The sequence below is a fragment of the Pseudomonas sp. 1D4 genome (assembly GCF_001728925.1).
Taxonomy (GTDB): Bacteria; Pseudomonadota; Gammaproteobacteria; order Pseudomonadales; family Pseudomonadaceae; genus Metapseudomonas; species Metapseudomonas otitidis.
The window spans coordinates 57,303-102,278 of the sequence record NZ_LXJQ01000013.1 but is presented as its reverse complement, the minus strand read 5'-3'; the positions used below and the strand labels follow the sequence as shown (position 1 = coordinate 102,278).

The following is a 44,976-nucleotide window of genomic DNA, read 5'->3' as shown; positions in this document are numbered from 1 at the left end:
GGGGCTCCGTCCTTTGGAACTGGGAGGACGGAGACTGACTGTTTGTATTAGGGGGATTCCATCAGGCGCTTCCGGTAGTGATGTCGGTCTGTTCCGCGTTTCACGAGCCGCCTTGCCGCTGCATGTTGGCGGCGATGCGGCGGGTGGTGTCCACTAGCATGTCGGTCACCGTTTCCTGGCGCAGCAGCTTGAAGTCGTGGGTGGGGCTGACCACGGAGAGGCTGCCGAGGATGCTCTTGTCATCGAGGCTGAGGATGGGCGCGGCGATGCCGGTGAGGTCGATGTCCAGCTCGTCGCGGGTCAGGCAGCAGCCCGGGGGAGGGCGATGCGCCGTTGCCGAATGCCTGTTGGGCCTTGCGCCGCCTGCTGGCCGACGGCGTCTTGTTGCAGAGAGGAGAGACCCGGATGTTGGCTGAAGTGCGTTCCTTCGATGATTCCCAGCAACACGCCGGCTCGATCCTGGGTTGGAACCAGGTCTACGACCAGATGGGGCGGGGCAGCCTGTCCAGCGAGCTGCAGCAGGTGGCCGCCGAGCGCTTCCAGATCTTCCAGGAGACCCTGGACAAGCGGGTGGTGCAGCACGGCTGCGCGCCCCGTGGGCGGCTGTGCATCGCCATGTCGCTGGGGGCGGGGCGCTTCCCGGTGGTGCAGGGCTACGAGGCCGGCCCGCAGAGCGTGCCCTTGCTGCGCGATGGCGAGGAGTTCCTGATGCACGCGCCGGAGGGCATGAGCTTTTTCGCCATCAACATCGACGCCGAGCGTTTCGCCCGCCTGGCGGAGGTCGAGCTGTCCCGCGAGCAGCTCGGTGCCCTGCGCACGCAACCGCAGATGGCCGTCTCCCGCGCGGTGCTGGAGCGGGTACGGAGCCGGGTCCAGCCGCTGTTCAGCGCGCTGGTCAAGGGTGACATCGCCTTGGACAGGGCGTGCGAGGCGCATCTGGAGGAGCAGTTGCTGGAGACCTTCCTCGATCTGTTCATCCATGCGCGGGACACCCCCCGGGAGCGCCGTGGCAATGTCGCCGTGTCGGCCTACCTGGTGCGCAAGTGCCAGGAAATCGCCCTGGCCAACACCGACGAGTTGCCGAGCATCCTCGCGCTCTGCGAGCAACTGCGGGTCAGCCGTCGCACCCTGCAGAGCAGCTTCCAACTGGTGGCGGGCATGCGCCCGGTGGAATACCTGCGCACCCTGCGCCTGAATGCGGTGCGTCGCCGCCTGACCAGCACGCCCGCGAGCGTGCTGAACGTCGGCGAGGCGGCGGCGGAGCAGGGCTTCTATCACCTCAGCCATTTCTCGGCGCGCTACCGCGAGCTGTTTGGCGAGTGCCCCTCGGAAACGCGGCGGCCGCCGTGCTGAGCTGGGATGCCGGCATGTGCCGTCCTCCAGGGAGGTCAACAGCCCGGTGGGTATGGCCTCAACCTGTCTTTCCGTGTCGCTTGTTCGCCTGGCGGAAGGCGTTGGGTGACTGCCCGCTCAGGCGGCGGAAGAAGCGCGAGAAGTAGGTGGGATCGCTGAAGCCCAGGCTGTCGGAGACCTGGGCAATGGTCATGTGGGTGTAGATGAGGCTGCGCCGGGCCTCCAGCAACAGGCGCTGGTGGATGATCTGCAGCGCACTCTGGCCCGCCAGCCGGCGGCACAGGGTGTTGAGGTGGACGCTGGAGAGGTCCAGCCGGTGGGCGAAGGTTTCCACCGTGAGGTGTTCGCGGTAGTGCTGCTCCACCAGCTTGATGTAGCGGCCCAGCAACTGCCGGTTGCGCTCGTCGCGGCCGCTGGGCGGGGTGTTCTGCTGGCGCTGGCGGGTGATCCACACCACCAGCACGTTGACCAGGGACGCCAGCACCAGGTCGCGGGAGGCGGCGCTGCCTTCGTACTCCTTCAGCAGGGCAGCGAACAGCGTGCTGATGTAGCGGCGGTCGCGGCCCACCGGGTAGCAGCCCGAGGAGGCCAGCACCGCCAGTGGTGCGCCCAACTGCTGTTCCAGGCGTTCCACCAGCGGTGCGCCGAGGCTGAGCACGTAGCCTTCGATGTTCTCGGAGAACTGGAAACCGTGGACGCACAGCGGCGGCGTCACCTGGATGGAGGGTTCGTCGACGGGGCTGCGCCGGCCTTCCACCTCCACCACCGCCTGGCCGCGCTGCACGTAGAGCAGTTGGAACAGGTCGGCATGGCGGTGCGGCTTGATCTCCCAGTGGTGCAGGCTGCTGCGCTTGGGAATGGACTCGCAATGCAGCAGGTCGGGGGTCGGCCAGGCCTGGTTCTCGCCGTAGAGCTTGAACACGGGCACGCCGGGGATGCGGTCGGTCATGGAGTGTCTGGCACGGATCAGCGGTGGATGGCTGCCCGATAATCGGACGCTGTTTTCAAAAGTGCAATTCCTGGTACGGAAAACACCCTTCTTTTCCCATTCTTGTCAGCAAAAATGCAGGGGCATCCAAGCCACTCGTTTGCGGTCGCTGCCAGCCATCGGGCCGCAACGCCTCACTGAGAGACAAGAACAATGAAAACCCAGGTTGCCATCATCGGTGCCGGCCCCTCGGGGCTGCTGCTCGGCCAGTTGCTGTACAAGGCCGGTATCGACACCCTCATCATCGAGCGCCAGACCCCCGACTACGTTCTCGGCCGCATCCGTGCCGGCGTGCTGGAACAGGGCACGGTGGACATGCTCCGCGAGGCCGGCGTGAGTGCCCGGATGGACGCCGAGGGGCTGGTGCACGAGGGCGTCGAGCTGGTGGTCGACGGCAAGCGGGTGCCGATCCACCTGAGCGAACTCACCGGCGGCAAGAGCGTGATGGTCTATGGCCAGACCGAGGTCACCCGTGACCTGATGGAGGCCCGCGCCGCCAGCGGTGCGCCGACCGTCTACGGTGCCCGCAACGTGGCGCTGCACGAGCTGAAGGGCGAGCGCCCCTGTGTCACCTTCGAGCACGCCGGCGAGCAGGTCCGGGTCAACTGCGACTACATCGCCGGCTGCGACGGCTTCCACGGTGTGTCGCGCCAGAGCATTCCGGCCGGGGTGCTCACCGAGTACGAGCGCGTGTACCCCTTCGGCTGGCTGGGCCTGCTGTCCGACACCCCGCCGGTTCACCAGGAACTCATCTACGCCCAGCACCCGCGCGGCTTTTCCCTGTGCAGCCAGCGTTCCCTGACCCGCAGCCGCTACTACCTGCAGGTGCCGCTGACGGACACGGTGGAGGACTGGTCCGACGAGCGCTTCTGGACCGAGCTGAAGGCGCGCCTGCCGGAGGAGGTGGCCGAGCGCCTGGTGACCGGCCCGTCCCTGGAGAAGAGCATCGCCCCGCTGCGCAGTTTCGTGGTGGAGCCCATGCAGTACGGCCACCTGTTCCTGGTGGGGGATGCCGCCCACATCGTCCCGCCCACCGGCGCCAAGGGCCTGAACCTGGCGGCGTCCGACGTCTGCTACCTCTACCGCATCCTGGTCAAGGTCTACCGCGAGGGGCGCACCGACCTGCTGGAGAAGTACTCCGAACTGGCCCTGCGCCGGGTCTGGAAGGGCGAGCGCTTCAGTTGGTTCATGACCAACCTGCTGCACGACTTCAACGGCCATCAGGACGCCTGGGACCAGAAGATGCAGCAGGCCGACCGCGAGTACTTCCTCAGCTCCCGGGCGGGGCTGGTGAGCATCGCCGAGAACTATGTGGGCCTGCCTTACGAGCGGGTGGAGTGAGGCCTGCCCGGAAGCTGTGAAAGGCTCCCGGTGGCTCAGGTTGCCGGGGGCTCTTTTATGAGTCGAGTGCCGTTGCGGCGGCGCTCGCCCGCCTAACGCGGCAGCTCGATCCGCTCCTGTTCCCCCGGCACCACCGGCCAGTCGGCCGCTGCCCAGCGCTGGCGGGCCGCGTCGATCAGGGCCGGGTCGCTGGCGACGAAGTTCCAGTTCATCCGCCTCGGGCCGTCCAGGGGGGCGCCGCCGATCATCACCAGGTGCGCTTCGCTGCAGGCGCTGAGGCTGAAGGTTTCGCCCTCGGGGAGCACGGTGAGGCTGTGGCGTTCCAGCGGCTGGTCGTCGAGCAGGGCTTCGCCGTCCAGCAGGTAGAGGGCGCGCTGCGGGTGTTCGTCGGGCAGCAGCAGGGTGGCGCCGGTCTGCAGGCGCAGCTCGGCGTAGAGGGTGGGGCTGGTGACCGGTACGGGGGATTCCAGGCAGAAGCCGTGGCCGGCGATGAGGCGGATGCTCACCCCCAGGCTGTCCTGCTGCGGCAGGCTGGCGGCGGGGTGGTGGCTGTAGCGGGGGGCTCCTTGCTCCTGCTCGCGGGGCAGGGCGAGCCACACCTGCAGGCCGTGCAGGCGCGAGCCGTTGGCGAGCAGCTCGGCCGGGGTGCGCTCGACATGGGCGACGCCGGCGCCGGCGGTCATCCAACTGACGTCACCGGGGCCCACGCGCTGGTCGGAGCCGAGGCTGTCCTTGTGCTGCAGCGTGCCCTCGAACAGGTAGGTGAGGGTGGAGAGGCCGATGTGCGGGTGCTGGCGCACGTTCATGCCCTGCCCAGGGGCGAAGGCGGTGGCGAGCATGTGGTCGAAGAACACGAAGGGGCCGACGCTGCGGCACTGAGCCGAGGGGATCGGCCGGAGGATGGGCAGCCCCGCCACGTCTTCGGGGCGGGGGCGGATCACGAGGGGGCTGGTCATGGGCGGCTCCGGCGGGCTGAGCGGCAAGCATAGCGCCGCGCCGGAGCCGGTGGCGTCACTGGCTGAAGTTGCCTTCGGCCAGGCGCGTTTCGATCTTCACCTCGGCGGTGGTCATCAGCTTGTGGATCGGGCACTTGTCGGCGATGCGCAGCAGGGTGGCGCGCTGCTCGTCGGTGAGGGCGCCGCGCAGGGTCAGCTTCACGCTCACGCCGTAGTGGCCATCCTTCTCGCGGCTGCTGTCGTGGACCACTTCTACGCCCACGCCGGTCAGCGGGATGTCGTGCTGGCGCGCGTAGTAGGTGACGGTCAGCGCCTTGCAGGCGCCGAGGGCGGTGTCGAAGTAGTCATGGGGTTCGGGCGCGCTGCCGTCGCCGCCCAGGGCCCTGGGCATGTCGGTGAACAGCGCGTGGGTCTCGTCGACGCGGATGGCGTGGCGGTAGCCGTCGGCGGATTCGGTGGTGACGGTGATGGTCATCGGCAGTCCTCGGGTGGTGGGCTCATGGAGCACCCGGCGTGCGCACGGGGGCCGTGGTGTTTGGAGCCTGCAAGCGGGCCGGGTGTTCCCGGGATTTTTCATCCGCCCTGGCGCTGTGGGTGCGTGCCGGGTCTGTCGGCGGGTGGTACCAGAGCTCGGCGCGGCCCAGGGGCACCGTGTCGGGCAGGTCGGGGTTCTGCAGTTCGATCACCCGGCGCTGGTCCAGGCGGGCGCGGCGGATGCTGTCGCCGTGGCGGCGTTGGAACAGCCTCTCGAAGCTGCCATCGGCAATGGTCCGCTCCAGCCCGCGCTCGAGGGCGGCCGTGAGGTCGGGGCGCGACTTGGAGGTGAAGAAATAGAGGGCAGTGGGGTAGTGCAGCACCAGGTGCTCGTCGACGGTGAGGTCGAGGCCTTGCTCGCGCGCGCGCCGGGCCTCGACCCAGGCCACAACCACCTCGCGTGGGAAGAGTTCGAAACGTTTGGCCTGGAGCATGCGAAACAGGCCTTCATAGCTCGGCGAGGTGAGTACGGTCAGGCCGTTGGCGCGCAGGATGGCGGTGTCGGGCCAGTCATGGCGCTGGCCGATGCGCAGCGTCTTGAGGTCGTCCAGGCTGGCGATGCTGGCCAGGCTCTGGGCCCGGTCTGCCCGTACCAACGGGACGCGCCAGCCGATCAGGCCTTTGTAGATGGGGATGCGGATGGGGGCGAGCTCCGCCTCGCGCTCGCGGGTGGTCATGGCCCACATCACCTGTAAGGTGCCGTCGTTCTGCTCCAGCGAGTACTGAGCGCGCGACTGCGGCACCGGTTCGAGGCTGCGCTCCAGGCGGTAGTCGACGCCGCTGCGGTCCAGGGCCAGTTGCAGCAGCTCGACCACATACGCCTCCGGGTCGGCGCCATGGGAGTGCTTCGGGTAGACCAGGCGCTCGGCAGCGCCGACGGTGCAGGCAACACAGGCGAGAAGCAGCGGAAGGCAGCGTTTCATGGCGAAAGCTCTCGTGGCAGCTGGGCAAGCATAATCCGTAAATCCGGGCGGATCATTCTCTGAACCCCGCAGGCGAAGCGCGGGTCTACCTTGGCAAGCCCCCTGGAGGACCTGGCCTTGCCCCTGATCCGAACCTGCACGGCCACGCTGCTGGCATGCTGCGCGCTGGTGGCGCAGGCGCGTGACTACCACTACAGCGACGCGCACCTGCACTACGTGGACTTCTTCCAGGAGAGCGACGGCATGCGCCCGCTGCTTGAGGCCATGGACAAGGGCGCCATCGACCACGTGATGATTGCCGGCGTGCCGGTGGCCAAGAAGTGGCACGAGGACGAGCCCAAGCGCCCGCGCTACTACGCCGGTGACGATGCCGGCGCCTACTGGTACAGCGCCACCGACGTGCTGGTGGCCGATGCGGTGAAGCGTCTGCCGGAGCACCAGCGCGGGCGCTTCCACCCCTTTCTCAGCGGCTTCAACCCCAACGACAAGAACGCCGATGCCCACATCCGCCGGATGCTGGAGCTGGACCCGGGGCTGTGGCAGGGCATCGGCGAGGTGTTCACCCGCCACGACGACCTCACCGCCCTGATCGACGGCGACACGCCTCGGGCCAACAACGAGGCCATGGCCCGCGTCTACCACCTGGCCGCCGAATACGACCTGCCGGTGATGTTGCACTCCAACATCACCTCCAAGCGCGAGCGCAACCCGCTGTACCTGGCGGAGCTGGAGGAGCCGCTGCGCAACCACCCCCACGTGCGCTTCATCTGGGCCCACGCCGGCACCAGCAAGGAGATCCACCGCCACCAGACGAAGCTGGACTTCCTCCTGCCGACCCTGGAGCGCCTGCTGGAGAGCTACCCGAACCTCTATGTCGACCTGTCCTGGACGGTGCTGCAGCCCTATCTGCTGAACCGGGACGGCCGCGCCGACCCGCAGTGGGTGGCGCTGGTGAAGCGCTACCCCGAGCGCTTCATGCTCGGCTCCGACGTGGTCGGCCGCTTCGACGGCCTGGGCGAGTACCTGAGCGCCTACGATCCCTTCCTCGACGCACTGCCCGAGGCGGTGGCGCGCCAGGTGGCGCGGGACAACTTCCTCGCCGTGCTGCCACGCTACGTGCGCCCGGCCCGGGGCACGGCCGAATGAGCCGGCCCGGCCCAGGGCGCCTGGGCCGGGCGGGGGGCTCACAGGGTGAGCTGCAGGCGTTTGACCAGGGCGCCGGGGAGCAGCGAAGAGAGGGTCTGGCGTTCGCCGTAGGTGCTGGCGGAGAGGCGCAGTTGGCGTTCGACGGTGAGGGCTTCGAGCTGGTCGCCGAGCAGGTCGAAGAGGCTGTCGTCGAAGCGCATGGTGCTGACCGGTGCCTGGATGCGGCCGTCCTCCACCCAGAAGGTGGCGAAGCGGGTCATGCCGGTGATGCGGGCGGCGGGCAGGTCGGACCAGTTCAGGTACCAGAGGTTGCCGATGTAGAGCCCGGTGCCGAGGGCGGCGAGGGCGTCGGCCTCGGGCAGGGTGCCAGCGTCCATCACCAGGGCCTGGGGACTCTCGTCACCGCTGGCGCCGTTGCCGGGCAGGCCGTATTCACGGGCGCTGCGCGAGCCCACCAGGCGACCGGTGAGGCGGCCCTGCTGGATGAGGGCGACGTCGCTGCGCGGCGAGCCTTCGGCGGTGAAGGCCGGGGACAGGGCGCCGACCACCTGTTCGTGCAGGCCCAGCAGCGGGCTGAAGCGGGCGCCGTCGCCGTCCAGGCGTTGCAGCGGGCTTTCCTTGGTCGCCAGGGCACGGGCGGAGAAGCCGCCCCAGCAGAGCATGCCGGTGATTTCCTCCAGCGCAGCCGGGGCGATGTAGGCGCGGTAGGCACCCGGCGCCAGCACGCGCAGCGGCTTGCCCAGGTGCTCCAGTTGGGCGCGGGCAGCGGCGAAGCGGCGATGGAATTCCTCGTCGTTCCAGCCCTGGCCGGCGTAGTCGGCCTTCACCGCCTGGCCGTTGGCGTGGAACAGGCTGAAGTCGAAGTTGAAGCAGTGGGCGCTGTGCCAGCCGAAGGCGCCCCAGCTGTTGGCGAAGCCCCGATAGAGCGGGCCGGCGGCATAGATGCCGACCAGGTCCAGCCCTTCGGCGGCGGCGCTGATGCAGGGCAGCACGGCGGCCGGGTCGGGCAGCGGCTGGGTGTCGACGTGGCGCCGCTGCCAGGGCGTGCGGTCGGGCATCAGGTAAGGGTCGGGCGGCAACTGGCCGATCACCGCGCGCAGGCGGTCGAGGCCGTCCGCCAGGCGCTGGCGGTCTTCGTCCGGCTGGCCGGAGAGGGTGACGGCCATCTGCGCCTGGCGCTCGGCGGCGATCAGTTGCAGGGTGGCGCCGGCCTGGGACACGTGGCCGGCCTGGCGCACGCGGGCGTGGTTGAAGCGGATGAAGTCGGAGGCCTCGGCGCTGTACCACAGGGTGAAGTCCTCGCCGGGGCGCATGGCCTGGCGCAGGGCGTCGGCGAGGGCGGCGAAGCCGGCTTCGCGGGCGTCGATCTGCACGTTCATCAGGCGGCACCTCCGAATACGTCGACCTGGCTGAACACGCAGGCGGGGGAGGCATGGCCCACCCGCACCACCTGGTTGGGCTCGCCCTTGCCGCAGAAGGGCGTGCCGAGCACTTCGAAGGTGCTGGCATCGCCCACCGCCGCGAGGCTGCGCCAGAAACTGGCGGAGATGCCCCGGTAGTTGGGGTTCTTCACCACGCCCTTGAGCTCGCCGTTCTCGATGAGCTGGCCCCATTCGCAGCCGAACTGGAACTTGTTGCGCGCATCGTCGATGGACCAGGAGCGGTTGGTGGTCATCAGGATGCCGCGCTCGATACCGCCGATCAGTTGATCCAGGCGCTGGTCGCCGGGCTCGATGTTGAGGTTGGCCATGCGGTCGATGGGCGCGCGGTTCCAACTGCAGGCGCGGCTGTTGGCCACGCCCGGCAGGCCGCTGCGTTGCTGCGAGAGGGCGCCGCCGAGGGGCCGCAGGAGCAGGCCCTTGTCGATCAGCAGGGTCTTTTGCGCGGGGCTGCCATCGTCGTCGTGGCCGTAGCTGGCCAGCTCCTCGGGGATGCCCGGGTCGAAGCTGACGTTGAGCAGCGCCGAGCCGTACTGGTAATGACCGAAGTCTTCCTGGCGGATGAAGCTGGTGCCGGCGTAGTTGCGTTCGTCGCCGAGGATACGGTCCAGCTCCAGCGGGTGGCCGATGGATTCGTGGATCTGCAGCATCATCTGCTCGGGCATCAGCAGCAGGTCGCGCGCACCTTCCGGGGTGTTGGGCGCCAGCAGCAACTGCAGCGCCTCGTCGGCCACGCGGGGCGCCGAGCCGCGCAGCCCCAGGCGCTGGATGACCTCGGCGCCGCCCTGTTGGCCGCCGCTGTAGCCGCCGAAGCTGCGGGTCTGGCTGTCGTGGCCGTCGAAGGCGGTGACGCTGGCGCCGGGGTAGACGAATTGCAGCTCCTGCCAGTGCTCGGCGCCGACGCTGTTGAGGTAGAGCTGCTCGTGGCGGTCGACGCTGAGCAGCAGGGTCCAGTTGACCAGGCGCGGGTCGGCGGGCACCGCGGCAGATTCCTCGCGCAGCAGCTCGATGCGCTCGGCGATGCCGGGCAACGGGGTGTCGAGGCCCGGGGAGCGGTACTCGGCGCGGCCCTGGGGCGGTGCGACGCGGGCGTCCACCAGGTTGTACGGGGCGATCAGCCGGGCGCGCGCTTCGGCCAGGTCGAGGGCGCGCTGCAGGCCGGCGGCGCTGAGGTCGCTGGTGGCGGCATAGGCTTCGACGCCGCCGATGCGCACGCTGAGCATGGCGCCCAGGTCGCTGGAGAAGAACGGCGGCTCGGCGACGTTGCGCCTTACCTCGCAGTGCTCGCCGCTCTGGCGGACGATGCGCAGGGCGTGGAAGTCGGCGCGGCTGCGCAGGGTGGAGAACTGCTGCTTGAGTCGTTCGAACACGGGGCACTCTCAGGATGCGGAAAGGCGAGCGCGCATGGTCGCGCGCCGCGCGTGGATGGACAAGAACGGGTACGGAAAGGAGATGTGACATTTGCGCAGCAGGTCGCCAAGGGCCGTCACCGCTCAAGGGCGCGACCTCGCTGGGGTCAGGAATGGGTAAATAGGCGGTAAAGAGGCTTTGCCTGGCCTCGCCGAGTGCTTATCGTGCTCGCTCTCGCACGAACCGACCGCAGAATCATGCCCTCGATCCAAGACCCGCACGCTCGTCCCGCCCGGCGCTGGCCGCTCATCCTCGTCTGTCTGTTCGCCCTGGTGGCGCTGATCTGGTGGCTGTGGCCCGCCGCCTCCGGCCACAAGGCCGAGGAGCCCCGCACCCGTCCGGGAGCGGCCGGAGCGGCCCGCCCGGGCTTCGGCCCGTTCAGCGGCCCGGTGCCGGTGCGCGTGGCCGCCGCCACCCAGGGTGACTTCCCCGTCTACTACAAGGCCCTTGGCACGGTCACCGCGCTGAACACGGTGAACGTCAAGGCCCGCGTCAGCGGCGAGGTGGTCAAACTGGCCTTCGAGGAGGGCCAGCAGGTCAAGGCCGGCGATCTGCTGGCGGTGATCGACCCGCGCCCCTACCAGGTCGCCCTGCAGCAGGCCGAAGGCACGCTGTTGCAGAGCCAGGCCCAGTTGAAGAACGCCGAGATCGACCTGGCCCGCTACCGCGGCCTGTATGCCGAGGACAGCATCGCCAAGCAGACCCTGGACACCCAGGAAGCGCTGGTGGGCCAGTACAAGGGCACGGTCAAGGCCAATCAGGCCGCCGTCGCCGAGGCCAAGCTGAACCTCAGCTTCACCCAGGTGCGCGCGCCGGTGGCCGGCCGCGTCGGCCTGCGCCAGGTGGACCTGGGCAACCAGGTCGGCACCGGCGACACCACGCCGCTGGTGGTGATCACCCAGAACCGCCCCATCAGCGTCACCTTCACCCTGCCGGAGAACCAGTTGCCCGGCGTGGTCAGCCGCTTCCGCAGCGGCCAGGCGATGCCGGTGGAGGCCTGGGACCGGGGCGACACCCTGAAGCAGGCCGAGGGCGTGCTGCAGAGCCTGGACAACCAGATCGACACCACCACCGGTACGCTGAAGTTCAAGGCGCGCTTCGCCAACGACAGCGAGACCCTGTTCCCCAACCAGTTCGTCAACGTGCGCCTGCTGGCCGACACCCTGGCCGAGGCCGTGCTGGTGCCCTCGGCTGCGGTGCAGTTCGGCAGCCAGGGCACCTTCGCCTACGTGCTGGACGGCGAGAAGAAGGTGCGCGTGCAGAAACTCGAGACCGGCCCCAGCGACGGCGAGCTCACGGTGATCCGCAGCGGCCTCAAGGCCGGCGAGCGGGTGGTGCTGGAAGGCACCGACCGCCTGCGCGATGGCAGCGACGTGGAAGTGGTGCACGACAGCGATGCCGTGCCGACCGCGCCGAGCGAGCAACTGCAAGGCGCCGACAAGGGCGAGCAGGGCGGCAAGGCTGAAAAAGGCGTATGAACATCTCCCGCCTGTTCATCCTGCGGCCGGTCGCCACCACGCTGAGCATGCTGGCGATCCTGCTGGCCGGCCTGATCGCCTACCGCCTGCTGCCGGTGTCGGCGCTGCCGGAGGTGGACTACCCGACCATCCGCGTGATGACGCTCTACCCGGGGGCCAGCCCGGACGTGATGACCAGCGCCGTGACCGCGCCGCTGGAGCGCCAGTTCGGGCAGATGCCGGGGCTGGACCAGATGTCCTCCACCAGTTCCGGCGGCGCTTCGGTGATCACCCTGCGCTTCAACCTGGACGTGCAGTTGGACGTGGCCGAGCAGGAAGTGCAGGCGGCCATCAACGCCGCCACCAACCTGTTGCCCAATGACCTGCCGGCACCGCCGGTCTACAACAAGGTCAACCCCGCCGATACCCCGGTGCTGACCGTGGCGGTGATGTCGCGCACCTTGCCGCTGCCGCAGTTGCACACCCTGGTGGATACGCGCATGGCGCAGAAGCTGTCGCAGATCAGCGGCGTCGGCATGGTCAGCATCGCCGGCGGCCAGCGCCAGGCGGTGCGCATCAAGGTCAACCCGGAGGCCCTCGCGGCCAACGGCCTGAACCTCTCCAGCGTGCGTTCGCTGATCACCGCGTCCAACGTCAACCAGCCCAAGGGCAACTTCGACGGCCCGACGCGCACTTCGATGCTGGATGCCAACGACCAACTGAAGTCGGCGGACGAGTACGCCAACCTGATCCTCGCCTACAAGAACGGTGCGGCGCTGCGCCTGAAGGACGTGGCCACCATCGTCGAAGGCGCGGAGAACGAGCGCCTGGCTGCCTGGGCCAACCAGAACCAGGCGGTGCTGCTGAACATCCAGCGCCAGCCCGGCGCCAACGTCATCGAGGTGGTGGACCGCATCCAGGAGCTGCTGCCGAAGATGACCGCCAACCTGCCGGCGGGCCTGGACGTGATGGTGCTGACCGACCGTACCCAGACCATCCGCGCCTCGGTACGCGACGTGCAGCACGAGCTGATGCTGGCCATCGCCCTGGTGGTGATGGTGACCTTCCTGTTCCTGCGCCGGGTCAGCGCGACGCTGATCCCCTCCATCGCCGTGCCGCTGTCCCTGGTGGGCACCTTCGGGGTGATGTACCTGGCCGGCTTCTCGGTGAACAACCTGACGCTGATGGCCCTGACCATCGCCACCGGCTTCGTGGTGGACGACGCCATCGTCATGCTGGAGAACATCGCCCGCCATCTGGAGGAGGGCGCTACGCCGCTGGAGGCCGCGCTCAAGGGCGCCCGGCAGATCGGCTTCACGCTGATCTCCCTGACCTTCTCGCTGATCGCCGTGCTGATCCCGCTGCTGTTCATGGCCGATGTGGTGGGGCGGCTGTTCCGCGAGTTCGCCATCACCCTGGCGGTGGCCATCCTGATCTCCCTGGTGGTGTCACTGACCCTGACGCCGATGATGTGCGCGCGGCTGCTCAAGCCCGAGCCGGAGCCCAAGGACCAGGGCCGTTTCTACCGCGCCAGCGGCGCTTTCATCGACGGCATGATCGAGCGCTATTCCCATGGCCTGCGCTGGGTGTTGCGCCACCAGATGCTGACCCTGCTGGTGGCCCTCGGCACCCTGGCGCTGACCGTGGTGCTTTACCTGGCGGTGCCCAAGGGCTTCTTCCCGGTGCAGGACACCGGCGTCATCCAGGGCATCACCGAGGCGCCGCAGTCGGTGTCGTTCCGCGCCATGGGCGAGCGCCAGCAGCAGGCGGCCGAGGTGATCCTCAAGGACCCGGCGGTGGCCAGCCTGACCTCCTACATCGGCGTCGACGGCGACAACGTCACCCTCAACAGCGGGCGCATGCTGATCAACCTCAAGCCCCACGGTGAGCGCGACGTCACTGCCAGCGAAGTGATCCAGCGCTTGCAGCCGCAACTGGAGCGCCTGGTGGGCATCCGCCTGTACCTGCAGCCGGTGCAGGACCTGACCATCGAGGACCGGGTCAGCCGCACGCAGTTCCAGTTCAGCATGGAGTCCCCGGACGCCGACCTGCTGCGCGAGTGGACCGGCAAGCTGGTGGATGCCTTGCGCCAACAGCCGGAGCTGTCCGACGTGGCCAGCGACCTGCAGGACAAGGGCCTGCAGGTGTATCTGGACATCGACCGCGATATGGCCGGGCGCCTGGGGGTGGAGGTCTCGTCCATCACCGATGCGCTCTACGACGCCTTCGGCCAGCGGCAGATCTCCACCATCTTCACCCAGGCCAGCCAGTACCGCGTGGTGCTGGAGTCCGCCACGGGCGATCGCGTCGGGCCCAAGGCGCTGGAGCAGTTGCGGGTGGCCGGCACCGATGGCGTGCAGGTGCCGCTCGCGGCCCTGGCGCGCATCCAGGAGCGCCAGTCGGCCCTGGTGGTGAACCACATCAGCCAGTTCCCGGCGGTGAACCTCTCCTTCAACCTGGCGCCTGGCGTGGCCCTGGGCGAGGCGGTGCAGGTGATCGAGCGGGTGCAGCAGGAGATCGGCCTGCCGGAAGGCGTCCAGACCCGCTTCCAGGGCGCGGCGGCGGCCTTCGAGGCGTCGCTGTCGAGCACGCTGCTGCTGATCCTGGCGGCGGTGGTGACCATGTACATCGTCCTCGGCGTGCTCTACGAGAGCTACATCCACCCGATCACCATCCTTTCCACGCTGCCCTCGGCGGGTGTTGGCGCCTTGCTGGCGTTGCTGCTGTCGGGCAACGACCTGGGCCTGATCGCCATCATCGGCATCATCCTGCTGATCGGCATCGTCAAGAAGAACGCGATCATGATGATCGACTTCGCCCTGGAGGCCGAGCGCCAGCAGGGCATGGCGCCGGAGGAGGCCATCTACCAGGCGGCGCTGCTGCGCTTCCGGCCGATCCTGATGACCACCCTGGCCGCGCTGTTCGGTGCCGTGCCGCTGATGCTCGCCAGCGGTTCCGGCGCGGAGCTGCGCCAGCCCCTGGGCCTGGTGATGGTGGGCGGCCTGCTGGTGAGCCAGGTGCTGACGCTGTTCACCACGCCGGTCATCTACCTGTTCTTCGATCGCCTCTCGCGGCGCTTCACCGGCCGCAGCGCGGCAGGGGTGGCGGCATGATGCGCCTCTTGCCGGCTGCCCCGGTCGGAGCGACGCCGTGAACCTGTCCGCTCCCTTCATCCGCCGGCCGGTGGCGACCCTGCTGCTGAGCCTGGCGATCATGCTGCTGGGCGGGGTGAGCTTCGGCCTGTTGCCGGTCTCGCCGCTGCCGCAGATGGACTTTCCGGTGATCACCGTGCAGGCCAGCCTGCCCGGTGCCAGCCCGGAGATCATGGCCTCCAGCGTCACCACGCCGCTGGAACGCTCCCTGGGCACGCTCTCGGGCATTACCCAGATGACCAGCCGCACCAGCCAGGGCTCGACGCGGATCGTCATCCAATTCGACCTGGATCGCGACATCAACGGGGCTGCCCGCGAGGTGCAGGCGGCCATCAACGCCTCGCGCAACCTGCTGCCCAGCGGCATGCGCAGCATGCCCACCTACAAGAAGGTCAACCCGTCCCAGGCGCCGATCATGGTGCTGTCACTGACCTCCGACGTGCTGGAGAAGGGTCAGCTTTACGACCTGGCCTCGACCATCCTGGCCCAGAGCCTGGCCCAGGTTCAGGGCGTGGGTGAGGTGCAGATCGGCGGCAGTTCGCTGCCGGCTGTGCGGGTGGAGCTGGAGCCGCAGTTGCTCAACCAGTACGGCATCGCCCTGGACGACGTGCGCAGGACCATCGCCGCTGCCAACCAGCGCCGCCCCAAGGGCGCGGTGGAAGACGCCGAGCGCCACTGGCAGGTGGGCGCCAGCGACCAGTTGGAGAAGGCCGCCGACTATGCGCCGCTGATCCTCCGCTACCAGGATGGCGCGGCCTTGCGTCTGGGCGATGTGGCCAAGGTGCGCGATGCCGTGGAGGACCGCTACAACAGCGGCTTCTTCAATGACCAGGACGCGGTGCTGCTGGTGATCAACCGTCAGGCCGGCGCCAACATCATCGAGACCATCGAGCGCATCAAGACGCAGTTGCCGAGCCTGCAGGCGGTGCTGCCGGCCAGCGTCAAGCTGAACCTGGCCATGGACCGCTCGCCGGTGATCCGGGCGACCCTGCACGAGGCCGAGCGCACCCTGCTGATCGCCGTGGTGCTGGTGATCCTGGTGGTCTACCTGTTCCTCGGCAGCCTGCGCGCGTCGCTGATCCCGGCGCTGGCAGTGCCGGTGTCGCTGGTGGGCACCTTCGCGGTGATGTACCTGTGCGGCTTCTCCCTCAACGTGCTGTCGCTGATGGCGCTGATCCTCGCCGCCGGCCTGGTGGTGGACGACGCCATCGTGGTGCTGGAGAACATCGCCCGGCACATCAATGAGGGCATGCCGCCGTTCAAGGCGGCGCTGCAGGGCACCCGCGAGGTGGGCTTCACCCTGCTGTCGATGAACCTGTCGCTGGTGGTGGTGTTCGTCTCCATCCTGTTCATCGGCGGCATCATCGACCGCATGTTCCGCGAGTTCTCCCTGACCCTGACGGCGGCCATCCTGGTGTCGCTGCTGGTGTCGCTGACGCTGACGCCGATGCTCTGCGCACGCTGGCTCAAGCCCCACGTGCCGGACAAAGACAGCCGCATGCAGCGTTGGAGCGAGGCGATCCACCAGCGCATGACCCGGCTCTACGACGTCAGCCTCGGCTGGGCCCTGCGCCACCCACGCCTGACCCTGGCCAGCCTGCTGGTGACCATCGGCCTCAACGTCGCGCTTTACGTGATCGTGCCCAAGACCTTCATGCCGCAGCAGGACACCGGCCAGTTGATCGGCTTCATCCGCGGTGACGATGGCCTGTCATTCAGCGTGATGCAGCCGAAGATGGAAATCTTCCGCCGCGCGGTGCTCAAGGACCCGGCAGTGGAAAGTGTGGCCGGCTTCATCGGCGGCAGCGGCGGCATCAACAACGCCTTCATGATCGTGCGGCTGAAGCCGATCAAGGAGCGCCAGCTTTCCGCCCAGAAGGTGATCGAGCGCCTGCGCAAGGACATGCCCCGGGTGCCCGGCGGCCGGCTGATGCTGATGGCCGACCAGGACATCATGACCGGCGGCTCCCGCGAGCAGCGCAGCTCCCAGTACGAGTACGTGCTGCAGGCCGGCGAGCTGGCCGACCTGCGCACCTGGCTGCCCAAGGTGACCGACGCGCTGAAGGCGCTGCCGGAGCTGACCGCCATCGACGCGCGGGAAGGCGAGGGCGCCCAGCAGGTGACCCTGAAGGTGGACCGGGACGCAGCCAAGCGCCTGGGCATCGACATGGCGATGGTCACCACGGTGCTCAACAACGCTTACAGCCAGCGGCAGATCTCCACCATCTACGACAGCCTCAACCAATACCGCGTGGTGATGGAGGTGAACCCGAAGTACGCCCAGGACCCATCGACCCTGGAGCAGGTGCAGGTGATCACCACCGACGGCCAGCGCGTGCCGCTCTCGGCCATCGCCCGCTACGAGCGCAGCCTGGAGAACGACCGGGTCAACCACGAGGGCCAGTTCGCCTCGGAGAGCATCTCCTTCGACCTGGCGCCGGGGGTGAGCCTGGACCAGGCCACGGTGGCCATCGAACGGGCCGTGGCGGCCATCGGTATGCCCAGTAGCGTGATCGCGCGCCTGGGCGGCACCGCCGACGCTTTCGCCAGTGCCCAGCAGAACCAGCCGTGGATGATCCTCGCCGCGCTGCTGCTGGTCTACCTGGTGCTGGGCATTCTCTACGAGAGCTACATCCATCCGCTGACCATCCTCTCGACGCTGCCGTCGGCAGGGGTCGGTGCGCTGCTGACCATCCAGTTGCTGGGCGGCGAGTTCAGCCTGATCTCGCTGCTGGGGCTGTTCCTGCTCATCGGCATCGTCAAGAAGAACGCCATCCTGATGATCGACCTGGCGCTGCAACTGGAGCGCGGTGAGGGGCTGGCTCCGGCAGAGTCCATCCACCGCGCCTGCCTGCTGCGCCTGCGGCCGATCCTGATGACCACCCTGGCGGCCATCCTCGGTGCCGTGCCGTTGCTGATCGGCGGGGCGGAGGGCGCGGAGATGCGCCAGCCGCTGGGCGTGACCATCATCGGCGGCCTGGTGTTGAGCCAGGTCCTCACCCTCTACACCACCCCTGTGGTCTACCTGTACCTCGACCGCCTGCGCCATCGCTTCAACCGCTGGCGCGGCGTGCGCACCGACGCTTCGCTGGAGACACCGCTATGAACCCCCATGCCCGCCCTCTGTTCCCGGCCCTGGCCCTGGCGGTCGCCCTGGCCGGTTGCGCCGTGGGCCCCGACTACCAGCGCCCGGATGTGGCTCGCGCCGCCCAGTTCAAGCACGTGGAGGGCTGGAAGGCCGCCGCGCCGGCCGACACCCTGGCCCGTGGCGCCTGGTGGGAGCTGTACAACGACCCGGTGCTGAACGACCTGCAGCAGCGTCTGGAGCGCTCCAACCAGACCCTCGCGCAGTCCGTCGCTCAGTACCGCCAGGCGCAGGCGCTGGCCCGTGGTGCGAGTGCCTCGTTCTTCCCCTCGGTGAACGCCAACGCCAGCAAGACCCGCTCCGGCCAGGGCGGCGGCAGCAGCACCGTTCGGTTGTCCGACGGCTCCACCGTGAGCAGCGGCGGGGGCAGCGGCGCCATCTCCAACAGCTACAGCGCCACCCTGGGGGTGAGCTGGGAGCTGGACCTGTGGGGCAAGCTGCGCCGCCAACTGGAGGCGGACGACGCCAGCCTTCAGGCCAGTGCTGCTGATCTTGCTGCCGTGCGCCTCAGCCAGCAGTCGCAGTTGGCGCAGAGCTACCTGCAGTTGCGGGTGCTCGATGCCCAGAAACGCCTGCTGGACGCCACCGTCGAGGCCTACAAGCGTGCGCTGACGCTCACCGAGAACCAGTTCCGCGCCGGCATCGTCACCCGCGCCGACGTGGCCCAGGCCACCACCCAACTGAGGAGCACCGAGGCCCAGGCCATCGACCTGAAGTACCAGCGCGCGCAACTGGAGAACGCCATCGCGGTGCTGATCGGCGAGCCGCCTTCTGCCTTCAGCCTGGCGGAGGTGGAGGGCATCCCCAACCTGCCGGCGGTCCCGGCCCTGGTGCCGAGCCAGTTGCTGGAGCGCCGTCCCGACGTCGCCTCGGCCGAACGCAAGGTCATGGCCGCCAACGCCCAGATCGGCGTGGCCAAGGCCGCGTACTACCCGAGCCTCAACCTCACCGCCAGTGGCGGCTACCGCACCAGCAGCCTGCACGACTGGATCACCACGCCGAACCGCTTCTGGTCCATCGGCCCCGAGTTCGCCCTCAACCTGTTCGACGGTGGCCGCATTCGCTCCCAGGTGGAACAGGCCGAGGCCGGCTACGACCAGACCGTGGCCAACTACCGGCAGACCGTGCTCACCAGCTTCCGCGAGGTGGAGGACTACCTGGTGCAACTGGCCGTGCTGGAAGAGGAAAGCGGGGTGCAACAGCAGGCGCTGGACGCTGCCCGCGAGGCCCTGCGCCTGGTCAGCAACCAGTACAAGGCCGGTATGCAGGACTACAGCAGCGTGGTCAGCAGCCAGGCCACGGCGCTGTCCAACGAGCGCAGCGTGCTCACCCTCACCGGCAGTCGCCTCACCGCCAGCGTGCAGCTCATCGCGGCCATGGGCGGCGGCTGGGATCGGGCCGGGCTGGAGCAGGTGCAGGCGGACGACGAGAGCCTGCCGACCCGCTAGGGCCTGCGTGCTGTCGGGTGAGCTGGGGCAATCGAGGGCTGCCGGGGGATGGGCAGCGAGGGAAGCCCGGCGCGGCGAGCGCCGGCCGGGCGGGGGATCAGCGGGACTTGCGGTTGACCACCTGGGCGGCCTTGACGATGTCTTCGCCGATGTCGGGGGTGTACTGGTCCCAGACCGGCTTCATGGCGGCACGCCAGGCCGCGCGTTCCTCGGGGGTGAGGGTGATGATCTGGGCCTTGCCGGCTGCCTGGATGCGCTGGCGGTCTGCCTGGTTCTGCTGGGCGGCGGCGTTGTTCACGGCGAAGGTGACCTCGTCGATGATGGCTTCCAGCTCGGTGCGGGTCTGGTGCGGGATGGCGAACCAGAAGCGCGAGTTGCTCACCAGCATGTAGTCCAGGGCGCCGTGGTTGGTCTCGATGATGTAGTGCTGCACGGTGTCGAGGTTCTGGCTGGCGAAGTTCGACCAGGTGTTCTCGGTGCCCTGTACCTGGCCACCCTTGAGCGCATCGAAGGTTTCGGCGAAAGGCATGGGCACGGCCTTGGCGCCGATCTGGGCGAACTGCGACTCCAGCACGTTGGACGCCTGGATGCGGAAGGCCAGGCCCTTGGCATCCGCCGGGGTGTGCAGCGGGCGACTGGCGGAAAGCTGCTTCATGCCGTTGTGCCAGAAGGCCAGGCCGATGATGTTCTTGTCCTCCATGGCGCGCAGCAGTTGGCGGCCCTTGGCGCGCTTCTGGAAGCGGCTGACCGCGTCCTGGTCATCGAACAGGAAGGGCAGGTCGAACAGTTGCAGTTGCTTGGTGTACTGGTCGAACTTGGCCAGGGAGGGGGCGAGCATGTCCACCTTGCCGTCCTGCAGGGCCTGCAGCTCGTCGGCGTCGCCGAACAGCGTGGAGTTGGGGTAGACCTCGACCTTCACCAGGCCGGGCAGGCGTTTTTCCGCCAGTTCCTTGAACAGCAAGGCGCCCTGGCCCTTCGGCGTGTCGTCGGCGACGACATGGGAGAAACGGATGGTGATGGGGCCGGTTTCCGCCGCCAGGGTGTGGCCGCTGGCGAGGGTAAGCGCGCAGGTCAGGGCAGCGATGTACTTCTTGATCATGGTGTGTGCCTTTTTGTTCTGGGCAGACAGTAGGTGGCCGCGACATGCGGACAGTGCCGGCTGGACGGTGCCGTTCGTGGCAGCACCGACAGGCGCGGTTCTCATGGTATCGCCCCGTCCGGTACATGGCCGGGAGGTGACGGTTCGGCAGGGTGTGGCTGGGCCAGGCAGTCCTTCGCCGACCGGCGATTATCCCAGAGTAGACGCTGCTGCGAGGGGTAGCACTGCTCAGTTCTGCGATGCGGTCGTGGTTGTGAGGGGGAAGTCCATCTGCAGGCGCGTCCAGCCGTCTGCGCTCACGCAGCGGACCTCGCCACCGTGGGCGCGGACGATGGAGCGGGTGATGGCCAGGCCGAGTCCGGCATGCTCGGCCTGGCCTTCGCGGCGGGCCGGGTCGGCGCGGAAGAAGCGGTCGAACAGGCGCGGTTGCAGTTCGGCGGGGATGGCCGGGCCCTGGTTGGCCACCTCCAGGCGCAGCGAGGGGCCGGCGGGTTGGGCGCTGAGCGCGATGGCGCCGCCGGCCGGGGTGAAACGCAGGGCGTTGTCCAGCAGGTTGGAGAGGGCGCGGCGCAGCATGGCGCGGTCGCCCTCCAGGTGGCCGCTGCCGGTGCAGGTGAGGCGGATGCCGCTCTCCTCGGCCAGGGGGGCGAAGAACTCGGCCAGTGCCTCCAGCTCGTCGGCCAGCACCAGGGGCTCACGGCGGGTGGTGAGCAGCCCGTGCTCGGCCTTGGCCAGGAACAGCATGTCGTTGACCATCTGCGCCAGGTGCTGCAGTTCCTCCAGGTTGGAATGCAGGGCCTCGCGGTAGGTGGCCAGGTCGCGGGGCTGGGCGAGGGTGACCTGGGTCTGGGTCAGCAGGTTGGACAGCGGGGTGCGCAGCTCGTGGGCGATGTCGCCGGAGAAGGCGGAGAGCCGCTGGAAGGCGTCTTCCAGGCGCGCCAGCATGGCGTTGAAGGCGCCCACCAGGTCGCTCAGCTCGGCCGGCACGCTGGTCGGGTCGAGGCGGGTGGTGAGGGAATGGGCGGAGATGCCGGCGGCCACCTCGGCCATCTGCCGCAGGGGTCGCAGGCCGCTGCGCACGGCCCAGGCGCCGAGCAGTGCAGTGGCCAGGGCGCTGAGGCCGACGGTGAGCCAGATCAGCCGCTGCATGCGTTCGAGGAAGTGCTGGTGGTGGGTGATGTCCAGCCGCAGGTCCAGGCGCGGGCTGTCGGCCTGGCCGGGGAGCAGCTCGGTGCCGTAGGCGCGCCAGGCGGTTTCGCCATGCTGGGCGTGGGCGGCGACGGCCTGGCTGTCGAACCACAGCTCGCCCCGGGGGCCGAGGATGCGCAGGGCGAGGTCGGGCTGGCGTTGCAGCTCGGCGTGCAGGTCGTCTTCCCGCGTGGCTAACGCTTCGGCGCTGCCCACCGGGCCGAGCAGGCTGCGCAGGGCTTCGGCACGGCTGGCCAGCAATTGGTTGTCCAGTTCGAGGAAGTGCGCCTCGCTGGCCCGGTCGAACAGGGCGCCGGCGATGAGCGAGACGCTGGCGGTGGCTGCGGCGAACAGCAGGCTGAGGCGGGCGCCGAGGGACTGGCGCATCAGGCGTCCCGCGCCTCGAGCACGTAGCCCATGCCGCGCACGGTGTGGATCAGACGGGTGGGCCAGGCGTCGTCCACCTTGGCCCGCAGGCGGCGGATGGCGACTTCGATGACGTTGGTGTCGCTGTCGAAGTTCATGTCCCAGACCTGGGAGGCGATCAGTGACTTGGGCAGCACTTCGCCCTGGCGCCGCAGCAGCAGCTCCAGCAGGGCGAACTCCTTGGCGGTGAGGTCGATGCGCTGGCCGCCGCGCTCCACCCGGCGCCGCAGCAGGTCGAGGCGCAGGTCCGCCAGTTGCAGGCTGGTTTCCTGCTGGCCAATGGTGCCCCGGCGCAACAGGGTGCGCACCCGCGCCAGCAGTTCGGCGAAGGCGAAGGGCTTGACCAGGTAGTCGTCGGCGCCCAGCTCCAGGCCGCGCACGCGGTCCTCGACGGCATCGCGGGCGGTGAGGAACAGCACGGGCGTCTCCAGGCCGGCTTCGCGCAGGGTGCGTAGCACCTGCCAGCCGTCGCGGCCGGGGAGCATCACGTCGAGGATGATCAGGTCGTGGTCGCCGGTCAGCGCCAGGTGCTGGCCGGCGATGCCGTCGCTGGCCAGGTCGACCAGGAAGCCGGCTTCGCCCAGTCCCTGGCGCAGGTACTGACCGGTCTTGGGTTCGTCTTCGACGATGAGCAGTTTCATGGCGGGCCTGTGTCGTGGGGTGTCCTTTATACCGTGCCGGGCGGGCGCGTTGGGCCTGGCTGACAAAGTTGTAATGTGCCGGTAAGCCAGGCGCCAGTGGCAGGGCGGCAGGATGGGGGCCTGTCCATCAGGAGACCCTGTCATGAAACGATCCGCCCTTGTTCTCGCCTGCGGCCTGTTCCTCAGCCTGCCTGTGCTGGCCGATGGTGCCGCTACCTTCGCGTTCGGTCACCCGGCCAAGGCGGCCGAAGCCGGCCGTACCGTGGCGATCACCCTGGGTGATATGTACTACGAGCCCGCCAGCCTGCAGGTGAAGGCCGGCGAGACGGTGCGCTTCGTGCTGAAGAACACCGGCAGCCTGTTTCATGAGTTCAACCTTGGCGATGCGGCCATGCATGCCCGCCACCAGCAGGAAATGCTGAAGATGCAGCAGATGGGGATGCTCACCCCTACCGGCATGAACATGAAGCACGACATGGCCGGCATGGGCATGGTGGGCATGGACCATGGCGCGATGATGAAGCATGACGACCCCAACAGCGTGCTGGTGGAGCCGGGCAAGACGGCCGAGCTGACCTGGACCTTCACCCAGGCCACCGGGCTGGAGTTCGCCTGCAACATCCCTGGTCACTACCAGGCCGGCATGGTCGGCAAGGTCGAGGTCAAGCCCTGATGCGTGCGCTGATGGGGGCCGGATTGCTGGCCCTGGCGGCCGACGCCGGGGCCGGGGCCGGCACCTATGAGCTGGTGATCGATGAGGGGCGCGTGGCCTTGAGCGATGGCAGCCGGCCGGCGTTGACCATCAACGGGCAGTCACCCGCGCCGGAGCTGCGTTTCAAGGAGGGCGAGGAGGTGCAGATCCGCGTGACCAACCGCCTGGATCGTGACACCTCGCTGCACTGGCACGGGCTGATCGTGCCCTACGACCAGGACGGCGTGCCGGGCATCAGCTTCCCGGGCATCAAGCCTGGGCAGACCTTCACCTACCGTTTCCGCGTGCAGCAGTCGGGCACCTACTGGTACCACGCCCACAGTGACTTCCAGGAGCAGGAGGGGCTGTACGGGCCGCTGGTGATCGAGCCGAGCGGGCGCGAGCCGTACCGCTACGACCGCGAGTACACGGTGATGTTGTTCGACTGGCAGGACGAAAAGCCCGAGCGCACCCTCGCCAACCTGAAGAAGGACGCCGAGTACTACAACGACCATAAGCGCACCCTGGGGGATTTCTTCACCGATGCCGCCCGTGATGGCGTCTGGACGACGCTCAAGGACCGCTGGGGTTGGGGCGACATGCGCATGTCGCCGACGGACATCGCCGATGTCAGCGGGTTTCGCTTCCTGGTCAACGGCCGCGACGCGGAGCAGAACTGGACGGCGCTGTTCAAGCCGGGCGAGCGGGTGCGCCTGCGCCTGATCAACGCTTCGGGCATGAGCTACTACGACCTGCGCATCCCCGGCCTGCCGATGACGGTGGTGCAGGCGGATGGCAACGACGTGCTGCCGGTGACGGTGGATCAGGTACGACTGGCGGTGGCCGATGCCTATGACGTGATCGTGCAGCCCCGGGAGGATCGGGCCTATACGCTGTTCGCCGCCTCCATGGACCGCCGTGGTTACGCCCGCGCCACCCTGGCGCCCAGGCCGGGCATGGTGGCCGAGGTGCCGACCCTGGGGCCGCCGCGCCTGCTGAGCATGGCCGACATGGGCATGGATCACGCCATGCCGGGGATGGGCCACGGTGCGATGGCGGGCATGGGCGATGCAGAAATGGCCGGAATGGACCATGCCGCGATGGGCCACGGAATGCCGGCCGCCGGTGGCAACCCGGACTATGCGCCGGGCAGCGGCATCGCCCCGGAGCCGGTGGAGGGCGGGCGGGTGCTGGTCTACGGCGATCTCAAGGCAATGCGCCCGGATGCCCGTTACCGCACGCCGGACCGCACCATCGAGCTGAAGCTCACCGGCAACATGGAGCGCTACTTCTGGTCTTTCGACGGGGTGAAGTACTCCGAGGCCGAGCCCATCCGCCTGCGCTACGGGGAGCGGGTGCGCTTCCGTTTCGTCAACCAGACGATGATGAACCACCCGATGCACCTGCACGGCATGTGGATGCAACTGGACAAGGGCAACGGCCGGCTCAACCCGCTCAAGCACGTGGTCAACGTGGCGCCCGGCAGCACGCTGGAAGTGGACGTGCCGGCCGATGCCATCGGCCAGTGGGCGTTTCATTGCCACCTGATCTACCACATGGCCAGCGGCATGTTCCGCAAGGTGATCGTCGAGGCGCCCGACGGCAGCAGCCACTCCCTGGGCGAGGCCATGCAACCGATGGAGGAGGCTGCTCATGCGGGTCATTGAATGGGGGGTACTGGCGGCATTGGCCAGCCCGATGTCCTGGGCGATGGAGATGGACGCCATGCCGGTCGGCTACCTGGGGTTCGATCGCCTGGAGCAGCGCTTCCACGGCAACGACGCCCAGCTGGCCTGGGAGCTGGAGGGCTGGTACGGCACCGACACCCACAAGCTGGTGTTGAAGAACGAAGGCGCCCGGGATACCGGTGGGCCGACCACGTCGAGCCACACCGAACTGCTGTACCGGCGGATGTTCAGCGACTTCTTCGACTGGCAGGCGGGCGTCGCCCATGACGACCAGCCGGGGCCGGCGCGCAGCCATGCGCTGGTGGGGGTCAAGGGGCTGGCACCGCAGTGGTTCGAGGTGGAGGGCAACCTGCTGGTGAGCGAGCGGGGTGATCCCTCGCTGCGCCTGGAGGCGGAATACCAGGTGCTGCTGACCCAGCGGCTGGTGCTGGAGCCCCGGCTGGAATACGACCTGGCCCTGGCGGACGACCGCGACCTGGATCGCGGCGCCGGCAGCGGCACGCTGGAGGCGGGGTTGCGCCTGCACTGGCGGGTGACGCCGGCGTTCTCGCCTTACCTGGGCTATGAGTGGGAGCGTACCCACGGCCGCAGCGGGGACTGGCTGCGTGCAGCCGGCGAGCCTGACGAGGAGGGGGCCTGGGTGGTGGGGCTGCGCTTCTGGCTGTGATGGTCCGGGTGTGTCGCCGAGGTTTTGCGGCAGGCCCGGGCTGTATACAATTGCGCGGTTTTTTCTCCCGCCAGGTCGCCTCTCATGCAGCATCCCGCCGAACACTCGCCGCTGGGCAAGTCCAGTGAGTACATCAGCACCTACAGCCCGCAGCTGCTGTTCCCCATTTCCCGCGTGGCGAAGTGGAACGAGCTGGGGCTGACGGCGGAGACTCTTCCTTATAAGGGCGTGGATTTCTGGAACTGCTATGAGCTGTCGTGGCTGACCCCGTCGGGCAAGCCGGTGGTGGCCATCGGCGAGTTCGCCATTCCGGCCGATTCGCCGAACATCATCGAGTCGAAGTCCTTCAAGCTGTACCTCAACTCCCTCAACCAGAGCGCCTTCGCCTCGGCGGCGGAATTGGTGGCGGTGCTGGAGAAGGACCTGTCGGCTGCTGCAGGGGCCGAGGTGAAGGTGCGCGTGCGCAGCCTGGCGGAGGTGGAAGCCGAGGGTGTGGCCCGCGCCGCCGGGACCTGCATCGATGACCTGGATGTGAGCATCGACCATTACGACCATCCGCAGCCGGAGCTGCTGCGCGCCAACGCCGCCGAGGTGGTGGAGGAGGCGCTGCACAGCCACCTGCTGAAATCCAACTGCCCGGTTACCGGCCAGCCGGACTGGGGCACGCTGGTGGTGCAGTACAAGGGGGCTCGCCTGGAGCACGCCAGCTTCCTGGCCTACCTGGTGAGCTTCCGCCAGCATTGCGACTTCCACGAGCAGTGCGTCGAGCGGGTCTTCCTCGATCTGCTGCGCCTGCTCGAGCCCGAGCACCTGACGGTGCAGGCACGTTATGTGCGCCGTGGCGGGCTGGACATCAACCCCTACCGCAGCACGCACCCCATCAGCCCGGACAACGGCCGGTTGGTGCGGCAGTAACTGATTCCGGGCTGCGCCCGGCCGCTCGCTGAAACGAAAGAACCCCGGCACCTGGCCGGGGTTCTTGCATTCGGGGTTGGGGGTCAGATGCCCATGCTGACCAGGCTCTGCATGATGTTACGCAGCGTGCCGGCCAGTGTCGGGTGGCTCAGTTCGAAACGCTCGACGGCGAGGTTGACGCCGTCTACCAGGCTGTCTTCCGAGGTATGGGCCTCGTTCGCCAGCTTAAATTCGATGTCGCGGATCAGGTCGTTGAGGTCGGCGCGCTCTTGTGCATCCATCGGGGTGTCTTGGGCCAGTTGGTCGCGCAGTTCGTTGAGTTGCTGCTGCAGGCGTTCGGACATGGTGTTCTCCCTTTTGACAAGACTCAGGAGTGGACCGCCGTCTGACGGCAAAAGGTCCCGGTGCCAGTGAGATTAATCCAGGCGGGGCGGCGCTGCCTGATCACGATCAATGCCGTTACAAAAGCGCGGCGGTCGGGATCAGGGCTTCTCGCCCTTGTGGCGGCGGTTCGCCAGGTCGTCGAGGCAGTCGGGCAGCTCGCCGAGGTGGTCGATCACCGAGTGGGCGCCCAGGTGGTACAGCTCCAGGGTGGCGCGGGCGCGCCGGGCGTCGCGTTCGCTGGCCGGCAATGCCTGCCAGTCACCCAGGGCGTGGCCGCAGAGTCGGCCGCTGGCGGCGAGGCCGACGGTCCAGAGCCCGGCGTTGAGGCCGGCCTGGAGCAGGCGGGGTTCGCCGCTGACCAGCACGCAGCCTTCCAGGCGTTCGACGCCGAGGCCGGCGAGGGCGTTCCAGCAGTTGTCCGGGGCTGGCCAGGGGCGCCCGGTACCGGTCTGGGCCGGTGGGAGCGAGTCTGGCAGCGACTGGGCGAGCACCGTGGTGACGTGTTCGGGCAGCTCTTCCAGCCAGGCTGCGGGGATGTCCTGGCTGGCCAGCCGGTCGAGGAGGGCGTCCAGGCCCGGTGCCGGCTCGGCACGCTCGTGGGCGGCTTCGACCAGGGCATCCTGCAGGCGGGCACGCTCGGCTGGGCGGGGGCGACGCTTCAGCAGCGCTTCCAGTTGGTCGGACGGGGAGAGGGCGGCGACTTCATCCGGCTGTCCGTCGTCAAGGCGAACTACGGTGCGCTGCAGGGCCAGGGGCAGGGTCCGGGCGCCGAAGTCCACCAGGCAGCCGGTCAGGCCAAGGAGCAGGGCGGTGAAGGGAGGCGGCGGGGTGCTGGGCATGGGCGGGTCATCCTGACGTGAGCGCATCCAGCCTAGCTGCCCGGTATGACGTGCAGGTTACGGTTCGGTGATGGCTGGCAAGCCCCGGAAGATGCGCCGCAGGGATTCCGGCACAGGGACCGGGCGGTTGCTGGCGTGGCAGGCAACGCGGGCTTCTACCAGGTACTGGATATAGAGGGTGTTGTTGACGTGGCCGTAGCTGTCCATATCGCCCCAGCGCACGGGGATATGGGCAACATGGAGTAAATTCTTTTCCGCCATTGGTCGCGTTACCTATGCTGCCTGTTGACCATCCAATGGCCGTATAATGCGCGCCCTGTCGGGCGGCCCGCTGGGGGCGCCACACTACTTTTCCCTAGGAGAGACTGCAATGCGAATGATCGGTGCGGGTTGGCTCGATCGAATGGGCCGTCTGCTGGCGGTCGCTGGCCTGGTGGCGCTGCCTCTGGTGGCCCAGGCTGCGGATGAGGACCCGTGGGAGGGCGTCAACCGCGCGGTGTTCAGTTTCAACGACACGGTCGACACCTACGCCCTGAAGCCGATCGCTCAGGGCTACCAGTACGTGACGCCGCAGTTCGTCGAAGATGGCGTACACAATGTCTTCCGCAACGTCGGCGACGTCGGCAACCTGGCCAACGACCTGCTGCAGGGCAAGCTGCACGCGGCAGGCGTGGACACCAGCCGGCTGATCTTCAACACCACCTTCGGCCTGCTCGGCGTGTTCGACGTGGCGACCCGCATGGGCCTGCAGCGCAGCGACGAGGACTTCGGCCAGACTCTGGGCGCCTGGGGCGTGGGCAGCGGCCCCTACGTGGTGTTGCCGTTGCTGGGCCCGAGCACCCTGTGCGACGCGCCGGCACGCTTCGTGGACAGCTACACCACGCCCTATCCCTACATCGACCATGTGCCAACCCGTAACGTGACCCTTGGGGTGAACACCGTGGACACCCGTGCCAGCCTGCTGTCGGCCGAGAAGCTGATCACCGGCGACAAGTACGTGTTCATCCGCAACGCCTACCTGCAGAACCGCGAATTCAAGGTGCGCGACGGCGAGGTCGAGGACGACTTCTGATCGTTCACGCCGTATCGCAGGTATGAAAAAGGCGGCCCAGGGGCCGCCTTCTTTCTGTGTGCGCCGGTCAGCTCATCGAGGTGATCGCGAGGCCGATGGACATGCGCCCATCATCGCCGGCCGATATGCGGACCACCTCGGCTTCGGCATCCAGGCCCTTGAGCTCGGCGTGGTCGGACGGAATGTGGACGCGCACCTTGTCCCCTATCGACAGGTGGGCATCGGCTTCCAGTTGCATGCCGGTGCTCGACAGGTCGCGGCACAGGGCCGGGTACTCGCGGCCTCCATGATGCAGAACGACCTGCGCCTCGACCTGCATGCGGATGAAGTCGCGCTTCTCGCTGTAAGAACGATGATCGTTCTGACTCATTATCTGCTGTCCTCTGGTATTGGATGGACTGACCCCGGCCTCTTATAACTCCCGCTCTTTTCATGTGTAAAGGCAGGTTTCGACAATCGGCACACGCTTGAATCGCCCTGCGGATGGGAGTACCGTCTGCGCCTTGAAGCGAACCCCTTACCCGCATCCGGCCTAGGTCGGTGCCTCAACCAGCCCACCCCCGGCGCCGTTTGCCTGGATACTCCATGCACAAAACCAGTGCCAAGCTGCTGATCATCGACGACGACGAGGTTGTCCGCACCAGCCTCGCAGCCTATCTGGAAGACAGTGGTTTCAACGTCCTGCAGGCAGGTAACGGGCTGCAGGGGTTGCAGGTCTTCGAGCAGGAACATCCCGATCTGATCATCTGCGACCTGCGCATGCCCCAGGTCGACGGGCTGGAACTCATCCGCCGTATCAACCAGTTGGAAACCGACACGCCGGTGATCGTCGTGTCCGGTGCCGGCGTGATGAGCGACGCTGTCGAAGCCCTGCGCCTCGGGGCGGCGGACTACCTGATCAAACCCCTGGAAGACCTGGCGGTGCTGGAGCATTCCGTGCGCCGCGCACTGGATCGCCATGCCCTGCGGCAGGAGAACCAGCGCTACCGCGAAGAGCTGGAAGCGGCCAACCGCGAACTCCAGGCCAGCCTGCACTTGCTGCAGGAAGACCAGAACGCCGGGCGTCAGGTGCAGATGAACATGCTGCCGGTCACGCCCTGGATGGCGGATGGGCTGCACTTCGCCCACCAGATCATTCCGTCCCTCTACCTGTCGGGGGACTTCGTCGACTACTTCCGGGTCGACGAGCGGCGCATCGCCTTCTACCTGGCGGACGTCTCCGGCCATGGTGCCTCGTCCGCTTTCGTCACCGTCCTGCTCAAGTTCATGACCACCCGGCTGCTCTACGAGTCGCGCCGCAGCGGAACCTTGCCGGAATTCAAGCCCTCCGAGGTGCTCGACCACATCAACCGTGGGCTGATCAACTGCAAGCTGGGCAAGCACGTGACCATGCTGGGCGGCGTGATCGACGAGGAGAGTGGGAAGCTGACCTACAGCATCGGCGGGCACCTGCCCCTGCCTGTGCTCTACAGCGAAGGCCAGGCCCATTACCTCACCGGGCGCGGCCTGCCTGTCGGCCTGTTCGAGGAAGCGAGCTACGAGGATCAGGTCATGGACCTGCCGGCCTCGTTCAGCCTGACGCTGATGTCCGACGGCATCCTGGACCTTTTGCCGGGCGACACGCTCAAAGAGAAAGAAGCTGCACTGCCGGAAATCGTGCAGTCAGCCGGAGGAACCCTGGATGGCCTCAGGAATGCCTTTGGCCTGGCCAACCTGGGGGATATGCCAGATGATATCGCCTTGCTGGTGTTGAGCAGGAACCTTGCATGAGTACCGGTAAAATCCAGTTTGCCGAGCAGGATGGCACCTTTGTCCTGAAGTTCGTCGGTGAAATCCGCCTGACCCTGTGTTCGGCCCTGGACACCACTATCGAGAAGATCTTCTCCGCGCTTAATTTTTCGGCGATCGTCATCGACCTGACCGAAACGCGCAGCATCGACAGCACCACCCTTGGCCTGCTGGCCAAGTTGTCGATCCTCTCCCGGCAGAAAGTCGGGCTCTTGCCCACGGTCGTCACCACCCACCCGGACATCACCCGGCTACTGCAGTCGATGGGCTTCGACCAGGTGTTCAACATCGTCGACAAGCCGCTGCCGTGCCCTGAATGCCTGGAGGACCTGCCGCCCCAGGACCAGACCGAAGACGTGGTGCGCACCAAGGTGCTCGAAGCACACCGCATCCTGATGGGGTTGAACGACTCCAACCGCGAAGCCTTCCATGACCTGGTCAGCGCGCTCGAGCGTAGCTGACCTTTCGACTTTCCCCCGCTTGAACCTGGTGCGCCTGGCCGTTGCAGCCAGGCGCTTTGGTTTCAGGCGCGTGCCTTGAGCAGGGCTTCGAGCTTTTCCTGATCGCGGGCGAACAGGCGAATGCCCTCTGCCAGCTTCTCGGTGGCCATCGCGTCTTCGTTGAACTGCCAGCGGAAGGTTGGCTGATCCAGCGTCTGGCGCGGTTCTGCCGTGCCCTCAGCGCGCAGTTGGCGGGCCAGCTCGCCGTCATCCTCGGCCAGCTTCTGCAGCAGGTCCGGGCTGATGGTCAGGCGGTCGCAGCCCGCCAGGGCTTCGATCTGCCCCAGGTTGCGGAAGCTGGCACCCATCACCACCGTCTCGTAGCCGTGGGCCTTGTAGTAGCGGTAGATGCGCGAGACCGACTGTACGCCCGGGTCCTCGGCGCCCACGTAGTCGCGGCCTTCGGTCTTTTTGTACCAGTCGTAGATGCGACCGACGAAGGGGGAGATCAGGAACACCCCGGCCTCGGCGCAGGCGACCGCCTGGGCAAAATTGAACAGCAGGGTCAAGTTGGTCTGGATGCCGCTGCGCTCCAGGCGCTCGGCGGCGCGGATGCCTTCCCAGGTGGAGGCGATCTTGATCAGCACGCGCTCGCGGCCGATACCAGCCTTGTCATACAGCTCCACCAGGCGCTCGGCGCGGCGCAGGGTCGCCTCGGTATCGAAGGACAGGCGCGCGTCCACCTCGGTGGAGATGCGCCCCGGAATCACCTTGAGGATCTCCTGGCCCACGGCCACCCCGAAACGGTCGCACGCCAGCCCCAGGTCGCCGGCGCTGCCCGCCACGGCCTGGTCCAGCAGATCGGCGTAGCGGGGCAGGGCTGCCGCCTTGAGCAGCAGCGAGGGGTTGGTGGTGGCATCCACCGGCTTGAGACGGGCGATGGCATCCAGGTCGCCAGTGTCGGCCACCACGGTGGTGAACTGCTTCAGTTGGTCCAGCTTGGAAGTCATGACGAGGCCTTGTCGTTGCAGGTTGCGTGACCTTACCCGAGCAGCCAGGGCAGGCTCAACGGGCGGCCAGGGGAATTTCATGGCGGTACTGCTGCCACGTTCGTCAGACCATGGCCGCGAAAAAAATTCCGTATTTACTTGCGGGTTTTCCGTGCTGGTTCGTCTTTATTGATGAGGACCCGCTGAGCGGGTGGGGTGGCGCAGGAAGGCCGCCTCTGTGCCGACACGCCACAGGCAACAGACCAGAAGGAGCTTCGCCATGCCCCACAGCGACCATTCCCGATTGCGCCAGATGCTGCAGGACGCCGGCCTGAAGGCCAGCCTGCCGCGCCTGAAGGTGCTGGAGATACTCTGCGACGCGCAGAACGAGGACGGCGGCATTTCCACCCGCCTGCTGCACCAGCGGCTGAACGCCGCCGGCGAGCCGCTCTCCCTGGTCAGCGTGCGCCAGGTACTGGGACGGATGCTGGAAAGCGGCCTGGTGGTGCCGGAAGGGCACAAGGGCTATGCCCTGGCCCCGCAGAACGCGGCTCAGTGGCCGCGCAGCAGGTCGATGGCCTGATCGAGCAGTTCCAGTGGTGCCTGGGTCTTGTGCACGTCCACCGAGAGCAACTGGCGGAAGCGTCTTGCCCCCGGGAATCCCTGGGCCAGGCCCAGCACGTGGCGGGTGATGTGATGCATCTGCCCACCCTCGGCGATGTGCCGTTCGATGTAGGGGCGCATGGCCTCCAGCGCGGCGGCGCGGGTGATCGGCTGGGCCTCCGAGCCGAACAGGCGCCCGTCCACCGCCGCCAGCAGGTAGGGGTTGTGGTAAGCCTCGCGTCCCAGCATCACGCCATCGAAAGTGGCCAGGTGCGCCTCGCACTCATCGAGGGTCTTGATACCGCCGTTGAGGATGATCTCCAGGTCCGGGAAATCCCGCTTCAGCTGGGCGGCCACGTCGTAGCGCAGCGGCGGGATCTCACGGTTTTCCTTTGGTGAAAGGCCTTCGAGGATGGCGATGCGTGCATGCACGGTGAAGCTCCGGCAGCCGGCCTCCCGCACCTGCCCGACGAAATCGCAGAGCGCCTCGTAGCTGTCGCGGCCATTGATGCCGATGCGGTGCTTGACCGTCACCGGAATCTCCACCACATCGCGCATGGCCTTCACGCAGTCGGCCACCAGCGCCGGGTGTCCCATCAGGCATGCGCCGATCATGTTGTTCTGCACCCGGTCGCTGGGGCAGCCGACGTTGAGGTTCACCTCGTCGTAACCCGCTTCCTGCGCCAGCCGCGCGCAGGCTGCCAGGTCGGCCGGCACGCTGCCGCCCAGTTGCAGGGCCAGTGGATGTTCCTGCTCGTCATGACGGAGGAAGCGAGCGCGATCCCCATGCAGGATCGCGCCGGTGGTCACCATCTCCGTGTACAGCAACGCGTGCTGGGACAGTTGGCGAAGGAAGAAACGGCAATGCCGGTCAGTCCAGTCCATCATCGGTGCCACGGAGAAGCGGCGAGACAGCGAAGGGCGCGGGGTTGCTGGCGTAGGGGCGTGAGGCATCTGGCTAATCTGGCTTGCAGCCGCTTCAACTTGGGCCTGTTGGCCGGCAAGTGGGTGCTGAAGGGGCGTGTCGGTTGGGGGAGTCGCTCAGGTCATGGCCTGGCGTGGGAGGCGGGCAGTTTACCAAGAAAGGGGGCTTTCGATGTCATTTGGCAATGGCGGTGATGGGGCCTTGTCGGTTGTACCTGCAAGTTCGTCACAGGTCTGCAATGTCACCCGCGACAACACCCCGTAAGCCGTGGTATCAAGCCGTCCGTCGGGCGGTGCTGCGCGTGAAGGCCAAATGCCATTATTCTCCGCGCGCCCGGCCCAGGCCTTGCCCCGCAAGCCATCGGCGGCGGGGTGAATCCAGGAGTTGTCGCAGTCGCAGGACATCGGATGTCGCCGTATTTCTCGCCTTTCTCCGTTATCGATCGCACCCTCGTTGGCGCGTCCCGCCCGATGAGCCGGTTGTTGCCACTCCCCCTCATTCTTTCGGTCTTCGCTCGGTCATCCGACGGCGAAGGTCTTGGTTTTAAAACAAGGAGAGTCTCCATGAGCATCGTCTCGAAGCGTGCCCTGCTGCCGGTCCTGGCGGCCATGGCCCTGGCCGGCCTGTCCGGCTGCGCCACCGAAACCTCCACCGCCGTCGCGGTGCAGCAGGTCGAAAGCGTCAACCGTCCCTACAGCGGCCCGCGCGCACCCATCGCCGTCGGCAAGTTCGACAACCGCTCCAGCTACATGCGCGGCATCTTCTCCGATGGCGTCGACCGCCTCGGTGGCCAGGCCAAGACCATCCTCATCACCCACCTGCAGCAGACCAACCGCTTCAACGTGCTGGACCGCGACAACATGAGCGAGATCCAGCAGGAAGCCGCTATCAAGGGCCAGGCTCAGCGCCTGAAGGGTGCCGACTACGTGGTGACCGGCGATGTCACCGAGTTCGGCCGCAAGGAAGTGGGTGACCACCAGCTGTTCGGCATTCTCGGCCGCGGCAAGACCCAGATCGCCTACGCCAAGGTGGCGCTGAATATCGTCAACATCTCCACCTCCGAAGTCGTCTATTCCACCCAGGGTGCGGGCGAATACGCCCTGTCCAACCGTGAAGTGATCGGCTTCGGCGGCACCGCCAGCTACGACTCCACCCTCAACGGCAAGGTGCTCGACCTGGCCATGCGCGAAGCCGTCAACAAGCTGGTCGCGGCCGTCGACAGCGGCGCCTGGAAACCGCAGAACTGAAACAAGGACGTCATGCAATGAAACCGATGAACACCTCGCTCGCCGCGCTGTTGCTGGCGAGCGTCATGCTGGCCGGCTGCAGCGGGCCCAAGACCCTCTACCAGTGGGAGGGCTACCAGACCCAGGTCAACCAGTACTTCAAGGGCGAGTCCAAGGAAGCCCAGCTTGAAGCGCTGGAAGCCGACCTGCAGAAGATCAAGGCCAAGAACGGCGCCGTACCGCCGGGTTATCACGCCCAGCTCGGCCTGCTGTATTCCAGCATCGGCAAGGATGACCAGATGGTGCGTGAGTTCGAGACCGAGAAGGCGCTGTTCCCCGAGTCCGCCACCTACATGGACATGCTGCTGAAGAACGCCAAGGGAGGTGCGCAATGAACCTTCGCCATCTGTCCCGCCTGCTGGTCTGCTGCGTCCTCGGCGCCCTGGTCACCGGCTGTGCCTCGACCCAGAAGAGCGTCGACTACTCCGCCTACAAGGAAGCCCGTCCGCGCTCGATCCTGGTGCTGCCGCCGCTGAACGAGTCGCCGGACGTAAAGGCCACGTACGGCATGATGTCCCAGGTCACCTACCCGCTGGCCGAGGCCGGTTACTACGTGCTGCCGGTGGCTCTGGTGGACGAGACCTTCCGCCAGAACGGCCTGACCTCTCCGGGTGACATCCACCAGTTGCCGCCGGCCAAGCTGCATGAGGTCTACGGGGCCGATGCGGCGCTGTACATCACCGTCACCCAGTACGGCACCCAGTACATGGTGTTCAGCAGCGCTGCCATCGTCACCGCCAGCGCCCGCCTGGTGGACCTGAAGACCGGCACCACCCTGTGGACCGGTTCTGCCAGTGCCTCCAGCGAGGAAGGCAACAACAACAGCGGGGGTGGCCTGGTCGGCATGCTGGTCACGGCGGCCGTCAAGCAGATCATCAACAGTTCCGTCGAGGATGCCGCCTACCCCATCGCCGGCATCACCAGTGCCCGTCTGCTTTCCACCGGTTACAACGGTGGCCTGCTCTACGGTCCGCGTTCGCCGAAGTACGGCACCGACTGATCCGTTCGGCGCCCCTTCACGGGGTGCCATCCCCCCAGCCGGGCTTCTGCTCAGTGGAAGTCCCGGCTGCGCACATCCAGCCCGGTCAACAGTTCGGACAGGTCCCGCAGTCGCCCGGCGATCACGTGGCGCACCCCGTCCGCACACTCGAAGTGACCGTCCACCCGCATCAGTTGCGAACGCAGCAAGGCCTGGCGCTGGTGTTCGGCCAGGTCGCGCCAGACCACCACGTTGATCATGCCGAACTCGTCTTCCAGAGTGACGAAGGTCACCCCGCTGGCGGTTTGCGGGCGCTGCCGACCGACCACCAGGCCCGCGACGCTGATGGGGCGCCCCGATTCCACCTCGGCCAGCTCCCGCGAACTGCGGCAGCGCTGGGCACGCAGGGCGTCGCGCAGCAGCGTCAGCGGGTGGGGCCCCAGGGTGGTGCCGAGGGTGGCGTAGTCGGCCATCAGATTCTCGCCGACGCTGGGCCGCGGCAGGGCCACCGGCGCTTCGATCGGAGCCGGCAGGCCGGCGAACAGGGGCAGCTGTGGCTCCACGGCGGCAATGGCCCAGCGCGCACGGTGGCGGTGCCCGGCCAGGGCCCGCAGGGCGCCGGCATCGGCCAGCCGCTCACGGGCGCGGGCATCCAGGCGGGCGCGCAGGCAGAGGTCGGTCACGTCCTGGAAAGGGGCTTGCCGGCGTGCCCGTCCGATGGCCTCGGCGTCGTCCTGGCGGAAGCCTTTCACCAGGCGCAGGCCGAGACGGATGGCCGGCTGCGGTTCGCCTTCGTCCTCCAGGCTGCAATCCCAGTCGCTGTAGCGCACGTCCACCGGGCGCACGCGGATGCCGTGGCGACGCGCGTCCTGCAGCACCTGGTCAGGGCTGTAGAAGCCCATCGGCCAACTGTTCACCAGGGCGCAGGCGTAGGCTGCCGGCTCGTGGCACTTGAGCCAGCAACTGGCGTAGGTGAGCAGGGCGAAGCTGGCCGCGTGGGACTCGGGAAAGCCATAGCTGCCGAAGCCCTTGATCTGCTCGAAGATGCGCGCGGTGAACTCGGGGGTGTAGCCCTTCTCCAGCATCCGTTCGGTCAGCCGGATGCGGTGCGGCTCCAGCCCGCCATGACGCTTCCAGGCGGCCATGGCCCGGCGCAACTGGTCCGCTTCCCCGGCGGTGTATTCCGCCGCTACCACCGCCAGCTCCATGACCTGCTCCTGGAACAGTGGCACCCCCAGGGTCCGTTCGAAGACCGGGATCAGCTCCCTGGAGGGGTACTCCACCTTTTCCTCGCCGTTACGCCGCCGCAGGTAAGGGTGGACCATGTCGCCCTGGATCGGGCCGGGGCGGACGATGGCCACCTGGATCACCAGGTCGTAGAAGGTCTGCGGCCGCAGGCGCGGCAGCATGGCCATCTGCGCGCGGGACTCGATCTGGAACACCCCGACGGTGTCAGCCTTGCTGATCATCGCGTAGGTGGCTGCGTCCTCCCGGGGCAGGCTGGCCAGGGTCCAGCGCTTGCCCCGGTAGGCGGCCAGCAGGTCGAAGCAGCGGCGCAGGGCGCTGAGCATGCCCAGGGCCAGTACGTCCACCTTGAGCAGGCCGACGGCATCGAGGTCGTCCTTGTCCCACTGGATCACCGTGCGCTCGGCCATGCTGGCGTTTTCCACCGGCACCAGCGTCGGCAGCGGGTGCTCGGAGATGACGAAGCCCCCCGGATGCTGGGACAGGTGGCGGGGGAAGCCGATCAGCTCGCCGCACAGCACCAGGATGCGGTGCAGCAGCGGGCTGCCCGGGTCGAAGCCCGCCTCGCGCAGGCGCTCCTCGGTGGGCAGGTGGTCGCTCCAGCGGCCGCAGCAGGTGGCCAGGGCGTTGATGGCATCGGCCGGCAGCCCGAGGGCCTTGGCCACGTCACGCACCGCGCCGGCAGCGTGGTAGGTGTTGACCACCGCGGTCAGCGCGGCGCGGTCGCGACCGTAGCGGCGGAACACGTACTGGATGACCTCTTCCCGACGCTCGTGCTCGAAGTCGACGTCGATGTCCGGCGGCTCCTTGCGCTCGCGGGAGAGAAAGCGCTCGAACAGCAGGCGGCTGTGGGTCGGGTCCAGTTCGGTGATGCCGAGCACGAAGCACACCACCGAGTTGGCCGCCGAGCCCCGGCCCTGGCAGAGGATGGCCTGCTCCCGGGCGAAGCGGACGATGTCGTGGACGGTGAGGAAGTAGCTTTCGTAGCCCAATTCGGTGATCAGGGCCAGCTCATGCTCGATCTGGGTGCGGACCTTCTCGCTGGCACCGCCTGGCCAGCGCCAGCGCGCGCCGTCTTCCACCAGTTGGCGCAGCCAGGTAGCGGGCGTATGGCCCTCCGGCACCAGCTCACGGGGGTAGTGGTACTCCAATTGGCCCAGGTCGAAGCGGCAGCGTTCGGCGATACGCAAGGTCTCGGCCAGCAGCTCGGGCGGGTAGAGCGCGGCCAGCTCCTCGCGGCGGCGCAGGTGCCGCTCCCCGTTGGGGAACAGCCGTGCCCCGGCCTCGGCGACGGGCAGGTGATGGCGGATGGCGGTCATGCAGTCCTGCAGGGCGCGCCGGCCCCGGGCATGCATGTGCACGTCGCCACAGGCCACCGCCGGTATTGCCAGTTGGCGGGCCAGGTGAAGGTGGCGCTGCAGTCGGGCGTCGTCGTCCGCCCCCCGGTGCAGCTCGACGCCCAGCCACAGCCGCCCCGTGAAGTGTGCCAGCCAGCGCTGGCCGGCCTCGGGGCGGCTGGTCGGCGTGGGCAACCAGATCGCCAGCAACCCCTCCGGGGGCACTTCGAAGTCCGCATCGAGCAGGCGGTAGTCGCCTTTCGGCGCGCGTCGACGGGCACGGGTGATCAACTGGCACAGCGCCTGGTAGCCAGTGATGTCTTCCACCAGCAGCACCAGGCGCTCGCCGTCGGGCCCTTGCAGCTCGCTGCCGAGGATCAGCGCCACGTCCGTGGCCTTGGCGGCCTGCCAGGCCCGCACGGCGCCGGCCAGGGTGCATTCGTCGGTGATCGCCAGGGCGCGGTAGCCCAGTTGCCGGGCGCGCTCGAAGAGTTCCGTTGCACTGGAGGCGCCGCGCTGGAAGCTGAAGTTGGACAGGCAGTGCAGCTCGGCGTAGTCCGGCGCGCTCATGCGAACCAGCCCTGCAACTGCAGCGGGCCTGTTTCACCCAGCGGACGAAAGGCCCAGCCCTGCTGGCCCCGGTGGGTCAGCACGCGGTAGTAGTCGCGGCGGATGTCCTCGCCGTCCCACCAGCCGGACTCGATGCGCTCGGGCCCGCCCAGCAGGTGCACCGAGCCTTCCGGCAGGGGCTGGGGCGTGGCCAGCAGCCAGGCCGGGCGTGGCCCCGTGGCCGGCAGCGGGGGCGCCAGGGGCACGAAGCCCGGACGCCAGGCCCGCTCGGGGCGGTGGTCGGCCTGGGTCATCAGGCCCTGCACGGCGTCGTCGCCCAGGCGCGCGCGCAGGCGTTCACGCAGTTGCTCCCAGCCGAGGCTCTGCTGGGGACGGTTGTCGAACAGGCTGTAGCGGTCCGGCACGAAGGCCGGCAGGTCCTCCGCGTCCAGGCGCAGGGCGATGACCGGGCCGGGCAACTGCAGGGCCTCCAGGCGGCCGCGGGCGAACTCCAGCAGCAGGGCCGCCTCGCGTTCGGCATTCAGCAGGCCCACCTCGACGAGGGTCGGCGTGCCCGTGCGGTGTTCCAGGTACAGGCTGAAGCGCTGCACCCCCTGGTCGCGGCTGGCCAGGTAGGCAGCCAGGTCGGCGGTCATGCGGCGCAAGGGGAAGAGCAGGGCCTGGGTGGACTCCACCTCGAAGTTCAGTTCGATGCGGGTGCTGAAGCGGTCCGCCGGGCGGTAGAAGGCCAGCGCCTGGGGCTGTCGGCCGAGCAGGGTGTCGAGGTGCTGCAGCACCCCGGCCGGGAAGCGCCGTGCCAGTTCGTTGCGCGGCAGGGCCAGCACCTGTGTCACCTCGCGCAGGCCCATGCGGGCCAGGGCGGTGGCCTGCGACGGCTCCAGGCCGATGCGGGCGAGCGGCAGCGCGCCGATGGCCGAGGGCAGGGCCGGGTCGTCCACGGCCAGGCCGTCGTGCACGTTGGCCAGGGCGCGTGCAGCCGCCGGGTTGGGCGCCAGGGTGATGCGGTGGCGAAAGCCCAGGGCTTGCAGCTCGGCTCGCAGGCGGGCCTCGAAGCGTGGCCAGGGGCCGAACAGGCCCAGGCTGCTGTGCACCTCCAGCAGCAGGCAGCGTGGGTAGTGCAGGCTGACCTGGGAGCTGAAGCCGTAGGCCCAGGCAGCGAGGAACAGGCGCCAGCGCTCGATGGCCTCGGTGTCGTACTCGGCCTGCTCGAAGCCGGAGGCCAGGGCCTGGGCGGCGCTCAGGGCCATCCCCGGGCGCAGGCCCAGGGCCCGCGCCGGTTCGCTGACCGCCTGCAGGATGCGCCGCTGGGCGGGGCCTGTGAGCAGCACCAGCGGCGCCTGGCTGTCATCCCGGCCGCGCAGCACGCCGTCCAGCGCCAACTGGGGCAAGAGGATGCAGGCCCAGCGCACGGTCAGGGCCCCACCCGCGCATCCAGCGGGATTGGCCGGGCACTGGGCTGGCCACCCCGGCACTTGATCACCCGCAGGCGCGCCGGGTTGGCTTCGATGGCCAGGCGCAGGGCGGCGGGCGAGGGGTTCCGGGCTTCCCCCAGGGAGCGGTAGGCGAAGGCGAGGGTCTGGCCGCTTTCGGCGGCCACCTGCAGGCGACGCAGGGCGCGGTCGTCGGCCCGGTCCGGCCAGGTCAGCACGGCGCCGCAGCTGCCGGAGCGCAGGCACTGCTCGGCGGCCCACAGGGCATCCCGGCCCTGTGTCTGGACCAGGCTGAGCTGCCCCAGGTCCACCCCGGCGGCCTGCCAGGCGGGCGGGTAGGGCAGGTGGGGTGGCCCCACCAGCACGATGCGCTCACCGGCCTGGCTGAGGCGGGCAAGAGTGGGCAGCAGCAGGCTCAGTTCGCCGACACCGGGCAGGCTCACCAGCAGCTCGCTCAGGGCCGCTTCCGGCCAGCCGCCGCCAGGCAGTACAGCGTCCAGCGTGGCGTGCCCGCTGGGGTAGCGGCTGGCAGGTGCAGCGGGCGTGGCCTGGCCGCGCCAGAGGCGGCGTTCGTTGAACAGGCGGTCGAGGGCGACGACGGTAGACATGGGGGGTGTGTCAGAAATTACTGTATATAAATACAGTAATTTCACTCCCCGAAGGCGGTCAAGCTGCCGTGCAGCGCCCGGACGGGTGGTGCGTCAGTGCACCTCGACGCGGTTGCGGCCTTCCGCCTTGGCCCGGTACAGGGCCATGTCGCTGCGGGACAGGGCGCCGGCGGCGGTGACGTCGGCAGGGCCCAGGGTGGTGATGCCGATGCTCACGGTCAGGGGGATGCGTTCGCCCTGGTACAGCAGCGGCACCTCTTCCAGGCGCTGCTGCAGGCGCTTGGCGAAGACCATGGCGCTGTGGTGATCGGCGTCGTGCAGCACCACGGCGAACTCTTCACCACCCATGCGCCCGGCGAAGTCGACCCGGCGCATCTGCTCGCTGAGCAGGGCGGCGAAGTGGCGCAGGGCCTCGTCGCCGGCGCTGTGGCCCCAGCGGTCGTTGATGCCCTTGAAGTGGTCCAGGTCGAACATCAGCAGTGCCGCGCCGCAGTTGCCGGGCCGTTGCAGGCGGGCCAACTGTTCTTCCAGGCGGGTCATGAAGTGCCGGCGGTTGGGCAACTGGGTGAGGAAGTCGGTGATGGCCAGGGTCTGCAGTTCGGCCTCGATGCGCTTCTGCTCGCTGATGTCGGTGATGAAGCCGTGCCAGAGCACGCTGCCATCGCCCAGGCGCTTGGGATGGGCGTTGCCCAGGCGCCAGCCCACTTCGCCGTTGGGCAGGCACACGCGGTACTCCCGGTGCCAGGGGGTGAGGGCCATGGCGGAGGTTTCCAGGGCGCTGAGGTAGCCCGGCAGGTCGTCGGGGTGGATCAGGGCGAGGATGCGTTCGCGCCCTGCTTTCACCTGCTCGGGAGAAAGGCCATAGATGTCCAGGCTGCCGGCGCTGACGTAGCGGTACTCGCCCCTGCCGTCGGGGTGGCGCAGGTACTGGAAGACCATGCCGGGGATCTCGTTGGTGAGGTCCGTCAGCAGTTCGATGTTCTGCTCCAGCCGGCGGGCCATGCGCTTCATCTCGGTGATGTCGGTGGTGGTGCCGATCATCCGCAGGGCACGGCCCTGTGCGTCGCGTTCGACCACCTTGCCGCGGCTGCTGACCCAGATGTAGCTGCCGTCCTTGCGTTGCAGGCGATGCTCCACCTGGTAGTCGGGGGTGCGCTGCTCGAAGTGGTCGAGCATGGTGCGGTGCACGTAGTCCAGGTCATCGGGGTGGACGCGGCCGTAGCTGTCTTCGATGCGGTCGCTGATTTCCCCGACGGCGTAGCCGAGCATGGACTTCCAGCCCGGTGAGTAGTGGATGCGCCCATTGACCACGTCGCGGTCCCAGATGCCGGTGCCACTACCGGCCACGGCCAGCGCCAGGCGCTGCTCGTTTTCCTTGAGGGCGGCGGTCTCGTCCTGCATGCGTTGCAGGCGTTGCTGCTGGTCGAGCAGTTCGGCCGCCAGGCGGGCGAAGTCGGCCAGGGCCGTGGTGTCGAGGGTGTCTGCCAGGGGGGCTTCGTCGAGCAGGATGAGGCGGGTATCAGTGCCGGGCAGGGGCTGCTGATGAAGGGCTCGCAGGCCTGGCGACTCCCCATTGCAGGCGGCCACGACCTGCTCTGCGGGTGATCCGTCACAGGCGAGCAGACCCTCGGCGCTCAGCAGGGCTGCCGCACGCACACGAAAAACCTGCCGCACCAGATGCAGCAGAGGGGTGAAGCTCGTCGCCGGGGGTGTCACGTAGGACCTCTGGAGCTGTATCGGTGGGTGGCCATGGTTTCAGGGTGCCTGTCCATGGCGGGCCCGGCTTTCCGGGCCGGGCCGTGCAACCGGGAGCGACGTGACAGCCGTCGTCCCATGGATGCTAGATCAATGCAGGCCACTGGCCAGTGTCCGTGACCGGTCATTCATCGGCTGCCCGGGGGCCGTTCGTCCGGACGCGCGCCGCGGTGGTGTGCCGCGGCGCACACCGGTCAGGCGCCGCAGTCGCTCTGCAGGCTGGCCTGGGTGATGTTGCTGTCGGCCGGCACGCTGCGGGTCAGCCAGACGTTGCCGCCGATGACCGAACCTTTGCCGATGGTGATGCGCCCGAGGATGGTGGCGCCGGCGTAGATCACCACGTCGTCCTCGACGATGGGGTGGCGGGGCTGGCCCTTCTGCAGGTTGCCCGACTCGTCCGAGGGGAAGCGCTTGGCGCCCAGGGTCACCGCCTGGTAGATGCGCACACGCTCGCCGATGATCGCCGTCTCGCCGATCACCACGCCGGTGCCGTGGTCGATGAAGAAGCTCTTGCCGATGGTGGCGCCGGGGTGGATGTCGATGCCGGTGGCCGAGTGGGCGATCTCGGCGATGATGCGCGCCACCAGCGGCAGGCCGTTCTTGTAGAAGTAGTGCGCCAGGCGGTGGTGGATGACCGCGTGGATGCCGGGGTAGCACAGCAGCACTTCGTCGACACTGCGAGCAGCCGGGTCGCCCTGGAAGGCGGCCAGTACGTCGCTGTCCAGCAGGCGGCGCAGTTGCGGCAGGGCGGCGGCGAAGCCCTGGACGATGGTGATGGCTTCGCACTCGATGTCGGCGGCGCTGGTGCTGTTCTGCCGGGCGGTGTAGCCCAGCTCGCGGCGCACCTCGCCAGCCAGGGCGTTGAGTGCCACGTCCAGGGTGTGGCCGACGTAGAAGTCTTCGCTTTCCTCGCGCAGGTCCGCCGGGCCGAGGCGCATGGGGAAGAGCGCGCCGCTGATGGCTTCGATGATCTGGCCGATGGTGGTGCGCGAGGGCAGCTCGCGTCCGCCGCGATCCTGGCCGCGACCGTTGCGGCTGCGCCACTCTTCGCGGGCGCTGCGCAACTCGCTGACGATCTGGTCCAACTGCCAGTTGACCGGGCGGCAGCCGGTGGAAACGTAGGGGAACTTGTTCATGGACGATCCTGTGGGGGCGCAAGGCAGGGCGATAGCCTTGCGCAGGAGGGCTTCGCTCGGCAAGGGGTTTACGCTCAGTCGGCGGGAATCAGTCCCTGCACTTCTTCCTTGCGCTTCATGCTCGCGGTGGTGCCCACCGAGGCGAGGATGATGGCGCCGATGGCGGCCCACTGCAGCAGCGTCAGCTTTTCACCGAGGAACAGCAGCCCGGAGAGCGCCCCCAGGGCCGGCTCGATGCTCATCAGGGTGCCGAAGGTCCGCGCCGGCATGCGTTGCAGGGCGTACATCTCCAGGGTGTAGGGGATGGCGGTGGAGAGCAGCGCCACCCCCAGCGCGGTGGGGATCAGAGCCAGGTTGAGCAGGTCGGTGCCCGCATGGATCACGCCGAAGGGCGCGGCGGCGAAGGCGGCGATGATCACTCCCAGGCAGGCGCTCTGCATGCCGTGGTCGGCCCCGGCACGCTGGCCGAAGATGATGTACAGCCCCCAGCACACGCCGGCGCCGAGTGCATAGGCAGCGCCCAGCGGATCGATGCCGCTGGCGTTGGCGCCCACCGGCAGGAGCAGCAGCAGGCCGGCCACCGCCAGGGCGATCCAGACGAAGTCCAGCAGGCGTCGCGAGGAGAATATCGCCACTGCCAGCGGCCCGGTGAACTCCAGCGCCACCGCCACGCCCAGGGGCACCGTGCGCAGGGACATGTAGAACAGCAGGTTCATGAAGCCCAGGGCCACGCCGTAGGCCACCACGCTGCCCAGGGCGCCGGTGTTGATGCGGGCGCGCCACGGGCGCAGCACCAGGATCAGGAAGATCGCGGCGAACACCAGGCGCAGGGTGGTGGTGCCTTCGGCGCCGATGAGGGGGAACAGGCTCTTGGCCAGGGACGCGCCGCTCTGCACGGAGGTCATGGCGATGATCAGCACGCCGACGGGCAGGAGCGTCGCGGCCAGGTTGCGGGACTGGGTCATGGTTTTCCGGATCAGACA

At 68.1% G+C, this 44,976-nt stretch carries 38 protein-coding genes and 2 pseudogenes; 18 read left to right on the top strand and 22 right to left on the bottom strand.

Features of this window, described 5'->3' with window-relative positions; translation table 11 throughout:
• Positions 1-100 precede the first annotated feature (100 nt).
• A pseudogene (locus A7D27_RS28660) lies at positions 101-313 on the bottom strand (IclR family transcriptional regulator); the annotation flags it as partial.
• Between the two features lie 92 nt (positions 314-405).
• Here A7D27_RS28660 and A7D27_RS09490 point away from each other — a divergent pair.
• The gene (locus tag A7D27_RS09490; protein WP_069564707.1) at positions 406-1,353 is read left to right on the top strand and encodes a helix-turn-helix domain-containing protein; all 948 of its coding nucleotides are present in this window, start codon (positions 406-408) and stop codon (positions 1,351-1,353) included.
• 58 nt (positions 1,354-1,411) lie between these two features.
• Here the strand turns inward: A7D27_RS09490 and A7D27_RS09485 are convergent, their stop codons facing one another.
• Positions 1,412-2,302 (bottom strand): helix-turn-helix domain-containing protein, encoded by an 891-nt coding sequence (locus tag A7D27_RS09485; RefSeq protein ID WP_069564706.1) that lies wholly within the window; start codon positions 2,300-2,302, stop codon positions 1,412-1,414.
• Between the two features lie 192 nt (positions 2,303-2,494).
• Here A7D27_RS09485 and pobA point away from each other — a divergent pair, with 192 nt between their 5' ends.
• The gene (gene pobA, locus A7D27_RS09480; protein WP_069564705.1) at positions 2,495-3,682 is read left to right on the top strand and encodes a 4-hydroxybenzoate 3-monooxygenase; all 1,188 of its coding nucleotides are present in this window, start codon (positions 2,495-2,497) and stop codon (positions 3,680-3,682) included.
• Between the two features lie 92 nt (positions 3,683-3,774).
• On the opposite strand, the gene A7D27_RS09475 is transcribed toward pobA, so the two are convergent.
• The 3 genes from A7D27_RS09475 to A7D27_RS09465 are packed head-to-tail and all read right to left on the bottom strand — an operon-like array spanning position 3,775 to position 6,095.
• Entirely contained in the window at positions 3,775-4,638 is an 864-nt protein-coding gene (locus A7D27_RS09475) for a pirin family protein (protein ID WP_069561497.1), read from the bottom strand.
• 55 nt (positions 4,639-4,693) lie between these two features.
• Positions 4,694-5,113, bottom strand: coding sequence for an OsmC family protein (locus A7D27_RS09470; RefSeq protein WP_069564704.1), 420 nt, complete (start codon positions 5,111-5,113; stop codon positions 4,694-4,696).
• Between the two features lie 22 nt (positions 5,114-5,135).
• Positions 5,136-6,095, bottom strand: coding sequence for an ABC transporter substrate-binding protein (locus tag A7D27_RS09465; RefSeq protein WP_069561495.1), 960 nt, complete (start codon positions 6,093-6,095; stop codon positions 5,136-5,138).
• Positions 6,096-6,212: 117 nt separating this feature from the next.
• Here A7D27_RS09465 and A7D27_RS09460 point away from each other — a divergent pair, with 117 nt between their 5' ends.
• Positions 6,213-7,241: an amidohydrolase family protein gene (locus A7D27_RS09460; RefSeq protein WP_240919534.1), complete on the top strand. Its 1,029-nt coding sequence runs from the start codon at positions 6,213-6,215 to the stop codon at positions 7,239-7,241.
• 38 nt (positions 7,242-7,279) lie between these two features.
• On the opposite strand, the gene A7D27_RS09455 is transcribed toward A7D27_RS09460, so the two are convergent.
• Positions 7,280-8,620, bottom strand: a complete 1,341-nt coding sequence (locus tag A7D27_RS09455) for a TldD/PmbA family protein (RefSeq protein ID WP_069564703.1) — start codon at positions 8,618-8,620, stop codon at positions 7,280-7,282.
• Positions 8,620-10,050 carry a TldD/PmbA family protein gene (locus A7D27_RS09450; RefSeq protein ID WP_069564702.1) on the bottom strand — a complete coding sequence of 477 codons (1,431 nt, stop codon included), beginning with the start codon at positions 10,048-10,050 and terminating at the stop codon, positions 8,620-8,622. Before A7D27_RS09450 ends, A7D27_RS09455 begins: the two co-directional genes overlap by 1 nt.
• A 237-nt stretch (positions 10,051-10,287) precedes the next feature.
• On the opposite strand from A7D27_RS09450, the gene A7D27_RS09445 reads away from it, so the two are divergent.
• From A7D27_RS09445 to A7D27_RS09430, 4 genes are read left to right on the top strand one after another with little or no spacing between them, the layout of a single operon-like run.
• Positions 10,288-11,568, top strand: a complete 1,281-nt coding sequence (locus tag A7D27_RS09445; protein ID WP_083265576.1) for an MdtA/MuxA family multidrug efflux RND transporter periplasmic adaptor subunit — start codon at positions 10,288-10,290, stop codon at positions 11,566-11,568.
• Complete coding sequence (locus A7D27_RS09440; protein ID WP_069561491.1) at positions 11,565-14,660, top strand: MdtB/MuxB family multidrug efflux RND transporter permease subunit; 3,096 nt, start codon at positions 11,565-11,567, stop codon at positions 14,658-14,660. The genes A7D27_RS09445 and A7D27_RS09440 overlap by 4 nt, the downstream gene beginning before the upstream one ends.
• A 37-nt stretch (positions 14,661-14,697) precedes the next feature.
• Positions 14,698-17,805, top strand: a complete 3,108-nt coding sequence (locus A7D27_RS09435) for an efflux RND transporter permease subunit (RefSeq protein WP_069561490.1) — start codon at positions 14,698-14,700, stop codon at positions 17,803-17,805.
• Entirely contained in the window at positions 17,802-19,292 is a 1,491-nt protein-coding gene (locus tag A7D27_RS09430) for an efflux transporter outer membrane subunit (protein WP_069561489.1), read from the top strand. Before A7D27_RS09435 ends, A7D27_RS09430 begins: the two co-directional genes overlap by 4 nt.
• A gap of 97 nt (positions 19,293-19,389) precedes the next feature.
• Here A7D27_RS09430 and A7D27_RS09425 read toward each other — a convergent pair whose 3' ends face one another.
• The 3 genes from A7D27_RS09425 to A7D27_RS09415 form a co-directional block, all read right to left on the bottom strand.
• Positions 19,390-20,391 carry a DctP family TRAP transporter solute-binding subunit gene (locus tag A7D27_RS09425; RefSeq protein ID WP_083265575.1) on the bottom strand — a complete coding sequence of 334 codons (1,002 nt, stop codon included), beginning with the start codon at positions 20,389-20,391 and terminating at the stop codon, positions 19,390-19,392.
• Between the two features lie 228 nt (positions 20,392-20,619).
• On the bottom strand, positions 20,620-21,966 hold the full coding sequence (locus A7D27_RS09420; RefSeq protein ID WP_083265574.1) for a heavy metal sensor histidine kinase: 1,347 nt from the start codon (positions 21,964-21,966) through the stop codon (positions 20,620-20,622).
• Positions 21,966-22,646 carry a heavy metal response regulator transcription factor gene (locus tag A7D27_RS09415; protein ID WP_069561487.1) on the bottom strand — a complete coding sequence of 227 codons (681 nt, stop codon included), beginning with the start codon at positions 22,644-22,646 and terminating at the stop codon, positions 21,966-21,968. The genes A7D27_RS09420 and A7D27_RS09415 overlap by 1 nt, the downstream gene beginning before the upstream one ends.
• A gap of 142 nt (positions 22,647-22,788) precedes the next feature.
• Between A7D27_RS09415 and A7D27_RS09410 the strand changes: the two genes are divergently transcribed.
• The 4 genes from A7D27_RS09410 to queF all read left to right on the top strand — a co-directional run bounded on the left by A7D27_RS09410 (position 22,789) and on the right by queF (position 26,607).
• Positions 22,789-23,319, top strand: a complete 531-nt coding sequence (locus A7D27_RS09410) for a plastocyanin/azurin family copper-binding protein (protein ID WP_069561486.1) — start codon at positions 22,789-22,791, stop codon at positions 23,317-23,319.
• The gene (locus A7D27_RS09405; protein WP_069561485.1) at positions 23,319-25,004 is read left to right on the top strand and encodes a copper resistance system multicopper oxidase; all 1,686 of its coding nucleotides are present in this window, start codon (positions 23,319-23,321) and stop codon (positions 25,002-25,004) included. The genes A7D27_RS09410 and A7D27_RS09405 overlap by 1 nt, the downstream gene beginning before the upstream one ends.
• On the top strand, positions 24,991-25,692 hold the full coding sequence (locus A7D27_RS09400; protein ID WP_069561484.1) for a copper resistance protein B: 702 nt from the start codon (positions 24,991-24,993) through the stop codon (positions 25,690-25,692). The genes A7D27_RS09405 and A7D27_RS09400 overlap by 14 nt, the downstream gene beginning before the upstream one ends.
• An 84-nt stretch (positions 25,693-25,776) precedes the next feature.
• Entirely contained in the window at positions 25,777-26,607 is an 831-nt protein-coding gene (gene queF / locus A7D27_RS09395) for an NADPH-dependent 7-cyano-7-deazaguanine reductase QueF (protein WP_069561483.1), read from the top strand.
• Positions 26,608-26,690: 83 nt separating this feature from the next.
• Here queF and A7D27_RS09390 read toward each other — a convergent pair whose 3' ends face one another.
• The 3 genes and pseudogenes from A7D27_RS09390 to A7D27_RS27090 all read right to left on the bottom strand — a co-directional run.
• Positions 26,691-26,951 (bottom strand): DUF4404 family protein, encoded by a 261-nt coding sequence (locus A7D27_RS09390; RefSeq protein ID WP_069561482.1) that lies wholly within the window; start codon positions 26,949-26,951, stop codon positions 26,691-26,693.
• Positions 26,952-27,089: 138 nt separating this feature from the next.
• A complete protein-coding gene (locus A7D27_RS09385; protein WP_069561481.1) occupies positions 27,090-27,830 on the bottom strand; it encodes a phosphatase in 741 nt (246 codons plus the stop codon).
• A gap of 141 nt (positions 27,831-27,971) precedes the next feature.
• Positions 27,972-28,091 (bottom strand): annotated as a pseudogene (locus A7D27_RS27090) (acyl-CoA thioesterase); the annotation flags it as partial.
• A 109-nt stretch (positions 28,092-28,200) separates the two neighbouring features.
• Here A7D27_RS27090 and A7D27_RS09380 point away from each other — a divergent pair.
• Positions 28,201-28,902 (top strand): VacJ family lipoprotein, encoded by a 702-nt coding sequence (locus A7D27_RS09380; RefSeq protein ID WP_069564701.1) that lies wholly within the window; start codon positions 28,201-28,203, stop codon positions 28,900-28,902.
• Positions 28,903-28,969: 67 nt separating this feature from the next.
• Here the strand turns inward: A7D27_RS09380 and A7D27_RS09375 are convergent, their stop codons facing one another.
• Complete coding sequence (locus A7D27_RS09375) at positions 28,970-29,272, bottom strand: PilZ domain-containing protein (protein WP_044404188.1); 303 nt, start codon at positions 29,270-29,272, stop codon at positions 28,970-28,972.
• A gap of 215 nt (positions 29,273-29,487) precedes the next feature.
• Between A7D27_RS09375 and rssB the strand changes: the two genes are divergently transcribed.
• The gene (gene rssB / locus A7D27_RS09370; protein ID WP_069561479.1) at positions 29,488-30,672 is read left to right on the top strand and encodes a two-component system response regulator RssB; all 1,185 of its coding nucleotides are present in this window, start codon (positions 29,488-29,490) and stop codon (positions 30,670-30,672) included.
• Positions 30,669-31,151 carry an anti-sigma factor antagonist RssC gene (gene rssC / locus A7D27_RS09365; RefSeq protein ID WP_069561478.1) on the top strand — a complete coding sequence of 161 codons (483 nt, stop codon included), beginning with the start codon at positions 30,669-30,671 and terminating at the stop codon, positions 31,149-31,151. Before rssB ends, rssC begins: the two co-directional genes overlap by 4 nt.
• 62 nt (positions 31,152-31,213) lie before the next feature.
• On the opposite strand, the gene tal is transcribed toward rssC, so the two are convergent.
• Positions 31,214-32,140 (bottom strand): transaldolase, encoded by a 927-nt coding sequence (tal, locus tag A7D27_RS09360; protein ID WP_069561477.1) that lies wholly within the window; start codon positions 32,138-32,140, stop codon positions 31,214-31,216.
• A gap of 259 nt (positions 32,141-32,399) precedes the next feature.
• Here tal and A7D27_RS09355 point away from each other — a divergent pair, with 259 nt between their 5' ends.
• A complete protein-coding gene (locus A7D27_RS09355; protein ID WP_044404196.1) occupies positions 32,400-32,702 on the top strand; it encodes a hypothetical protein in 303 nt (100 codons plus the stop codon).
• Here the strand turns inward: A7D27_RS09355 and dusA are convergent.
• Positions 32,672-33,676, bottom strand: a complete 1,005-nt coding sequence (gene dusA, locus A7D27_RS09350) for a tRNA dihydrouridine(20/20a) synthase DusA (RefSeq protein WP_069564700.1) — start codon at positions 33,674-33,676, stop codon at positions 32,672-32,674. The two genes, A7D27_RS09355 and dusA, sit on opposite strands and share 31 nt — an antisense overlap.
• 534 nt (positions 33,677-34,210) lie before the next feature.
• Here dusA and A7D27_RS09345 point away from each other — a divergent pair.
• The 3 genes from A7D27_RS09345 to A7D27_RS09335 are packed head-to-tail and all read left to right on the top strand — an operon-like array spanning position 34,211 to position 35,933.
• Positions 34,211-34,894 carry a CsgG/HfaB family protein gene (locus A7D27_RS09345; protein ID WP_044404206.1) on the top strand — a complete coding sequence of 228 codons (684 nt, stop codon included), beginning with the start codon at positions 34,211-34,213 and terminating at the stop codon, positions 34,892-34,894.
• A 26-nt stretch (positions 34,895-34,920) separates the two neighbouring features.
• Positions 34,921-35,268 carry a DUF4810 domain-containing protein gene (locus A7D27_RS09340; protein WP_069561502.1) on the top strand — a complete coding sequence of 116 codons (348 nt, stop codon included), beginning with the start codon at positions 34,921-34,923 and terminating at the stop codon, positions 35,266-35,268.
• Positions 35,265-35,933 carry a DUF799 domain-containing protein gene (locus tag A7D27_RS09335; RefSeq protein WP_069561475.1) on the top strand — a complete coding sequence of 223 codons (669 nt, stop codon included), beginning with the start codon at positions 35,265-35,267 and terminating at the stop codon, positions 35,931-35,933. The genes A7D27_RS09340 and A7D27_RS09335 overlap by 4 nt, the downstream gene beginning before the upstream one ends.
• Positions 35,934-35,983: 50 nt before the next feature.
• Here the strand turns inward: A7D27_RS09335 and A7D27_RS09330 are convergent, their stop codons facing one another.
• The 6 genes from A7D27_RS09330 to rhtA form a co-directional block, all read right to left on the bottom strand.
• Positions 35,984-39,064 carry an error-prone DNA polymerase gene (locus A7D27_RS09330; protein WP_069561474.1) on the bottom strand — a complete coding sequence of 1,027 codons (3,081 nt, stop codon included), beginning with the start codon at positions 39,062-39,064 and terminating at the stop codon, positions 35,984-35,986.
• Complete coding sequence (locus tag A7D27_RS09325; RefSeq protein ID WP_069561473.1) at positions 39,061-40,473, bottom strand: DNA polymerase Y family protein; 1,413 nt, start codon at positions 40,471-40,473, stop codon at positions 39,061-39,063. Before A7D27_RS09325 ends, A7D27_RS09330 begins: the two co-directional genes overlap by 4 nt.
• 2 nt (positions 40,474-40,475) lie before the next feature.
• Positions 40,476-41,102, bottom strand: coding sequence for a translesion DNA synthesis-associated protein ImuA (imuA, locus tag A7D27_RS09320; protein WP_069561472.1), 627 nt, complete (start codon positions 41,100-41,102; stop codon positions 40,476-40,478).
• 93 nt (positions 41,103-41,195) lie between these two features.
• The gene (locus tag A7D27_RS09315; protein WP_240921160.1) at positions 41,196-42,689 is read right to left on the bottom strand and encodes a sensor domain-containing diguanylate cyclase; all 1,494 of its coding nucleotides are present in this window, start codon (positions 42,687-42,689) and stop codon (positions 41,196-41,198) included.
• A 362-nt stretch (positions 42,690-43,051) separates the two neighbouring features.
• On the bottom strand, positions 43,052-43,993 hold the full coding sequence (gene epsC / locus A7D27_RS09310) for a serine O-acetyltransferase EpsC (RefSeq protein WP_069561471.1): 942 nt from the start codon (positions 43,991-43,993) through the stop codon (positions 43,052-43,054).
• 74 nt (positions 43,994-44,067) lie between these two features.
• Positions 44,068-44,958, bottom strand: a complete 891-nt coding sequence (gene rhtA, locus A7D27_RS09305) for a threonine/homoserine exporter RhtA (protein WP_069561470.1) — start codon at positions 44,956-44,958, stop codon at positions 44,068-44,070.
• Positions 44,959-44,976 lie beyond the last annotated feature (18 nt).

Bases quoted from the DNA above. Each gene is read 5' to 3' on its own strand.
- A7D27_RS09490 (WP_069564707.1), top strand. From the start codon at position 406: ATGTTGGCTGAAGTGCGTTCCTTCGATGATTCCCAGCAACACGCCGGC.
- A7D27_RS09485 (WP_069564706.1), bottom strand. From the start codon at position 2,302: ATGACCGACCGCATCCCCGGCGTGCCCGTGTTCAAGCTCTACGGCGAG.
- pobA (WP_069564705.1), top strand. From the start codon at position 2,495: ATGAAAACCCAGGTTGCCATCATCGGTGCCGGCCCCTCGGGGCTGCTG.
- A7D27_RS09475 (WP_069561497.1), bottom strand. From the start codon at position 4,638: ATGACCAGCCCCCTCGTGATCCGCCCCCGCCCCGAAGACGTGGCGGGG.
- A7D27_RS09470 (WP_069564704.1), bottom strand. From the start codon at position 5,113: ATGACCATCACCGTCACCACCGAATCCGCCGACGGCTACCGCCACGCC.
- A7D27_RS09465 (WP_069561495.1), bottom strand. From the start codon at position 6,095: ATGAAACGCTGCCTTCCGCTGCTTCTCGCCTGTGTTGCCTGCACCGTC.
- A7D27_RS09455 (WP_069564703.1), bottom strand. From the start codon at position 8,620: ATGAACGTGCAGATCGACGCCCGCGAAGCCGGCTTCGCCGCCCTCGCC.
- A7D27_RS09445 (WP_083265576.1), top strand. From the start codon at position 10,288: ATGCCCTCGATCCAAGACCCGCACGCTCGTCCCGCCCGGCGCTGGCCG.
- A7D27_RS09440 (WP_069561491.1), top strand. From the start codon at position 11,565: ATGAACATCTCCCGCCTGTTCATCCTGCGGCCGGTCGCCACCACGCTG.
- A7D27_RS09430 (WP_069561489.1), top strand. From the start codon at position 17,802: ATGAACCCCCATGCCCGCCCTCTGTTCCCGGCCCTGGCCCTGGCGGTC.
- A7D27_RS09425 (WP_083265575.1), bottom strand. From the start codon at position 20,391: ATGATCAAGAAGTACATCGCTGCCCTGACCTGCGCGCTTACCCTCGCC.
- A7D27_RS09420 (WP_083265574.1), bottom strand. From the start codon at position 21,966: ATGCGCCAGTCCCTCGGCGCCCGCCTCAGCCTGCTGTTCGCCGCAGCC.
- A7D27_RS09415 (WP_069561487.1), bottom strand. From the start codon at position 22,646: ATGAAACTGCTCATCGTCGAAGACGAACCCAAGACCGGTCAGTACCTG.
- A7D27_RS09410 (WP_069561486.1), top strand. From the start codon at position 22,789: ATGAAACGATCCGCCCTTGTTCTCGCCTGCGGCCTGTTCCTCAGCCTG.
- A7D27_RS09405 (WP_069561485.1), top strand. From the start codon at position 23,319: ATGCGTGCGCTGATGGGGGCCGGATTGCTGGCCCTGGCGGCCGACGCC.
- A7D27_RS09400 (WP_069561484.1), top strand. From the start codon at position 24,991: ATGCGGGTCATTGAATGGGGGGTACTGGCGGCATTGGCCAGCCCGATG.
- queF (WP_069561483.1), top strand. From the start codon at position 25,777: ATGCAGCATCCCGCCGAACACTCGCCGCTGGGCAAGTCCAGTGAGTAC.
- A7D27_RS09390 (WP_069561482.1), bottom strand. From the start codon at position 26,951: ATGTCCGAACGCCTGCAGCAGCAACTCAACGAACTGCGCGACCAACTG.
- A7D27_RS09385 (WP_069561481.1), bottom strand. From the start codon at position 27,830: ATGCCCAGCACCCCGCCGCCTCCCTTCACCGCCCTGCTCCTTGGCCTG.
- A7D27_RS09380 (WP_069564701.1), top strand. From the start codon at position 28,201: ATGCGAATGATCGGTGCGGGTTGGCTCGATCGAATGGGCCGTCTGCTG.
- A7D27_RS09375 (WP_044404188.1), bottom strand. From the start codon at position 29,272: ATGAGTCAGAACGATCATCGTTCTTACAGCGAGAAGCGCGACTTCATC.
- rssB (WP_069561479.1), top strand. From the start codon at position 29,488: ATGCACAAAACCAGTGCCAAGCTGCTGATCATCGACGACGACGAGGTT.
- rssC (WP_069561478.1), top strand. From the start codon at position 30,669: ATGAGTACCGGTAAAATCCAGTTTGCCGAGCAGGATGGCACCTTTGTC.
- tal (WP_069561477.1), bottom strand. From the start codon at position 32,140: ATGACTTCCAAGCTGGACCAACTGAAGCAGTTCACCACCGTGGTGGCC.
- A7D27_RS09355 (WP_044404196.1), top strand. From the start codon at position 32,400: ATGCCCCACAGCGACCATTCCCGATTGCGCCAGATGCTGCAGGACGCC.
- dusA (WP_069564700.1), bottom strand. From the start codon at position 33,676: ATGCCTCACGCCCCTACGCCAGCAACCCCGCGCCCTTCGCTGTCTCGC.
- A7D27_RS09345 (WP_044404206.1), top strand. From the start codon at position 34,211: ATGAGCATCGTCTCGAAGCGTGCCCTGCTGCCGGTCCTGGCGGCCATG.
- A7D27_RS09340 (WP_069561502.1), top strand. From the start codon at position 34,921: ATGAACACCTCGCTCGCCGCGCTGTTGCTGGCGAGCGTCATGCTGGCC.
- A7D27_RS09335 (WP_069561475.1), top strand. From the start codon at position 35,265: ATGAACCTTCGCCATCTGTCCCGCCTGCTGGTCTGCTGCGTCCTCGGC.
- A7D27_RS09330 (WP_069561474.1), bottom strand. From the start codon at position 39,064: ATGAGCGCGCCGGACTACGCCGAGCTGCACTGCCTGTCCAACTTCAGC.
- imuA (WP_069561472.1), bottom strand. From the start codon at position 41,102: ATGTCTACCGTCGTCGCCCTCGACCGCCTGTTCAACGAACGCCGCCTC.
- epsC (WP_069561471.1), bottom strand. From the start codon at position 43,993: ATGAACAAGTTCCCCTACGTTTCCACCGGCTGCCGCCCGGTCAACTGG.
- rhtA (WP_069561470.1), bottom strand. From the start codon at position 44,958: ATGACCCAGTCCCGCAACCTGGCCGCGACGCTCCTGCCCGTCGGCGTG.